The sequence below is a fragment of the Hephaestia sp. MAHUQ-44 genome (assembly GCF_023806085.1).
In the GTDB taxonomy this organism is placed as follows: Bacteria; Pseudomonadota; Alphaproteobacteria; order Sphingomonadales; family Sphingomonadaceae; genus Sphingomonas.
In genome coordinates this window covers 171,517-228,682 of sequence record NZ_JAMSLX010000003.1, presented here as the reverse complement: position 1 = coordinate 228,682, position 57,166 = coordinate 171,517, and the positions used below count along the sequence as shown (strand labels likewise).

Annotated in this window: 52 protein-coding genes and 1 pseudogene (2 of these 53 running past the window's edge); 35 read left to right on the top strand and 18 right to left on the bottom strand. The window is 65.8% G+C overall.

Annotated elements, in window-relative coordinates; genetic code table 11:
* The 4 genes in view from NFE57_RS05055 to NFE57_RS05040 are tightly spaced (each overlapping or abutting the next) and all read left to right on the top strand, a layout consistent with a single transcriptional unit that may run on beyond the window.
* A protein-coding gene (locus NFE57_RS05055) for a heme lyase CcmF/NrfE family subunit (protein ID WP_252134472.1) crosses the window boundary here: on the top strand, window positions 1-1,700 show its 3' portion. It extends 274 nt beyond the left edge of the window; the window shows 1,700 of its 1,974 coding nt (coding positions 275-1,974); the start codon falls outside the window, past its left edge; its stop codon occupies window positions 1,698-1,700.
* Entirely contained in the window at window positions 1,697-2,224 is a 528-nt protein-coding gene (locus tag NFE57_RS05050) for a DsbE family thiol:disulfide interchange protein (RefSeq protein WP_252134471.1), read from the top strand. The genes NFE57_RS05055 and NFE57_RS05050 overlap by 4 nt, the downstream gene beginning before the upstream one ends.
* Window positions 2,221-2,628 (top strand): cytochrome c-type biogenesis protein, encoded by a 408-nt coding sequence (locus NFE57_RS05045; RefSeq protein ID WP_252134470.1) that lies wholly within the window; start codon window positions 2,221-2,223, stop codon window positions 2,626-2,628. Before NFE57_RS05050 ends, NFE57_RS05045 begins: the two co-directional genes overlap by 4 nt.
* Complete coding sequence (locus tag NFE57_RS05040; protein ID WP_252134469.1) at window positions 2,550-3,272, top strand: tetratricopeptide repeat protein; 723 nt, start codon at window positions 2,550-2,552, stop codon at window positions 3,270-3,272. The genes NFE57_RS05045 and NFE57_RS05040 overlap by 79 nt, the downstream gene beginning before the upstream one ends.
* Before the next feature lie 3 nt (window positions 3,273-3,275).
* On the opposite strand, the gene NFE57_RS05035 is transcribed toward NFE57_RS05040, so the two are convergent.
* Window positions 3,276-3,668 carry a DUF1801 domain-containing protein gene (locus NFE57_RS05035; RefSeq protein ID WP_252134468.1) on the bottom strand — a complete coding sequence of 131 codons (393 nt, stop codon included), beginning with the start codon at window positions 3,666-3,668 and terminating at the stop codon, window positions 3,276-3,278.
* A 151-nt stretch (window positions 3,669-3,819) separates the two neighbouring features.
* On the opposite strand from NFE57_RS05035, the gene NFE57_RS05030 reads away from it, so the two are divergent.
* From NFE57_RS05030 to NFE57_RS04940, 20 genes and pseudogenes are all read left to right on the top strand, one after another.
* On the top strand, window positions 3,820-4,092 hold the full coding sequence (locus tag NFE57_RS05030; protein ID WP_252134467.1) for an AbrB/MazE/SpoVT family DNA-binding domain-containing protein: 273 nt from the start codon (window positions 3,820-3,822) through the stop codon (window positions 4,090-4,092).
* Complete coding sequence (locus NFE57_RS05025; RefSeq protein ID WP_252134466.1) at window positions 4,085-4,468, top strand: type II toxin-antitoxin system VapC family toxin; 384 nt, start codon at window positions 4,085-4,087, stop codon at window positions 4,466-4,468. Before NFE57_RS05030 ends, NFE57_RS05025 begins: the two co-directional genes overlap by 8 nt.
* Window positions 4,465-5,196, top strand: coding sequence for a tRNA (guanosine(37)-N1)-methyltransferase TrmD (trmD, locus tag NFE57_RS05020; RefSeq protein WP_252134465.1), 732 nt, complete (start codon window positions 4,465-4,467; stop codon window positions 5,194-5,196). The genes NFE57_RS05025 and trmD overlap by 4 nt, the downstream gene beginning before the upstream one ends.
* A 1-nt stretch (window position 5,197) precedes the next feature.
* Entirely contained in the window at window positions 5,198-5,587 is a 390-nt protein-coding gene (rplS, locus tag NFE57_RS05015; RefSeq protein ID WP_252134464.1) for a 50S ribosomal protein L19, read from the top strand.
* A 174-nt stretch (window positions 5,588-5,761) separates the two neighbouring features.
* Window positions 5,762-8,005 carry a S9 family peptidase gene (locus NFE57_RS05010; protein WP_252134463.1) on the top strand — a complete coding sequence of 748 codons (2,244 nt, stop codon included), beginning with the start codon at window positions 5,762-5,764 and terminating at the stop codon, window positions 8,003-8,005.
* Window positions 8,006-8,170: 165 nt separating this feature from the next.
* Complete coding sequence (locus NFE57_RS05005) at window positions 8,171-9,559, top strand: DUF418 domain-containing protein (RefSeq protein WP_252134462.1); 1,389 nt, start codon at window positions 8,171-8,173, stop codon at window positions 9,557-9,559.
* Between the two features lie 57 nt (window positions 9,560-9,616).
* Window positions 9,617-10,645: an aspartate-semialdehyde dehydrogenase gene (locus NFE57_RS05000; RefSeq protein ID WP_252134461.1), complete on the top strand. Its 1,029-nt coding sequence runs from the start codon at window positions 9,617-9,619 to the stop codon at window positions 10,643-10,645.
* Window positions 10,646-10,696: 51 nt separating this feature from the next.
* A complete protein-coding gene (locus NFE57_RS04995) occupies window positions 10,697-11,143 on the top strand; it encodes a GFA family protein (RefSeq protein WP_252134460.1) in 447 nt (148 codons plus the stop codon).
* Window positions 11,124-11,888 carry an alpha/beta fold hydrolase gene (locus tag NFE57_RS04990; protein WP_252134459.1) on the top strand — a complete coding sequence of 255 codons (765 nt, stop codon included), beginning with the start codon at window positions 11,124-11,126 and terminating at the stop codon, window positions 11,886-11,888. The genes NFE57_RS04995 and NFE57_RS04990 overlap by 20 nt, the downstream gene beginning before the upstream one ends.
* 170 nt (window positions 11,889-12,058) lie before the next feature.
* Window positions 12,059-13,900, top strand: a complete 1,842-nt coding sequence (locus NFE57_RS04985; RefSeq protein WP_252134458.1) for a M2 family metallopeptidase — start codon at window positions 12,059-12,061, stop codon at window positions 13,898-13,900.
* A gap of 72 nt (window positions 13,901-13,972) precedes the next feature.
* A complete protein-coding gene (locus tag NFE57_RS04980) occupies window positions 13,973-16,075 on the top strand; it encodes a prolyl oligopeptidase family serine peptidase (RefSeq protein ID WP_252134457.1) in 2,103 nt (700 codons plus the stop codon).
* A gap of 67 nt (window positions 16,076-16,142) precedes the next feature.
* Window positions 16,143-16,460, top strand: a complete 318-nt coding sequence (locus tag NFE57_RS04975; protein ID WP_252134559.1) for a WYL domain-containing protein — start codon at window positions 16,143-16,145, stop codon at window positions 16,458-16,460.
* A gap of 95 nt (window positions 16,461-16,555) precedes the next feature.
* On the top strand, window positions 16,556-17,659 hold the full coding sequence (locus tag NFE57_RS04970; protein WP_252134456.1) for a PLP-dependent cysteine synthase family protein: 1,104 nt from the start codon (window positions 16,556-16,558) through the stop codon (window positions 17,657-17,659).
* 230 nt (window positions 17,660-17,889) lie between these two features.
* Complete coding sequence (locus tag NFE57_RS04965; RefSeq protein ID WP_252134455.1) at window positions 17,890-18,834, top strand: DUF4886 domain-containing protein; 945 nt, start codon at window positions 17,890-17,892, stop codon at window positions 18,832-18,834.
* A 202-nt stretch (window positions 18,835-19,036) separates the two neighbouring features.
* Window positions 19,037-21,403, top strand: a complete 2,367-nt coding sequence (locus NFE57_RS04960) for a GH92 family glycosyl hydrolase (RefSeq protein ID WP_252134454.1) — start codon at window positions 19,037-19,039, stop codon at window positions 21,401-21,403.
* Window positions 21,404-21,535: 132 nt separating this feature from the next.
* Window positions 21,536-22,369: pseudogene (locus NFE57_RS16855) on the top strand (sugar-binding domain-containing protein); the annotation flags it as partial.
* A gap of 204 nt (window positions 22,370-22,573) precedes the next feature.
* Window positions 22,574-23,476, top strand: coding sequence for a glycoside hydrolase family 2 TIM barrel-domain containing protein (locus NFE57_RS16850; protein ID WP_382279653.1), 903 nt, complete (start codon window positions 22,574-22,576; stop codon window positions 23,474-23,476).
* Window positions 23,477-23,825: 349 nt separating this feature from the next.
* Window positions 23,826-26,780, top strand: coding sequence for a TonB-dependent receptor (locus tag NFE57_RS04950; protein WP_252134452.1), 2,955 nt, complete (start codon window positions 23,826-23,828; stop codon window positions 26,778-26,780).
* A gap of 92 nt (window positions 26,781-26,872) precedes the next feature.
* Window positions 26,873-27,919: a glycoside hydrolase family 43 protein gene (locus tag NFE57_RS04945; RefSeq protein ID WP_252134451.1), complete on the top strand. Its 1,047-nt coding sequence runs from the start codon at window positions 26,873-26,875 to the stop codon at window positions 27,917-27,919.
* Window positions 27,920-27,942: 23 nt separating this feature from the next.
* Complete coding sequence (locus tag NFE57_RS04940; protein WP_286207654.1) at window positions 27,943-30,285, top strand: GH92 family glycosyl hydrolase; 2,343 nt, start codon at window positions 27,943-27,945, stop codon at window positions 30,283-30,285.
* A gap of 255 nt (window positions 30,286-30,540) precedes the next feature.
* Here NFE57_RS04940 and NFE57_RS04935 read toward each other — a convergent pair whose 3' ends face one another.
* Window positions 30,541-31,251: a copper homeostasis protein CutC gene (locus tag NFE57_RS04935; RefSeq protein ID WP_252134450.1), complete on the bottom strand. Its 711-nt coding sequence runs from the start codon at window positions 31,249-31,251 to the stop codon at window positions 30,541-30,543.
* Window positions 31,252-31,472: 221 nt separating this feature from the next.
* On the opposite strand from NFE57_RS04935, the gene NFE57_RS04930 reads away from it, so the two are divergent.
* From NFE57_RS04930 to NFE57_RS04920, 3 genes are all read left to right on the top strand, one after another.
* Entirely contained in the window at window positions 31,473-32,906 is a 1,434-nt protein-coding gene (locus NFE57_RS04930) for a glycoside hydrolase family 125 protein (protein ID WP_252134449.1), read from the top strand.
* A 20-nt stretch (window positions 32,907-32,926) separates the two neighbouring features.
* Window positions 32,927-35,275 carry a GH92 family glycosyl hydrolase gene (locus NFE57_RS04925; RefSeq protein ID WP_252134448.1) on the top strand — a complete coding sequence of 783 codons (2,349 nt, stop codon included), beginning with the start codon at window positions 32,927-32,929 and terminating at the stop codon, window positions 35,273-35,275.
* Window positions 35,276-35,427: 152 nt separating this feature from the next.
* On the top strand, window positions 35,428-36,345 hold the full coding sequence (locus NFE57_RS04920; RefSeq protein WP_252134447.1) for an ROK family protein: 918 nt from the start codon (window positions 35,428-35,430) through the stop codon (window positions 36,343-36,345).
* 99 nt (window positions 36,346-36,444) lie between these two features.
* Here the strand turns inward: NFE57_RS04920 and NFE57_RS04915 are convergent, their stop codons facing one another.
* From NFE57_RS04915 to NFE57_RS04895, 5 genes are all read right to left on the bottom strand, one after another.
* Complete coding sequence (locus tag NFE57_RS04915) at window positions 36,445-37,026, bottom strand: fasciclin domain-containing protein (RefSeq protein WP_252134446.1); 582 nt, start codon at window positions 37,024-37,026, stop codon at window positions 36,445-36,447.
* Window positions 37,023-37,922 (bottom strand): hydrogen peroxide-inducible genes activator, encoded by a 900-nt coding sequence (locus tag NFE57_RS04910; protein WP_252134557.1) that lies wholly within the window; start codon window positions 37,920-37,922, stop codon window positions 37,023-37,025. Before NFE57_RS04910 ends, NFE57_RS04915 begins: the two co-directional genes overlap by 4 nt.
* A gap of 99 nt (window positions 37,923-38,021) precedes the next feature.
* On the bottom strand, window positions 38,022-39,605 hold the full coding sequence (gene ahpF / locus NFE57_RS04905; protein WP_252134556.1) for an alkyl hydroperoxide reductase subunit F: 1,584 nt from the start codon (window positions 39,603-39,605) through the stop codon (window positions 38,022-38,024).
* A gap of 184 nt (window positions 39,606-39,789) precedes the next feature.
* Window positions 39,790-40,353 (bottom strand): alkyl hydroperoxide reductase subunit C, encoded by a 564-nt coding sequence (gene ahpC, locus NFE57_RS04900; protein WP_252134445.1) that lies wholly within the window; start codon window positions 40,351-40,353, stop codon window positions 39,790-39,792.
* Window positions 40,354-40,485: 132 nt separating this feature from the next.
* The gene (locus NFE57_RS04895) at window positions 40,486-41,253 is read right to left on the bottom strand and encodes a sulfite exporter TauE/SafE family protein (protein WP_252134444.1); all 768 of its coding nucleotides are present in this window, start codon (window positions 41,251-41,253) and stop codon (window positions 40,486-40,488) included.
* 155 nt (window positions 41,254-41,408) lie between these two features.
* Here NFE57_RS04895 and epsC point away from each other — a divergent pair, with 155 nt between their 5' ends.
* Together epsC and NFE57_RS04885 are read left to right on the top strand one after the other, a co-directional pair.
* Window positions 41,409-42,089, top strand: a complete 681-nt coding sequence (gene epsC, locus NFE57_RS04890) for a serine O-acetyltransferase EpsC (protein WP_252134443.1) — start codon at window positions 41,409-41,411, stop codon at window positions 42,087-42,089.
* Window positions 42,089-42,433 (top strand): DUF2794 domain-containing protein, encoded by a 345-nt coding sequence (locus NFE57_RS04885; RefSeq protein WP_252134442.1) that lies wholly within the window; start codon window positions 42,089-42,091, stop codon window positions 42,431-42,433. Before epsC ends, NFE57_RS04885 begins: the two co-directional genes overlap by 1 nt.
* A 38-nt stretch (window positions 42,434-42,471) precedes the next feature.
* Here NFE57_RS04885 and NFE57_RS04880 read toward each other — a convergent pair whose 3' ends face one another.
* From NFE57_RS04880 to NFE57_RS04835, 10 genes are all read right to left on the bottom strand, one after another.
* Window positions 42,472-43,503: a hypothetical protein gene (locus tag NFE57_RS04880; protein WP_252134441.1), complete on the bottom strand. Its 1,032-nt coding sequence runs from the start codon at window positions 43,501-43,503 to the stop codon at window positions 42,472-42,474.
* Window positions 43,504-43,750: 247 nt separating this feature from the next.
* Window positions 43,751-44,647 (bottom strand): SDR family NAD(P)-dependent oxidoreductase, encoded by an 897-nt coding sequence (locus NFE57_RS04875; RefSeq protein ID WP_252134440.1) that lies wholly within the window; start codon window positions 44,645-44,647, stop codon window positions 43,751-43,753.
* 101 nt (window positions 44,648-44,748) lie between these two features.
* Entirely contained in the window at window positions 44,749-45,045 is a 297-nt protein-coding gene (locus tag NFE57_RS04870) for a hypothetical protein (RefSeq protein WP_252134439.1), read from the bottom strand.
* 106 nt (window positions 45,046-45,151) lie between these two features.
* Entirely contained in the window at window positions 45,152-45,844 is a 693-nt protein-coding gene (phoB, locus tag NFE57_RS04865; RefSeq protein ID WP_252134438.1) for a phosphate regulon transcriptional regulator PhoB, read from the bottom strand.
* A gap of 14 nt (window positions 45,845-45,858) precedes the next feature.
* Entirely contained in the window at window positions 45,859-46,551 is a 693-nt protein-coding gene (gene phoU, locus NFE57_RS04860) for a phosphate signaling complex protein PhoU (RefSeq protein ID WP_252134437.1), read from the bottom strand.
* Window positions 46,552-46,567: 16 nt separating this feature from the next.
* The gene (pstB, locus tag NFE57_RS04855; protein ID WP_252134436.1) at window positions 46,568-47,344 is read right to left on the bottom strand and encodes a phosphate ABC transporter ATP-binding protein PstB; all 777 of its coding nucleotides are present in this window, start codon (window positions 47,342-47,344) and stop codon (window positions 46,568-46,570) included.
* Window positions 47,344-48,633 (bottom strand): phosphate ABC transporter permease PstA, encoded by a 1,290-nt coding sequence (gene pstA / locus NFE57_RS04850; protein ID WP_252134555.1) that lies wholly within the window; start codon window positions 48,631-48,633, stop codon window positions 47,344-47,346. The genes pstB and pstA overlap by 1 nt, the downstream gene beginning before the upstream one ends.
* On the bottom strand, window positions 48,626-50,002 hold the full coding sequence (pstC, locus tag NFE57_RS04845) for a phosphate ABC transporter permease subunit PstC (RefSeq protein ID WP_252134554.1): 1,377 nt from the start codon (window positions 50,000-50,002) through the stop codon (window positions 48,626-48,628). The genes pstA and pstC overlap by 8 nt, the downstream gene beginning before the upstream one ends.
* A gap of 115 nt (window positions 50,003-50,117) precedes the next feature.
* On the bottom strand, window positions 50,118-51,158 hold the full coding sequence (locus NFE57_RS04840; RefSeq protein WP_252134435.1) for a PstS family phosphate ABC transporter substrate-binding protein: 1,041 nt from the start codon (window positions 51,156-51,158) through the stop codon (window positions 50,118-50,120).
* A gap of 88 nt (window positions 51,159-51,246) precedes the next feature.
* A complete protein-coding gene (locus NFE57_RS04835; protein ID WP_252134434.1) occupies window positions 51,247-52,455 on the bottom strand; it encodes an ATP-binding protein in 1,209 nt (402 codons plus the stop codon).
* Between the two features lie 111 nt (window positions 52,456-52,566).
* Here NFE57_RS04835 and NFE57_RS04830 point away from each other — a divergent pair, with 111 nt between their 5' ends.
* The 5 genes from NFE57_RS04830 to NFE57_RS04810 all read left to right on the top strand — a co-directional run bounded on the left by NFE57_RS04830 (window position 52,567) and on the right by NFE57_RS04810 (window position 55,916).
* Complete coding sequence (locus NFE57_RS04830) at window positions 52,567-52,968, top strand: hypothetical protein (protein WP_252134433.1); 402 nt, start codon at window positions 52,567-52,569, stop codon at window positions 52,966-52,968.
* Window positions 52,969-52,972: 4 nt separating this feature from the next.
* Window positions 52,973-53,236, top strand: a complete 264-nt coding sequence (locus NFE57_RS04825) for an HPr-rel-A system PqqD family peptide chaperone (protein WP_252134432.1) — start codon at window positions 52,973-52,975, stop codon at window positions 53,234-53,236.
* Window positions 53,237-53,362: 126 nt separating this feature from the next.
* Window positions 53,363-54,223, top strand: a complete 861-nt coding sequence (locus NFE57_RS04820; RefSeq protein WP_252134431.1) for an HprK-related kinase A — start codon at window positions 53,363-53,365, stop codon at window positions 54,221-54,223.
* Entirely contained in the window at window positions 54,208-55,230 is a 1,023-nt protein-coding gene (locus tag NFE57_RS04815; protein WP_382279578.1) for a nucleotidyltransferase domain-containing protein, read from the top strand. Before NFE57_RS04820 ends, NFE57_RS04815 begins: the two co-directional genes overlap by 16 nt.
* An 86-nt stretch (window positions 55,231-55,316) precedes the next feature.
* Window positions 55,317-55,916 (top strand): acetate uptake transporter, encoded by a 600-nt coding sequence (locus NFE57_RS04810; RefSeq protein WP_252134429.1) that lies wholly within the window; start codon window positions 55,317-55,319, stop codon window positions 55,914-55,916.
* A 141-nt stretch (window positions 55,917-56,057) separates the two neighbouring features.
* Here NFE57_RS04810 and NFE57_RS04805 read toward each other — a convergent pair whose 3' ends face one another.
* Window positions 56,058-56,726 (bottom strand): HAD-IA family hydrolase, encoded by a 669-nt coding sequence (locus tag NFE57_RS04805; RefSeq protein ID WP_252134428.1) that lies wholly within the window; start codon window positions 56,724-56,726, stop codon window positions 56,058-56,060.
* Window positions 56,727-56,803: 77 nt separating this feature from the next.
* Here NFE57_RS04805 and glmU point away from each other — a divergent pair, with 77 nt between their 5' ends.
* Window positions 56,804-57,166: the start of a bifunctional UDP-N-acetylglucosamine diphosphorylase/glucosamine-1-phosphate N-acetyltransferase GlmU gene (gene glmU, locus NFE57_RS04800; RefSeq protein ID WP_252134427.1), read on the top strand. The gene runs 984 nt beyond the window's last position; 363 of the gene's 1,347 nt are visible here — the first part of the coding sequence; its start codon is at window positions 56,804-56,806; the stop codon falls past the right edge of the window.

Here is a 57,166-nt window from a genome sequence, read left to right as displayed (position 1 = left end):
ACAGCCACACCGCCAAGCCGTGGCTCTACAAATTCGCGGGCGCGTGGGGCAATCACGAAGGCTCGATGCTGCTGTGGGTGACGATCCTGGGGGCGGCGGGCGCGGCGGTGGCGCTGCTCGAAAAGCGGCTGCCGTCGGCGACGCTGATCGCGACGCTGGGCGCACAAGCCGCGATCGCGCTCGGTTTTTACGCCTTCCTGCTGTTTTCCTCGAATCCCTTCACGCGGCTGCTGCCGGCGCCGGCGAACGGCAACGGGCTCAACCCGCTGCTGCAAGACCCCGGCTTGGCATTCCATCCGCCGACGCTGTACGCGGGCTATGTCGGGCTGTCGGTGGCGTTCTCGTTCGCGGTCGGCGCGCTGGTGACGCGCGACGTGGGGCCGGCGTTTGCGCGCGCGATGCGGCCGTGGGTGCTGGGCGCGTGGATCTTCCTGACGATCGGCATCACCGCGGGCAGCTATTGGGCCTATTACGAGCTTGGCTGGGGCGGCTGGTGGTTCTGGGACCCGGTTGAGAATGCGTCGCTGATGCCGTGGCTGGCCGCGACCGCCTTGCTCCATTCGGTGACCGTGCTGGCGACGCGCGACGGGTTGCGTGCGTGGACGGTGATGCTCGCGGTGGTCGCCTTCTCGATGTCGATGGTGGGGACGTTCCTCGTGCGCTCGGGGGTGCTGACGAGCGTCCACGCCTTCGCGCTCGATCCGACGCGCGGCGAGTTCATCCTTGCGCTGCTGACGCTCTATATCGGCGGCGCGCTGGCGCTGTTCGGGCTGCGCGTGGGCACGATCCGCCAGGGCGCGACCTTCGAGCCGGTGAGCCGTGAGGGGGCGCTGGTCGTCAACAATCTGCTGCTCTCGGTGATCCTCGCGGTGGTGCTGATCGGGACGCTCTATCCGATCGTCGCGGCGTCGATGGGGGTGCAGCTTTCGGTCGGCGCGCCGTTCTTCGACAAGACCGCGGGGCCGATCGCGCTCGCGCTGGTCGCGGTGATGGCGGCGGGGCCGCTGATCCGCTGGCGCCGCGACGGCGCGGCGGCGGTCGCACGGCGCGTCGCGCTGCCGGCGGTGGTGACGGTGGCGGTGCTCGCCGGGACGCTGATCGCGGCGCCGGGGATCAACGTGCTGCCGCTGCTGGGGCTGGGCTTCGCGGCGGGGCTGGCGGTGGCGAGCGTGGCGCCGCTGTGGGGCCGGGCGCTGCGCCGCACGCCGCTGTTCACCTGGGGCATGGTGATCGCGCATGTCGGCGTCGCGGTGAGCATGGCGGGGATGGCGAGCGATGCGGCCTTCACCAGAGAGACACTGGTCGCGGCGCGCGTCGGCGAGCCGCATCAGGTGGGGCCGTATAATGTGACGCTCGAAGGCATCCGCCCGGTCGTCGGCGACAATTGGTCGGCGCTCGAGGCGAGGCTGGTCGCGCGGCGCGGCGATGGCGCGCCGTTCGTGCTGCGGCCGCAATCGCGCTTCTTCTCAGCGCCGCCCACTGTGACGAGCGAATCGGCGATCGCGACACGGCCCGGCGGGCAGCTTTATACCGTGCTTGGCCATGTCGACGATCAGGGGCGCTGGCAGTTGCGGTTGTGGTGGAAGCCGTTCGTGACCTGGATCTGGCTCGGCGGCGCGCTGGTCGCGCTGGGCGGGGCGCTGTCGTTGATCGGACGGCTGCGGCGTGAAGGCCGTGGGCGGCGGGAGGAAGCGGCGTGAAGAAGGGCTTGATCTGGCTGCCGCTGATCGCCTTTCTCGGCGTGCTCGCGATCGTCGCGACCGGGTTGTTCCGACCCGCCGACACGGTGGTGCGATCGGCGCTGGTGGGCCATGAGCTACCCGAGTTCGCGCTCCCGGCGATGGTGGGTGGCGTCCCCGCGGTCGACAAGGCACGATTCACCCAAGGCACGCCACGGCTGCTCAATGTGTTCGCGAGCTGGTGCGTGCCGTGCATCGCCGAAGCGCCGCAATTGATGAAGCTCAAGGAACTCGGCGTGCCGATCGAGGGTGTCGCGGTGCGCGATACGCCCGAGAATATCGGCGGCTTCCTGGCGCGCCATGGTAATCCGTATGTCGCGGTGGGCGACGACCGCGAGGGGCGGTTGCAACTCGCGATCGGATCGTCGGGGGTGCCCGAAAGCTATGTGATCGACGGCAAGGGGCGGATCGTGCTCCAGCATATCGGCGACATTCGCGATGACGATGTCGCCGCGATCGCGGCGGCCGTGGCGCGCGCGCGATGAAGCGGCTCGCTTTCCTCGCGCTGCTGATCGCCGCGCCCGCTTTCGGCGACACGCCGCTGCCGCCGGCGGCGCTGGCCGACACGCAGCTTGCCGACCCCAGGCTCGAGGCCAAGGCCAAGGCGCTGATGGACGAACTGCGTTGCGTCGTCTGCCAGGGGCAGGCGATCGGCGACAGCAACGCCGATATGGCGGGGCAGATGCGCGCGCTGGTGCGCGAACGGATCGCGCGCGGCGAAAGCCCCGAGGCGATCCGCGCGTGGCTGATCGATCGTTATGGCGCCTATGTGACCTATAACCCGCCGATGAGCGCGGTGACGGCGCCGTTATGGCTGGCGCCGATCGTGCTGCTGCTGGTGGGCGGGTGGATCGCGCGGGCGAGCTTCAAGCGGCGGAGGCGGCGCTGATGGGCTGGGTGTGGCTGATCGTGATCGGGGTGGGGGCCGCGGGCGCGCTGGCGGTGCTCGGGGTCGGGCGCGCTTTGTGGCGGCTGGTGGGCGCGGCGTTGATGCTGGGCGCGACCGGCTATGCGTTGCAGGCGCAACCCGATGCGCCGGGCAGCCCCGCGACAGCGAAGGCAGAGCGGGTCGAGATCGACCCCGGCCTGATCGAATTGCGCGGCGCGATGATGGGCAATTTCACCGCGGAGACGCCGTATCTGGCGGCGTCGGATGCGATGATCCGATCGGGCTCGCCCGATGCCGCCGCGGCAGTGATGCTCTCGGGTATCCGCAAGATGCCGAAGAATATGGTGCTGTGGGCAGGGCTGGGCGACGCGCTGGCGCAGCATGACGGCAGAGTGGTGTCGCCCGCCGCGCTGTTTGCCTTCCAGCACGCGATGCGGCTGGCGCCGAAGCATCCCGGCCCGCCGTTTTTCCTTGGCCTTGCCTATGTGCGCGCGGGCGAATTCGTCGAGGCGCGGCGGTATTGGATGCGCGCGCTCGACCTCACCCCGCAGAAGGCGAGCTATCGTCCCGAGATCGTCGTGCGGCTGATGCTGCTCGATCAGTTTCTGGCGACGGCGGCAAATGCCGGGCCGACGACCGAATAAGGCTCAGCGGCGCGCACGCGAACCGTTGAGCGCCACCGCGGCGCGGACGAGCGCCATCAACGCGGCCTCGTCGATCGGATCGCCCTCATGGAGATCGATCGCGCGGCGGACGTTGCCGTCGAGGCTGGCGTTGAACAGCCCTGCCGGATCGTCGAGCGCCGCGCCCTTGGCGAAGGTCATCTTGACGTGGCTTTTGTAGGTTTCGCCGGTGCAGATCATGCCATCGTGATACCAGACCGGGACGCCGCGCCATTTCCATTCCTCGACGATGTCGGGATCAGCCGCGTGGATCAGCGCGCGCAGCCGGGCGAGCATGTCGCCGCGCCAGTCGGCGAGCGACGCGATGCGATCGTCGATCAGTTGAGAGGGCGATGCGTCGGGGGCGGTTCTGGTCATGCTGTCTCGCCTGTAGCCGAATCGCCGGCTTGGGTTTCGAGGATCGGCTGCGTGTGCGATTCCACCCCCGTGCTGCGATGACCGCATCGGACGATAGTGATCTTGCTGACAGGACGCAATGTATATACATAATGTATATACGGAGGAAGCGATGACGAAGGAATATCGCGCCAAGGTGTTCAAATCGGGCAATTCGGTGGCGTTGCGGCTGCCCAAGGCGCTCGGGATCAAGGCCGGCGAGGAAATGATCGTGCGCGAAGAGCGGGGTAAGTTCGCGTTCGAGCCGGTGGCGGCTGATGACGATCGGATCGATCTGACGGGGATTTGGGGATCGGTGCCGGGCTTGAAGCCCCTGACGCGCGAGGAGCGGACGTTCGAGGACCGCGACCTCGATTGGGAAGGGAAGCTGTTGAAACGTGGCTGATCCTGCCTTTTTGCTCGACGCGAACACCTGCGTCTACATTCTCGATGGCGTTGGCGAAGCCTTGAGGCGGCGGGTGGAAGCGGCTCGTTCCGGCGCGCTGGTCACATCTGCGATTGCCTATGCCGAAGTGATGATCGGCGCGGCGCGACGCGAGGCGATTACGGAGACGCGGCGCTTGTTCGATATGATACCCGTTCTCCCCTTTGAGCTATCCGCGGCGGAAGCCTACGTGACGCTACCGTTCAAGCGCGGGAGCTTCGATCGTCTCATTGCGGCGCACGCGTTGGCGCTCGACCTGACGCTCGTCACCGACAACGAGTGCGATTTTGCCGACGTACCGGGTTTGCGCGTCGAGAACTGGACGGTGCCGTCGTGACCTGGCGTGCGACCGTTGTGACGCTCTACCCGGCGATGTTTCCCGGGCCGCTCGGCCTGTCGCTCGCGGGGCGGGCGCAGGAGGAGGGGCGGTGGGCGCTCGATACCGTCCAGATCCGCGACTTTGCGACCGACAGGCATCGCACCGTCGACGATACGCCCGCGGGCGGCGGCGCGGGGATGGTATTGCGCGCCGATGTCGTCGCGGCGGCGCTCGACAGCGTCGCCGATGCGCGGCCGGTGCTGGCGATGACGCCGCGTGGGCGCCCGCTGACGCAGGATCGGGTGCGGGCGCTGGCAAGCGGTGCGGGCGCCACGATCCTGTGCGGGCGGTTCGAGGGATTCGACGAGCGGTTGTTCGAGGGCCGCGCGATCGAGCAAGTGTCGATCGGCGATTATATCCTGTCGGGCGGCGAGGTGGGCGCGCTGGTGCTGCTCGATGCTTGCATTCGGCTGCTGCCCGGCGTAATGGGCGCGCCTTCCAGCGGTGTCGACGAGAGCTTCGAGACGGGGCTGCTCGAATACCCGCAATATACCCGACCTCAGCTATGGGAAGGGCGCACGATCCCCGAAGTGCTGCGATCGGGGGATCATGCGAAGATCGCCGCCTGGCGCAAGTCGATGGCGGAGAAGGATACACGGCTACGGAGGCCGGATCTTTGGGAGCGCCATGAGGGCGCTCGGGTCCAGTCTCCCTCTGGCGCGCAGCGACAGACGAAGGACGAATGAGATGAACCTCATCCAGACGCTCGAAGCCGAGCAGATCGCCAAGATCACGGGCGAAAAGCAGATTCCCGATTTCCGGCCCGGCGATTCGCTGCGCGTCGGCGTGAAGGTCGTCGAAGGCGAGCGCACCCGCGTCCAGAATTTCGAGGGCGTGTGCATCGCGCGCTCGAGCAAGGGCATGGGGTCGAACTTCACCGTTCGGAAGATTTCGTTCGGTGAGGGCGTCGAGCGCGTCTTCCCGCTCTATTCGCCCAACGTCGATTCGATCACCGTCGTGCGCAAGGGCGCGGTGCGCCGCGCCAAGCTCTATTATCTGCGCGGCCGGACCGGCAAGGCGGCCCGCATCGCCGAGCGCCGCGACAACCGCCCGGCAGCGACCGCCGCCGCCGAATAAGCGGTCGTCCACCGGACATCGCTCCAAAAGGGGCGCGGGGAGTTCGCTTCCCGCGCCCCTTTTCGTTGTGACTTTCGTTTCAGGCGTAACCTTTACGCCGCCGCACTTGCGCGGCAATAGTGCGCGATCGCCTCGACCGGGGCACGGGGGCAATCCAATCAAGCGGAGTGATACATGCCGAAATCGTGGCTGCTGGCGGGCGTGATGCTCGTGTCGATCGCGGGCGTCGCGCAGGCGCAGGACGTGGCGCCGCAGAAGCTGACGCTCGACCGGGTTTACGGCGAGCCGGCGCTGGCCGGGCCGTCGCTGCGCGGGCTCCGGCTGTCGCCCGACGGCACGCTGGTGACCTTGCTCAAGGCGCGGCCCGACGAGCAGGCGCGGTACGACCTGTGGGCGATCGATACCGCGACCGGCGCTGAGCGGATGCTGGTCGATTCGAAAAAGGTCGGCACCGGCGCCGAACTGTCCGAGGCCGAAAAGATGCAGCGCGAGCGGCTGCGGATCGGCGGCGACCGCGGCATCGTGACTTATGATTGGGCGCCCGACGGCAAGACCATCCTGGTGCCGCTCGACGGCGACCTGTATCTGGCGACGCTCGACGGCAAGGTGACTCGCCTGACCCAGACCGAGGCGGGCGAGCTCAACCCGACGATCAGCCCCAACGGCACCTATGTCAGCTTCGTGCGCGAGGGTGAGTTGTTCGTCGCGCCGCTTGGCAGCGGCACCGAACGGCAGATCACCCAGGGCGCGAGCGATACGGTGAGCTGGGGCACCGCCGAATTCGTGGCGCAGGAGGAAATGGGGCGGCGCACCGGCTACTGGTGGTCGCCCGGCGACCGCTATCTCGCCGTCCAGCGCACCGACGAGAGCCCCGTCGGCATCGTCAGCCGCGCGGCGATCGGCGCGGCGGGCACCAAGGTGTTCGACCAGCGCTATCCGGCCGCGGGCACGCCCAACGCGCTTGTCGATCTCTATGTCATGAAGGCCGACGGGTCGGGCAAGGTGAAGGTCGATATGGGGCCGAACCCCGATATCTACCTCGCCCGCGTCCATTGGTCGGCGACTGGCGACACGCTCTATGTCGAGCGTCAAAATCGCGAGCAGACCCGGCTCGACATGCTCGAGGTCGATCCCGAGACCGGGACGTCGCGCGTGCTCTTTTCCGAGAAATCGGGGGCCAAGAGCTGGATCAACCTGTCCGATTCGTTCCGCGCCTTGAAGGACGGCAGCCTGATCTGGTGGTCCGAACGCTCGGGCCACGGGCATCTCTATCATTATGTGAAGGGCAAGTTCGTCGCGCTGACGAGCGGGCCGTGGGAAGTGGCCGGGCTGGTCGGCGTCGATCAGGCGAAGGGGCGGCTCTATTTCACTGCCAACAAGGATACGCCGATCGAGCAACAGCTCTATTCGGTCGATATCGCGCGCCCCAACCGGTTGACCCAGATCACCGAGAGCGGCTGGACCAACGGCGCGAGCATGGACGGTGCCGCGAGCAAATTGATCGTTTCGCGCTCGAAAACCGATCATCCGACGCAGGTCTATCTCGCCGATACGACGGGCAAGCGGATCACCTGGCTGCTCGAGAACACGATCGACGCGGCGCACCCTTATGCGCCTTATATCGCCGATCTGCGCCCCACCCGGTTCGGTACGATCACCGCCGATGACGGCACCGTGCTCTATTACAAGATGATCACGCCCAAACTCGAGCCGGGGAAGACATATCCCGTCTTCATGCAGCATTACGGCGGCCCGAGCGCGCAGAATGTCGTCAACCGCTGGAGCGGCGGGCTGCCGCAATATATCGTCGATCAGGGCTATGTGTATTTCGAGGTCGACAATCGCGGCACCGCCAATCGCGGCAAGAAGTTCGAGGACGCGATCTGGCACGCGATGGGCGGGGTCGAGGTCGCCGACCAGTTGAAGGGGGTCGATTTCCTCAAGCGCCAGCCGTTCGTCGATCCGGCCAAGATCACGACTTTCGGCTGGTCCTATGGCGGCTATATGACGCTCAAGCTGCTCGAAAAGACCAAGGGCGTGTTCGCGGCCGGGATCGCGGTGGCGCCGGTGACCGACTGGACGCTCTACGATACGCATTATACCGAGCGCTACATGGGCGACCCGCGCAAGGTGCCCGATGCCTATAATGCCGCCGGGGCGCTCGCCGAATCGGACAAGATCGTCGATCCGCTGCTGCTGATCCACGGGCTGGCCGACGACAATGTCGTGTTCGACAATACGAGCCAGTTGATGGCGAAGATGCAGGCCGCGACGCAGCCGTTCGAGGTCATGCTCTATCCCGGCAAGACGCACAGCATCTCCGGGGTGGGGGCGCATGTCTATCTGACGATGCTCAACTTCCTCAACCGGCACGTCGGATTGCCGCCGGTCGATCCCGGAGGCGATGCGCGCAAATAGGATCGGTTTCGGTTAGGCGCCGCGTCGGAAGGGGGCGGTTGCGTTCCGTTTCAGGACAGGGCGGCCGATTTCAACGCGGGCTTAACCATAGGAATTAGCTGATCGATTCGTGGTTCGGGTGTAGTTCGCCTCGCGGCCGGGTATTTGGCCGCGCGGGGACGGTGTATGGACGCGATCACGACGGTGGACGCACGCGGGCTGGCGCCGGTACGCGGCAAGGCCCGGATCGATGTGCTGGATATTTTGCGCGGGTTGGCGATCCTCGGCATCCTGTTCATCAACGTGCCCTATATGGCCGCGCCGGTGGCGGTGTTTAACGCCGACGTGCGCGCGATCGGCTGGACGCTGCCCGATCGGATCGCGTGGAGCGCCAACTATCTTTTGTGGTCGGGCACCCAGCGCGCGGTGCTGCAATTCCTGTTCGGTGCGGCGGTATTGATCCTGGCGCGCAAGGCGATGGAGCCCGACGGCCCGGTCGCGGTGTCGGATCTTTATTACCGGCGCAATCTGTGGCTGCTCGTGTTCGGCTGTATCGATGCGGTGCTGCTGTTCTGGCCCGGCGACATCCTTCACATCTACGCGATCGCGGCGCTGTTCCTGTTTCCGTTCCGCCGCGTGTCGCCCAAGCTGTTGCTGGCGATGGGGATGGTGTGGCCGCTGATGTTCGCGATCGGCATCCCCGATTACGGCGCGCGCGAATATGTCCAGCGCACGCAATTGGTCCACGAGGTCAGCCATGCGGTTGCCGATCAGCACGCCGGGCGCGCGCTGACGCGTGACGAAGACCGCGCGCTGGCCGATTGGCGGCGCACGCTCCAGTTGCTCGATCGTCCGGTCGAGCGCGCCGAGGCGGCCGCTGCCGAGCGGGCGGCGCATAGCGGCAGCGCGGCGGCCTATGCCAAACATTATTGGCTCGCCTGGCGCGATCTGGTGCAGGAGTGGCTGGTCTGGTCGGTGATCGAGGCGGTGTGCGCGATGATGATCGGCATGGCGCTGTGGAAATGGGGCGTGATCCAGGGGCAGCGGTCGAAACGCTTCTACCTGACGACGCTGGCGCTGGCATATGGGATCGGTTTCACCTGCCGGGGCATCGGGTTGAGCGAGGTGCTCGCCTTCGGGGTCGGGCCGCGCACGATCTGGATCACCGGCGAGGGTGCGCGGCTGGCGATCGGGCTCGGCCATGTCGCGTTGATCAATTATGCGGTGCAGACCCGGCTGGGCGAGGCGATCCTGCGGCCGTTCAAGGCGACCGGGCGGGTCGCGTTCAGCCTCTATTTCCTCCAGCAGTTCATCGGCATGTGGGTGTTGTTCGCGCCATGGGGGCTCAACCTGTGGGGGCGGTTCGGCTGGGCGCAGATGACGGCGATCGCGTGCGCGATGGTTGCCGTTGAGGTGATGCTTGCCAATCTGTGGTTGCGCCGGTTCGCGAACGGGCCGCTCGAATGGCTGTGGCGCTCGCTGGCCTATGGCCGGCCGATGCCGATGCGGCGCACCGATGGTGGACACGCGGCCAGCGAAGCAAAACTTGCTTCCATTCCCAGCCGCATTGCCTAAACAGCACACCGGCCGCAATCCGTGCGGTCGGTGTGATACGGGACAGAAAGACAACTCATGGGTTATCGGGTGGTAGTCGCGGGCGCGACCGGCAATGTCGGGCGCGAAATCCTCAGCATCCTGGCGGAGCGCGAATTCCCTGCCGACGAGATTGCGGTGCTGGCATCGTCGCGGTCTGCAGGCGAGGAAGTCGAGTTCGGCGAGACCGGCCGCAAACTCAAAATTCGCAACATCGAGCATTTCGATCCCACCGGCTGGGACATGGCGCTGTTCGCGATCGGCTCCGAGGCGACCAAGGTCTACGCGCCCAAATTCGCGGCGGCGGGCTGCACGGTGATCGACAATTCGTCGCTCTATCGGATGGACCCCGATGTGCCGCTGATCGTGCCCGAGGTGAACCCCGAGGCGATCGACGACTATACCAAGCGCAACATCATCGCCAATCCGAACTGCTCGACCGCGCAGATGGTGGTGGCGCTGAAGCCGCTGCACGATGCGGCGACGATCAAGCGCGTGGTGGTATCGACCTATCAGTCGGTATCGGGTGCGGGCAAAGCCGGGATGGACGAGCTGTTCGAGCAGAGCCGCAACATCTTCGTCGGCGATGCCGCCGAGGCGAAGAAGTTCACCAAGCAGATCGCCTTCAACGTGATTCCGCACATCGATTCGTTCCTTGAGGACGGATCGACCAAGGAGGAATGGAAGATGGTGGTCGAAACCAAGAAGATCCTCGACCCCAAGGTCAAGGTGCAGGCGACCTGCGTGCGCGTGCCGGTGTTCGTCGGCCATTCGGAAGCGCTGACGATCGAGTTCGAGAAGGCCTTGTCGGCCGAAGACGCGCAGAAAATCCTGCGCGAGGCGCCGGGCGTGATGCTGGTCGATAAGCGCGAGGATGGCGGCTACGTCACCCCGGTCGAATGCGTCGGCGATTATGCCACCTACATCAGCCGCGTGCGCGACGATGCGACGGTCGAAAACGGCCTCGCTCTGTGGTGCGTTTCGGACAATCTGCGCAAGGGCGCCGCGCTCAACGCGGTGCAGATCGCGGAATTGCTCGGGCGGCGGCACCTCAAAAAGGCCGCTTGACGCCGATCCGTCCGGGTCCATCCTCTCCCGACCGATGTCGGGAGAGGATCGATGGCCGAGACGATGACGGGTGGGTGCCAATGCGGGCGCGTGCGCTACGCGGTCGCGGTGTACGATAACGCGGCCTATCTGTGCCATTGCCGGATGTGCCAGCGCGCGACCGGGGGCGTCTCGATCGCGTTCAAGAACGTCAACCGGGCCGACGTGACGTGGCACCACGCGCCCGATTGGTACGCCTCCTCGCCATTTGCCAAGCGTGCCTTCTGCCGTGCGTGCGGCACCCCGATCGGGTTTGCGTTCGACGAGGGCAGCGAGACGATGGACCTGACGATCGGGAGCTTCGACGATCCGGCGCGGTTCGTGCCCGCGCACCATTTCGGGGCCGAGAGCATCCACGAGGCGTGGCTCGACACGCGCGACCTGCCGCGATACCGCACCGATGAGCACAAGCCGCTCGTCGATCGCTGGATGAATACCCTTGGCAAACTCCCCGACTGAGACGCGTTTTTTCGAGAGTTTCGACGGCACGCAATTGGCGTGGCGTGAACTGGGCGCCGGACGGCCGGTGGTGCTGCTCCACGGCTATTTCTCCAACGCGTTCACCAACTGGATTCGCTACGGCCATGCGGCCGCGATCGCTGACCGGGGATTCCGCGTGATCATGCCCGATCTGCGCGGGCACGGCGAAAGCGCGACGCCGCACGATGCGGCGGCCTATCCGCCCGATGCGCTGGGCAAGGACGCGATGGCGCTGATCGCGCATCTTGGCCTGACCGATTACGATCTCGGCGGCTATTCGCTTGGCGCGCGGACCGTGGTGCGGATGCTCGTGGCGCTGGGCGCGGCGCCGCGCCGCGTGGTCGTGGCCGGCATGGGGCTGTCGGGGCTGACCGATACCGGCGCGCGATCGGGGCATTTCCGGCATATCCTGACCAACCTCGGCAGTTTCGAGCGCGGCAGCCCCGAATGGCTGTCCGAAGCGTTCCTCAAGACGACCAAAGGCGATCCGGTGGCGCTGCTCGGCGTGCTCGATACCTTTGTCGATACGCCGCGCGCGGCGATCGCGGCGATCATGCAGCCGACACTGGTGCTTGCGGGCGATGAGGATAACGACAACGGATCGCATGCCGAGTTGGCGGCGCTGTTGCCGAACGGCGAGGCGGCGAGCGTGCCGGGCGGGCATATGAGCGCGGTGACCAGGCCCGAACTGGGCCAGGCGATGGCGGGTTTTCTCGCCGCTTGACCAGCGGACTGCGCGCTGCTCCGATGGTGAATGTGCTGCGGTCTCTTTTGCCGTTCGTCCTGAGCTTGGCGAAGGGCCGTTCTTCTTTTTGCGCGCCGAAAGCAAGAACGGTGCTTCGACAAGCTCAGCACGAACGGCGCCGTGGTCCGTGAGCCATGGAGGGAAACGTCATGCTCAAATCCGGTTTTTCGATGATCGCGCTGGCCGCCGCGCTGGTATCGACAAGTGCCGTCGCGCCGGCGCAGGAGGCACCGTCGGCGGCCGCAGTAGCACAACCCACCGCCGCCGAGGCAGAAGCGTTCGTGAAAGCGGCGGAGGCCGATTTGGCGGCGAAGTCGATCGATCTCGCGCGCATCTCGTGGGTCAATGCGACCTATATTACCGACGATACCGACGCGCTGGCGGCGCAGGCCCACGCCAAATTCACCGAGCTTCAGGTCACATACGCGACCGAGGCCGCGCGCTTCGCCACTGCGCCCGGGCTGTCGTTCGATACCAGGCGCAAGCTCGATATCCTGCGCAGCGGCATCACCTTGCCCGCGCCGAACACGCCGGGCGCCGCCGACGAACTGGCGACGCTCGTGACCAGGATGTCGTCGGCCTATGGCAAGGGCCATGGCACGCTCGACGGCAAGCCGATCAACGGATCGGACATCGAGGCGGCGATGGGGACCGAGCGCGACCCCGCCAAGCTCAAGGAGATGTGGACGAGCTGGAACGATCAGGTCGGGGCGCCGATGCGCGGCGATTATGCCAGGGCGACGGCGATCACCAATCGGGGGGCGGCCGCGCTGGGCTATGCCGACGCCGGGGCGATGTGGCGATCGGGCTATGACATGCCGCCCGCCGAATTCGCCCGGCTCACCGACAGATTGTGGAAGCAGGTCGAGCCGCTGTATCTCGCGCTCCACACCTATGTCCGGTGGAAGCTGAACGAGAAATATGGCGATGCCGTCCAGCCCAGGACGGGGCCGATCCGTTCGGACCTGCTCGGCAATATGTGGGCGCAGGAATGGGGCAATATCTATGATATCGTCGCGCCCGCGGGGGCGGGCGACATCGGTTACGATGTCGAGGCGTTGCTCAAGGCCAAGGGCTATGATCCGGTTCGGATGGTGAAGACCGGCGAGGGCTTCTATTCGTCGCTGGGGTTCGCGCCGCTGCCCGAGAGCTTCTGGCAGCGTTCGCAGATCGTGAAGCCCGCCGACCGCGAGGTGATCTGCCACGCCTCGGCGTGGGATATCAATAATAAAGACGATGTGCGCATCAAGATGTGCACCAAGGTGAATGGCGACGATTTCGTCACCATCCACCACGAACTGGGCCACAATTATTACCAGCGCGCGTACAGCAGACAGCCCTATCTGTACCTCAACGGCGCCAATGACGGCTTCCACGAGGCGATCGGCGATTTCGTCGCGCTGTCGATCACGCCGCAATATCTGGTCCAGATCGGGCTGCTCGACCCCGCCAAAGTGCCGAGCGCGGACAAGGACATCGGCCTGTTGCTGCGGCAGGCGATGGACAAGGTGGCGTTCCTGCCGTTCGGTCTGTTGATCGATAAATGGCGCTGGGGCGTGTTTTCGGGCGAGATCACCCCCGATCATTATCAGGCGGCGTGGGATAAGCTGCGGCTCGATTACCAGGGGATCGAGCCGCCGGTGGCGCGCGACGAGAGCAAGTTCGACGCGGGCGCCAAATATCATATCCCGGCGGGGGTGCCGTACACGCGCTACTTCCTCGCGCGGCTGCTGCAATTCCAGTTCTACAAGGCGGCGTGCGACGAAGCGGGCTGGAAGGGGCCGCTGCACCGGTGCTCGTTCTACGGCAACAAGGAGGTCGGCGCGCGGCTCAACGCGATGCTCGAAATGGGCATGTCGAAGCCGTGGCCCGACGCGCTCGAGGCATTCACCGGCACCCGCGAGATGTCGGGCGCGGCGATGGTCGCCTATTTCGCGCCGCTGAAGACGTGGCTCGACCAGCAGAACAAGGGGAAACCGAGCGGCTGGTGAACGTTGTCGCCCGATGGGACCGCCGGGGGCGTGTCGGCTAGAGTTCGAGTAAAGCGGAAAAGGGAATCGGATATGCGCGCGATCATGGCGGGATTGCTGCTGACGGGGGCGCCGTTGATGGCGCAGACGGCGGCCACCGATGATCCTTATATCTGGCTTGAGGACAAGGACGGGGCGAAGGCGCTTGCCTGGGTCGAGGCCGAGAATGCCAAGACCTTGCCCCGGCTCGAAAACGATCCGCGCTACCGGACGTTCTATGACGAGGCGGTCGCGATCGCGGCGGCTGAGGATCGGATTCCCTATCCCGACCAGCGCGGCGGGCGCATCCTCAATTTCTGGCGCGATACCGCCAATCCGCACGGGCTGTGGCGCGCCACGACTGCCGCGAGCTACGCCACCGCCGCGCCTGAATGGACGACGCTGCTCGATCTCGATGCGCTCGGCAAGGCCGAGGGCAAGACCTGGGTGTGGAAGGGCGCGACCTGCCTCCAGCCCGAGGAGCGGCGGTGCCTCGTCAGCCTTTCGGTGGGCGGCGAGGACGCCGTGACGGTGCGCGAGTTCGATCTGGCGACCGGGACATTCGTCGCCGGCGGGTTCGACCTGCCGATCTCGAAGCAGGATGTCGCGTGGATCGACAAGGATACGATCGCGGTGGCGCGCGACTGGGGGCAGGGGACGCTGACCCAATCGGGCTATCCGTTCGTGGTCAAGACGCTCAAGCGCGGGCAGCCGCTCGATCGAGCGCATGAGGTGTCGCGCGGCGCGGCGAGCGATCAGGGCTCGTCGGGGGCGACGACGCTGACCGATGCGCAAGGCCATCATGCGACGCTGCTTTATCGCTACAAGACCTTCTTCGGATCGGAAAAATCGCTGTTGACCGATCGCGGCGCGGTGGCGCTGCCGATCCCGCCCGAGGTGACGCCGGTGGGGATGGTCGCGGGGCGCGTGCTGTTCCAGACCAGCGAGGACTGGACGCCAGAGGGCGCGGCGACGATCCCGGCGGGGGCGCTGGTATCGGTGACGCTTGACGATCTGGGCAATGGCGGCGCGCTGGCGCCGCACGTCGTGTTCCAGCCGGGGCCGCGCCAATCGATCGACGGGGTGGCGACGACCAAGGACACGGTGATCCTCGCCTATTCGGACAATGTCCGCGGGCGCGCGGCGGTCTATACGCCGACCGCGACGGGCTGGAGCGCGCGGCCGATCGCGCTGCCCGACAATGTCAGCATCGGGATCGCCTCGTCGACCGATCGCAGCAATCAGGCGTTTCTCGACGTTACGGGATTTCTGACCCCGTCGAGCCTGTGGACGCTCGATGCCGCGACGGGCGCGGTTGCCGCGGTCAAGACGACGCCGGCGCGGTTCGATGCCGCGCAGGACGTGGTCGAGCAATATGAGGCGACGTCGAGCGACGGGACGAAAATTCCGTACTTCATCGTCCATCGCAAGGGCATCAAGCTCGACGGCACGACGCCGACGATCATGACGGCTTATGGCGGGTTCGAAGTGTCGATGACGCCGTATTATTCGGGCACGACGGGCAAATTGTGGCTCGAACGCGGGGGCAGCTTCGTGCTCGCCAATATCCGTGGTGGCGGCGAGTTCGGGCCCAAATGGCATGAGGCCGGGCGCAAGACCAAGCGGCAGATCATCTACGACGATTTCGCGAGCATTGCCGAGGATCTGTTCGCGCGCGGGCTGACGAGCAAGGCCAGACTCGGCATCTATGGCGGCTCGAACGGCGGGCTGCTGATGGGGGTCGCGTTCAACCAGCATCCCGATCTGTGGAAGGCGGTGGTGATCCAGGTGCCGCTGCTCGACATGCTGCGCTACGAGCAGATCCAGGCGGGGGCGTCGTGGGTCGACGAATATGGCAGCGTTTCCAATCCCGAAGAGCGCGCGTTCCTCGAAAAGATTTCGCCGTACCAGAATCTGAAGAAGGGCGTCGCCTATCCCGAGCCGTTCATCTGGACGACCACCAAGGACGACCGCGTGGGCCCGCAGCATGCGCGCAAATTCGCCGCGCGGATGAACGAGTATGGGCTGCCCTATCTGTTTTACGAGGATACCGCCGGCGGCCATTCGGGCGATGCCGATATCAAGCAGGGCGCGCGGTTGCAGGCGCTGCAAATGGTCTATTTCAGCCAGAAACTGATGGGGCCGGTGGCCGACTGAAGGTGTGGGGCCTTGTCCGACAAATGCTCTTGCTGCACCGCAGCAGAGAGATTATATCGTGGCCATCATGAGTCACGCGCCCACGATCTTCGAAGCCATCGTCAAACAGCAGGCGGTTGCGGCCACCTACAATCTCGGTGAGGTGACGCTGGCGCCGCACATCATCTACACGCGCCACGGCGAGATGTATGTCGATGCGCTGACGCTGGCGCGCGACGGCAAACCGCCCAAGGAGCCCAAGATCGGCGCTTTCAAGCTCGACGGGCTGGGCGCGCTGCGGCTGACCCCGCGCAAGTTCGAGCCGAGCGCGTTGTTCGATCGCGCCGATCCCAAATATGAGGGCGTCGCGCTGCTCGCGATCGAGGCCGAGGGCGCCACCGCCTGATCGGCGCAGCCGGCGCAGCGGTCGTCGGCCTTCCTTGACAAGCCGATGTGCGCGGACGCTTGGTGCGCGGGGCAGGCAGACAAGGATCTCGCGACATGACCGGCGTTTCCGCGACCCCATTCCCGCGCGATTGTCGCGACGCGGCCGATGCCGACGATCGCGCCTGGCTGCATTGGGCGGTCGGCGAGATCGAGGCCGATCAGGCGCGCTCGGCCGATACCCATCTGATCAAGGTGCCGCTGGCAGGGCTCGATGGCATCCATGTGTATTTCAAGGACGAATCGACGCATCCCTCGGGCTCGCTCAAGCATCGGCTGGCGCGATCCCTGTTCCTGTACGCCTTGTGCAACGGCTGGGTCGGCGAGGACACGCCGGTGATCGAGGCATCGTCGGGATCGACCGCGATTTCCGAAGCCTATTTCGCGCGGCTGCTGGGGTTGCGGTTCATCGCCGTGGTGCCGGCGGGAACGGCCGCTGCCAAGATCGTCGAGATCGAGCGGCTGGGGGCGGAGTGCCACTTTGCCGAAGGGGGCGACATCTACGCGGCGGCCGAGCAACTCGCGGCCGATCTGGGTGGCCATTATATGGACCAGTTCACCTATGCCGAGCGCGCGACCGACTGGCGCGGCAACAACAATATCGCCGAATCGATCTTCGAGCAGATGGCGCACGAGCGGTATCCGGTGCCGACGTGGATCGTCGTCGGCGCGGGGACGGGCGGCACCTCGGCGACGATCGGGCGCTACGCACGCTATCGCCGCGCGAGCTGCCGGCGGACGCGACTGGCGGTGGTCGACCCCGAAGGATCGGTGTTCGCCGAGAGCTGGCGCACCGGGCGCACCGATCTGACCTCGACCGCGCGCAGCCGGATCGAGGGGATCGGGCGACCGCGCGTCGAGCCGTCGTTCCAGCCGCACGTCATCGACCGGATGATCGAGGTGGCCGATGCGGCGAGCTTTGCTGGCGCGCGTTTCCTGTCGGCGCGGCTCGGGCGGCGCGTTGGCCCATCGACCGGCACCAATCTGATCGGGGTGATCGCGCTTGCCGAGGAGATGATCGCGCGCGGCGAGCAGGGCAGCATCGTCTCGCTGATGTGCGATTCGGGCGAGCGCTATCTCGACAGCGCGTTCAACGCGGCCTGGCTCGACGCCAATGTGCCGGGCCATAGTGACTGGGCCACGCGGCTGGCGCGCTATTGAACGTCGATGGCAGGGGCCGCCACCCCGTCTTGTCATCGCGTCGCGCCTTCCTCTTTCCCTCAAGGGAGAGGGGAAGAATCTGTGGCGGAAGGGCAGGAGCTGGCCATGCGCCCGAGTTTAGAGCAGCGATTTTAACGATGCCCCGTTCGTGCTGAGCTTGTCGAAACACCGTCATTCGTGCAGCCTCCACAGAAAGAAGGGCCCTTCGACAAGTTCAGGGCGAACGGGTTATGGCGACGATCTTGATGTTCGGCGCGATGCTCCATGGAGGGCGCATGACGGTGAGGTTCTTCGGCAACGTGCTGGCAGTGATCGGGGCGGTGTCTTTGCCGATGCCCGCGCTGGCCGCCGAGCCGGTAACGGTGCTGTTCATCGGCAACAGCTTTACCTTCGGCGCCAATTCGGCTGCGATCCGGTATCGCGCCGATAGCGTTGACGATCTCAATGGTGACGGGATCGGTGGCGTCCCCGCGCTGTTCAAGGCGTTCACCGAGCAGGCCGGGCTCGATTATCGCGTCGCGCTTGAAACCGCGCCGGGCCGGACATTGCAATGGCATTGGACCAACCGGCGCGACCGGATCGATCGGCGCTGGGATCATGTCGTGATGCAGGAATTGAGCGTGCTCGATCCCGCGGCGCCCGGCAACCCGGCGACGACGAGCGATTATGCCGGGCGGCTCGCGGCGATGATGGCGGCGCGTAATCCCGAGGTCGATATCAGCCTGACCGCGACCTGGACCCGGCCCGACGAGATTCGCCGCGCCGGCAGCCGCTGGTACGGCTCGTCGATCTATCAGATGGCGCTCGACCTCAGGCGTGGCACCGATGTGGCAGCCGCGGCGAACCCCGCGATCGACCGGGTCAATCCGGTGGGGCAGGCGTTCAACTGTGCGATTCAGGCGGGGTTCGCCGATGCCGATCCCTATGACGGGATCGCGTTCGGCCAGGTCGATCTGTGGTCGTACGACCAGTATCACGCCAGCATCGCCGGCTATTATCTCGAGGCGCTGGTGGTGTTCGCCGGGATCACCGGCAAAGACCCGCGCACGCTGGGCAAAGGCGAGCACGCGGCGGCCGATCTGGGGCTGTCCCCCGATCAGGCGGTGCAACTCCAGCAGGCGGCGGCCGCGACGATCGACGGGCGCGATTGCAGGGCGATCACACCCGATTCGTAAGCGCCACGCTGCGTCGATGGTTCCGTCTCTGCCGTAATATCCACCGTCTCCACGACGATGGACCCGCGTGTGCGGCGGGGGCGGTGCGTTTCGCGCAACTTAATTGACAAGAAAATTGTTTTTCTTATTCTCGCCTGAGCACGATGCGGCGGCCGATCATCACGGCGCGACCGCGCGGCCATGAAACAACGGGGAGGGGTCGATGATGAATCGTCGGATTTCAGGAAGAACGCCTGCGACGATGCGGGTGCGCTCGGCGCTGGCTGCGGGGGGCATCATGTTCGCGGTTGTGAGCATCGGAGCCGCGGTGCAGGCGCAGGATCGCACGGCGCCGGTCGATCTCGCCGATCCGCTGGTCGGCACCGCCCCGCTCGACCGCCAGGACCTGATCGGCAACGCGCCGCCGCCGGGCGAGCCGGTCTATTCGGGGCAAACCTCGCCAGGCGCGCGGTTGCCGCACGCCTCGGTCGAGGCCGCGCCGATCAACAACAATATCGAGCTTCTGTACCCCAACGGCGTCGCCGTTCCTTATTATTACACCAACCCGACGATGTTCGGCTTCACCGGCGGTGGTGGCTCGACCTATGGCGGTGGCGCCGAGCCGATCATCATGCCGGTGGTGGGCGATTGGTCGGTGCCGCCGGCGTATCGCCCGTCTTATTATGACAAGGCGCGCGAGAAGGCGGCGCCGGGCTATTATTCGGTCTATCTCGACAGTTTCGACACCGAGGCGGAACTGACCGCGACGCGCTGGGCGAGCGTGATGCGTTTTACCTTTCCCGAGAGCCCGCGATCGAACGTCATCATCAATTTCCCGCGCCACGGCGGCACCGTGGAGGTCGTCGGCGATGCCAAGGTACGTGGTGTTTCGGAGCAAAGCCGCGCCACCGACGGCGCCTATTTCGTTGCCGAATTCTCGAAGCCGTTCACCGCGCTCGGCACCTTTCGCAAGGATCCGGGGGCGCATGAGGGCTGGGGAATCGGGGCCAGCGATGTTGCCCCCGGCCGCCGCGATGTCTCGGGCAGCTATGCTGGCAGCTACGTGACCTTCAACACCCGCAAGGGCGAGCAGGTGCTGGTGAAGATGGCGCACGGCACCAGCTATGCGCAGGCCGAGCAGCGGCTGCGCGACGAGGTGCCGGGCTGGGATTTCGATCGCGTCCACGCCGCCGCGCGCAGCGAATGGTCCGATTTGCTCAACCGCGTCCAGGTGACGGGCGGGACGCCCAAGCAGCGCAAATTGTTCTATTCGACGCTGTTCCAGTCGTTCGCCTCGCCGCGGCTGATCGCGGCCCAGGGCGAGCAATTCGCCGACACCAACGGCAAGGTGCAGACCGCGACGCACGATCGCTACGGCCCGGTGCCGTTCTGGGATACCGGCCGCAACCAGATCGTGCTGCTCGAATTGATGGAGCCCGAGGTCGTCCAGAACATCATGGCCTCCGAACTCGATATGGCGCGCGAGAAGGGGTATATGAATACCTCGTTCCACGGCGATAACGCGGTGTTCCTCTATCTCGGCGCGTGGGAGCGCGGCATCCCGTTCGATTACGAGGCCGCGTACGAATATCTGCGCAAGAACGCGGTCGATCCCAAGGGGCCGCGCGGCTATCTCGCCGAATATATCAAGCAGGGCTGGATTTCGGATATCGTGCCGGATCACAATCCCAGCCCGCCTTATGCCGGCGGCAAGGCGGGGGCTGCGACCACGATGGAATATGCGTGGGACGATTATGCGCTAGCGCAATACGCCAAAAAGCTTGGCAAGACCGACGATTACACAATGTTCCTCAAGCGCGCGGGCAATTACGCTAACGTGTTCGACAAATCGATCGGGTTCATCCGTGGGCGTACCGCCGACGGCAAATGGATATCGCCCTTCGACCCACAGGAACCGTACTACAATTTCATGATGAAAGAGGCGTCGGGCTGGTCGACCCTGTGGCTGGCGCCGCACGATGTGCAGGGGCTGATCGGGCTGCTCGGCGGGCGCGACAAGTTCAACGCCAAGCTCGATGAGTTTTTCACCAAACCGTACAATCCCACCGGCATCTGCCGCGACTGTACCGGGATGATCGGGCAATATGTCCACGGCAACCAGCCCGACCAGCAGGCGCCTTATTATTACAATTGGAGCGGCCAGCCGTGGAAGACGCAGGCGCTCGTCCGCAAGATCCTCGATCTGATGTACGGCAGCGATGCCGCGGGGTACGGCTATGCGGGGATGGACGATCAGGGCGCGACCTCGTCGTGGTACATGCTGAGCGCGATGGGATTCTATCCGGTCGATCCGTCGAGCCAGACGTATATCATCGGCAGCCCGGTGTTCGACGACGCACGGCTGGACATGGGCAACGGCAAGACGCTGCGGATCGTCGCGAAGAACAATTCGCCGACCAACGTCTACATCCAGTCGGCGACGCTCAACGGCAAGCCGTGGAACAAGACCTGGTTCAGCCATGACGACATCAAGCAGGGCGCGACCTTCGTCTTCACGATGGGGGCGCAACCCAACAAGAAATGGGGCTCGGCCCCCGATGCCGCGCCGCCATCGATGACGGCGCGCTGACACCCATCCGCCGGACAGCCCCCGCCGTTCCATCATGCGGCGGGGGCCGGAGCCCGGGATCGTCCCTTCCTTCCCCTTGCGATCCCGGGCTTCAGTTACCCACACGGCGCGTCGCGCCACAGGAGACAGCCTATGCGCACCGCGCTCGGTTTCGTGGCTTTGCTGGCAATGTCGGTGGCGGGGGGCGCAGTATCGGCGCAAACCCCCGCAACGGGCATCAGCCCGATCCCCGCGACCGATCTGATGACACACTGGGGCAAGGCGGTGACCCCCGACAATGCGTGGCGCAGCTATCCGCGCCCACAATTGGAGCGCGCACGCTGGCTCAACCTCAACGGGCTGTGGGACTATGCGATCGCGCCCAAGGCGGCCGCACTGCCCGCGCGGATGGACGGGCAGGTGCTGGTGCCCTTCCCGATCGAATCCAAGCTCTCGCGCGTCACCCGCAAGGTCACCCCCGATGACCGCATCTGGTATCGGCGCAGCTTCACCGTGCCCGCCGACTGGGCGGGCGAGCATGTCATGCTCAATTTCGGCGCGGTCGATTACGAGACAATGGTGCACGTCAACGGATCGGTCGTCGGCAGCCACAAGGGCGGGTTCGACGCGTTCGGCTTCGATATCACCGCTTATCTGAAACCGGGCGCGAACGAATTGATCGTCGAGGTGACCGACCCGACCAGCGCGGGCACCCAGCCGCGCGGCAAGCAGATCCTCGATCCGTCGGGCATCTGGTACACCGCCGTCAGCGGTATCTGGCAGACGGTATGGATCGAGCCGGTGCCCAGGCTCCACATCGCCGACGTGCGCGCGACGCCCGATATCGATCGTGGCGTGATCGACGTTGCGGTCGCCTTGAACGGCTGGGCGACCGATACCGACGCGGTGCGGCTGACCGCGAGCGCGGGCGGCAAACAAATCGCGCAGACGATCATCCGCGCCAATCGCCGCGCGACGATTCGCATTCCCGATGCGCATCTGTGGTCGCCAGACGATCCGTATCTGTACGACCTCAAGGCCGAACTGGTGACGGTGCGCGACCCCTATAGGAGCGAAAAGGAGCGCGACCGGGCGGCATACGACTCGCGCTTCACGCAGCACGAGCGCGAGGTCTATGCCGGTGCCACCGTCACCGGCGCCCCGCGCGACAGCGTCAACGCCTATTTCGCGATGCGCAAGATTTCGATCGGGCCGGGCAAGGTGCAGGGCCAGCCCGCGATCCTGCTCAACAACCGGCCCGTCTTCCAGAACGGCACGCTCGATCAGGGCTGGTGGCCCGACGGGCTCTACACGCCGCCCTCTGAAGAGGCGATGAAGAGCGATCTCGTCTTTCTGAAGAAAGCGGGGTTCAACATGCTGCGCAAGCACATCAAGGTCGAGCCCGCGCGTTATTATTACGACGCCGATCATCTCGGGATGCTGATCTGGCAGGACATGCCATCGGGCGGGGGCGAGGATCAATTCCTGGCCGGGACCAGCCAGTATCAGGCGGTGTTTCCGGGCGAGGCGATCGCCGAGCAGCAGAAGGAGCTCGCCGAGATGATCGGCGAACTGCGCGCCTTCCCGTCGATCGTGATGTGGGTGGTCAATAACGAGGGCTGGGGCCAGTACGATTCCGCGACGCTGGCGCGATACGTGAAGGGGATTGATCCCTCACGGCTGGTCAACGCCGATTCGGGGTGGCTCGATGTCGCGCCCGAGGCGTCCGACGTGCTCGACATCCATAGCTATGAGGACGTGCCCCGCACCCCGCCGCATCAGGCCAGCCGCGCGATCGTGCTGGGCGAATATGGTGGCATCGGCCTGCCGGTGGCGGGCCATATCTGGCGGCCGGGCAAGAAGAACTGGGGCTATCAGGTCGCGACCGGCGAGCAGGATTATCTCGCCCGCTTCCGCCGCAAGATGGATGCGGTGATCCGGCAGGCGAAAGAGGCGGGGCTGAGCGCCGCGGTCTACACCCAGACCACCGATGTCGAGGACGAGATCAACGGCTTGCTGACCTATGATCGCGCGGCGCCCAAGGCGCCCGCCGAGGCGCTGGCGCGCATCGCCGCACCACTCCGGGGAGACTGATACAGGCACCGAGAGAGGCGTTTTGGCGCGATTGACGAGCGTGACATCACCGCGATTGCCGCGGCGGTGAATGCTGCCTGTCGCGGTGAAACGGCGCGGAAACGCGTCGATTCGATGCCAATCTGTGGGGTCTTTGCAACGGGTTTTGGGAAGCATCATGCGGCTCCACGAATTCATTTGACAAATTGCTTTTCATATTATGAATTCAGTACCGCATCGGTCCAATGGACGCGAGCCGGCGATGGGGCCGGGGAGAATGAACGGGAGCGCATAGCCCCGTCATGGGAGGAGAGACGTCGACATGAAGGCTCAAAACACATATCGATCGGCCGACCGCCGAGAGCGCCTCGTGCGCCATCTGATGCTCACCGCGGGTGCTGTCGTCGGGCTGTGTGGCGCCGGCCAGGCTTCCGCACAGGCCAGCGCCGAGGCGCCGGTGCAGGCAAGCGAAGCGCCGCAGGATTCGAGTTCGATCGTCGTTACCGGCTATCGCGAGTCGATCGAAAAGAGCCTCGAGCAGAAGCGCGAGGCCAATGCCTTCATCGACGTCATCACCGCCGAGGACGTCGGCAAGTTTCCCGACAAGAACGTCGCCGACTCGCTCCAGCGCGTGCCGGGCATCATCATCTCGCGCGATGGCGGCGAGGGCAGCCGCGTCAGCATCCGCGGGCTCAGCTCCGATCTGACGCTGACCGAACTCAACGGCAACTTCATCGCCTCGACCGGCGGCGATCCGTCGCGCTCGTTCGATTACCTGCTGCTGCCGTCGAGCTTCATCGGCAGCGTCGAGGTGTACAAATCGTCCGAAGCGCGGCTCGACGAAGGCGGCGTCGGCGGCGTCATCATCAACCACACGCGCAAGCCGTTCGATCTCAAGCCGTGGTCGGGCAATATCCAGGCCGAGGGCACCTATGCCGACGTGACCGACAAGATCGAGCCGTCGGTCTCTGGCCTTATCTCATGGAAAGACCCGAGCGAGCGGATCGGCTTCCTGGTCGGCGCGACCTATCAGCAGCGCACCAACCGTTCGCTGTCGGCGAATACCGAGAGCTGGCATTGGTGGACCGACGACAAGACCACCAATCCCGCGGTCGACGTCAACGGCAATCCGTTCTCGAACGACGACGCTATCTCCTATTGGAACAGCGGCAAAAATGCGGGCACCACGACCCGCGACGGCCAGCATTACAGCGGTTATTGGGCGCCGCAGTCGGTCGACGAGAACATCTTCGACCAGAAGCGCAAGCGGCTGGGCATCCAGGCGACGGCGCAGATGCGGCCGTTCGACAATCTGACGATCACCGCCAATTACTTCCGGTTCGAGCTTGACGGCAATTACCGCTCGAACACGATCAAGATCCCCGAATGGGGCTATGGCAATTTCTTCACCGGCGCGACGCTCGACCCCAGCGGCACGATCTTCACCGGTGCCTCGTTCGAGGTGCCGCCCGAAGGCACCGAGTGCCGCGTGCCCGGCAAGATGTGCACGATGGAAACGCCGGCGCCGCAGAATACGCTGACGCGGGAAAAGACCGTCTCGAACACCTATGACGTTCAGGGCGAATGGACGAAGGATCGCCTCGACGTTCATTTCGCGGTCGGCAAGACGCGTTCCAAAGGCGGCCCGGCGTTCCAGTTCTTCGCGCAGGCCAAGCCACGCAACGGCACCGACAACGGCAATCACCTGAGCGCGTGGAACTTCACCGACCAGAGCGTGGCGATGGCGTTCTCGCCCGACATGCTGCAGAACATGCTCAACGGCACCGCGCAGATCGATCTTGGATCGACCGGATCGGGCTTCTCCAACAGCACGCTTTCACAGCGTTACGCGCAGGTCGACGTGACGCGCCACTTCGATAGCTTCATCGATTCGGTGCAGGTGGGCGCCAAATGGCGCGACGCGGCGATCCATCGCGAGACCGGGCGGTTCGAATGGTATTCGGACGCCGCGAACACGCGGCGTTTCCAGGACACGCCGGGCGGTGCGCTGGCGCTGCCGGAAATCTTCTATCCCGACGGGCTGGGCAATATCGCGGGCGGCTTCGAGGCGAGCGCCTTTCCCGCGATCAACATGGATAAATATATCGCGTATCTGAACGATACGTACAACGGCCCGGTGCGCGTGCCCGAGCCGCAGAACCGCTACGATATCGGCGAGCGGATCTGGGCGGGCTATGCCCAGCTCAATTTCAAGACCGACACCATTCGCGGCAATATCGGCGTGCGCGTCGCCAACACCAAGCAGTCGGGCAGGTCGACCGACGTCATCACCTATGAGAACGAATATTGCGTCGACGGCCCCGGCGGCGATTTCGATCCGAACAAGCCGAAGGGTGAGGACGGCAACTGCCTCGTCATCCCGCAGGATGGCGATCCCACCGCCACCCCGCCGGTGCCGCCGCGCCAGGTCAAGGTGTTCAGCCCGAACAGCGAATCGAAGAGCTACACCGACATTCTGCCCAGCTTCAACATCAGTTGGGAGCCGATGCAGAACCTGCTGGTTCGCGGCGCGGTGGCGAAGGTGGTCGCGCGGCCGGGCTATGGCGATCTCGCCGGCGCGCGGTCGCTGACCTTCAATTCCGACGCGTTCGTGTTCGACCGGGCCGAATTCGGGGCGCTGCCGGGCTGGTTCGGCGGCGGCGGCAATTTCAATCTGAAGCCGTTCAATGCGTGGCAATACGACCTTGGCGTCGAATGGTATTTCCATCGCGGCTCGGTGCTGGGCGCGACCTTGTTCCGCAAGGACGTGCACGATTTCATCGTGCCGATCGTGATGGACATCCAGAGCGAAGTCGCCGGCGAGATGGTGACCATCCAGCAATATTCGACGCAGGCCAACGGCTCGTCGGCGGTGTCGCAGGGCATCGAGCTTTACGCCCAGCATACGCTGGACTTCGGGCTCGGCGCGCAGGTGAACTTCACCTATAACGACACCTCGGTCGCCGACGTCAGCCTGAACGGCGAGAAGATCGGCACCTCGCCGCTGGTCGGCAGCGCCAAGACGCAGGTCAACGCGTCGCTGTTCTACGAGCACGGCCCCGTTCTGCTGCGCGCGTCGTACAACCGGCGCGGCGAGGTCGTGGGTGGCCTGCAATCGGGGCTGAACATCTATTCGGACCCGTATGAGCAGGTCGATCTCAACGCATCGTACGATCTGTTCGACAACCTCCAGTTGACCGCCTCGGTGATCAACCTGACCAAGTCGGAACAGCGCCAGCATCTTGGCAACGACACCAAGGACCGGTTCATCTCGAACGTTTATTCGGGCCGCCGGTTCTACGTCGGCATGTCGTTCAAGTTCTGACGCACGCGTGAGAAGGTGAGAAGGTCGGGGCGGTTTCCTTATCCGGAAACCGCCCCGCCTTGTCGGTAACGGGCGCAAGGATCGAACGCGGCATGACTCCATTCAAGCTATCCGTGACGGGCGGACTTTGCGCGCTGGCGGCGGTGCCGGTGCTTGCCGCCAACCCGATCGTGCCGGGCTGGTATGCCGATCCCGAAATCCGGGTCTTCGACGGGCAATATTGGATTTATCCAACCTATTCGGATCATGACGGCACGCCTGACGTCTCGCCCGAATTCACCGAGGCGCAAAAGGACTTGCGCAAGAACAAGATGGTCCGGCCGTCCTACGGCATCCAGACCTTCTTCAACGCCTTCTCCTCGCCCGATCTGGTCCATTGGACCAAACACGAGCATGTGCTCGACGTCGCCGATGTTTCCTGGGCGGGCTATGCGGTGTGGGCGCCATCGGCGATCGAGAAGGACGGCAAATATTACCTCTTCTTCGGCGCCAACGACATCCAGAAGGACGGCGAGACCGGCGGGATCGGGGTCGCGGTTGCCGACAGCCCGGCCGGACCGTTCAAGGACGCGATCGGCAAGCCGCTGATCTCGCGCTTCCACAACGGCGCGCAGCCGATCGACCAGTTCGTCTATCGCGACGATGACGGGCAATTCTATCTTTATTATGGCGGCTGGGGGCATTGCAACGTCGTGCGCCTCGGCGACGATCTGACCTCGATCGAGCCGTTCCCCGATGGCGAGACGTTCAAGGAGATCACGCCGCCCGGCTATGTCGAGGGCTCGTTCCTCGTGAAGCGCAAGGGTGTGTATTACCTGATGTGGTCCGAAGGCGGCTGGACCGGCCCCGATTACAGCGTCGCCTATGCGATGGGGCCGCGCGCGACGGGGCCGTTCAGGCCGATGGGCAAGATCCTCAGCCAGGATTTCAGAATCGCGCGCGGCGCGGGGCACCATTCGGTGGTCAACGTGCCCGGCACCGACGACTGGTATATCGTCTATCACCGCCGGCCGCTTGGCGATGACAAGGGCGAGCATCGCGAGATGGCGATCGATCGGATGGTGTTCCGACCTGACGGCACGATCGCGCCGGTGAAAATGACCAACGAGGGCGTGACACCGCGCCCGCTGCCGCGCTGAGCGGGGACAAGGGGAGACAGGATTTGAAGACGATCAGGCGCCTCGCGCTCAGGACCGCCGCCACCGCGCTCGTGCTGACGAGCCTTACCCCGGCGGCGCTGGCGCAGGCCGCGCCCGCGGCGCAGGAATCGTTCGTCGATCTGGTCAATCCCTTGATGGGGACCGATTCGAGCTATCGGCTGTCGTATGGCAACACCTATCCGGCGGTCGCGGTGCCGTGGGGGATGAACAGCTGGACCCCGGTGACCGGCGAGCCCGGCAGCGGCTGGGGCTACACCTATGCCGGCGAGAAGATCAACGGCATCAAGCAGACCCATCAGCCCAGCCCGTGGATGAACGATTACGCGGCCTTTTCGCTGTTCGCCGAGACCGGGCCGCTCAGGATCAGGGAAGATGAGCGCGCGAGCTGGTTCAGCCACAAGGCCGAGCAGGCGCATCCCTATTCGTACAAGGTCTATCTCGCCGATTATAACGTCACCGCCGAGGTGACGCCGACGACACGCGCCGCGCAATTCCGCTTCACCTTCCCCAAGAGCGACGATGCGCACATCATCCTCGACGCGCTCGACGGCGGCTCGAAGGTGACGATCGACGCGAAGAACCGCCGTATCACCGGCTATGTCCGCAACAACCACGGCGGCGTGCCCGACAATTTCCACAATTATTTCGTCGCCGAATTCGATCGCGATTTCTCGGTCACGCGGACCTGGGACGACAATTGGCAGCTCAGTGCCGATACCACCCGCGAGGCCGGGCATGTCGGCGCGGTGGTGAGCTTCAAGACCAGCGCGGGCGAGCAGGTCCACGTCAAGGTCGCGTCGTCGTTCATCAGCCCCGAACAGGCGCTGCTCAACCTCAAGACCGAGATCGGCAACGACGCGTTCGACACCACCAGGGCCAAGGCCAAGGCGGCGTGGGAGGCAGAACTGTCGCGCATCCGCGTCACCGATCCGAACCTCGACAATCGCCGTACCTTCTATTCGGCGCTGTACCGGATGCTGCAATTCCCGCGCATGTTCCACGAGCACGATGCGCGCGGCAAGATCGTCCATTACAGCCCGTATGACGGCAAGGTGCATGACGGCTACATGTTCACCGACAACGGCTTCTGGGACACCTGGCGCGCGGTCTTTCCCTTCTTCGCGCTGATGTATCCCGAGCGCGACAGCCAGATGATGCAGGGGCTGGTCAACACCTATAGGGAAGGCGGCTGGCTGCCCGAATGGGCGAGCCCCGGCTATCGCGACGTGATGATCGGGTCCAACTCGGCGAACCTGATCGCCGACGCCTATATCAACGGCGTGCGCGGCTTCGACGCCGAGACGCTGTACGAAGCGATGATCAAGAACGCGACGACCAGCGAGGGGCGCCCCAAGGACAAGAAAGGCCGGGTCATCGGCGCGGTCGGGCGCGAGGGCGTCGAATATTACAACCGGCTCGGCTATGTGCCCTATGATGTCGGCATCAACGAGAATGCCGCGCGCACGCTCGAATATGCGACCGCCGATTTCTCGATCTCGCAAATGGCCAAGGCGTTGGGCAAGACCGCGGACGCCGAGAAATATGCCGCGCAGGCGCAGAATTACCGCAAATTGTACGATCCCGAGAGCGGCTGGATTCGTGGCCGCAATCAGGACGGGTCATGGGCGACGCCGTTCAATCCGTACAAATGGGGCGATGCCTTCACCGAGGGCAATGCGCTGCATTACAGCTGGGCGATCATGCAGGACGTGCAGGGGCTGATCGATCTGATGGGCGGGCGGCAGAAATTCGTCGACCGGCTCGATGCGATCTTCACCGCGCCGCCGATCTTCGACGACAGCTATTACGGGCAGGTGATCCACGAGATCCGCGAGATGCAGATCGTCAACATGGGCCAATATGCGCACGGCAACCAGCCGATCCAGCACATGATCTATCTGTACGACTGGGCCGGTGCGCCGTGGAAGACACAATATCACGTCCGCGACGTGATGAAGCGGCTCTACTCGCCCGCGCCCGACGGCTATCCGGGCGACGAGGATAACGGCCAGACCTCGGCCTGGTATGTGTTCTCGGCGCTGGGCTTCTATCCGGTGACGCCGGCGGTGGGCGAATATGCGATCGGCAGCCCGCTGTTCCAGAACGTCTCGCTGGCGATGCCGGGCGGCAAGACGCTGACGATCGAGGCCGAGAATAACGGGCCCGACAATGTCTATATCCAGTCGGTGACGTTCAACGGCCAGCCGGTCAGCAAAACCTATCTGACGCATGATGCGCTGCGGCAGGGCGGGGTGCTCAAATTCGTGATGGGCGCGACCCCCAACAAGCAATGGGGCAGCGCACCGGGCGATGTGCCGTTTTCGATGAGCAAGCCGGTGAAATAGCCAGCGATCACCCTGGAGTTGGTCGGCGTTTATCCCTTTCGGACAGGTAATTACAGGATCACTCCTGCAACCGCTCCCCGGCGAAGGCCGGGGTCCAGTTACGACCGGCCCGATGCTGGACCCCGACCTTCGCCGGGGAGGGAATGGGAATACGAGATCGAAGGGGGTCATCGGTCAACTTGTTCCGGGGGCCAACGTGCCTCAAGCGCTGGCGCTCGGGCAGGGTTGGATGCCGGAACGAGTCCGGCATGACGGCTATTTGTCGATCGCCTCGCGCAGCGCGCGGACGCGGTCGGCGCTGGTGTGGTGGCGCGGCGCCGCCAAGCCGAGGTGGGACAGCGTGTGGTTCCGGCAGATGTGCGCGCATGAGGCGTGGATCTCATCGATCCCGATCGCCAGCAACCGATCGACATTGTTCGCATCGATTCCGCTGCCGGCCATCAGCGTGATCGCGTCGCCGGCGCGGGCGCGCATCGCCTGCAGCGTGACGCGGCCGTCGATCGCGTGGGAGGCGCCGCCTGACGATAGAACACGATCGAAACCGAGCGCGATCGCGGTGTCGATGGCGGCGACCGGATCGGAAAGCGTGTCGATCGCGCGGTGGAGCGTCGTCGTCAGACCGTGCTGCGTCGCACATCCGATCAGGCGCTCGAGGACCGGCGCGTCGAGTGTGTCGCCGCGGGTCGCGCCGAACACCACGCCGGCCAGCCCGGCGCTGGCGATCGCGGCGATGTCGCCTTCCATCTGCGCGACCTCGGCGGTGTCATAGGCGAAGGCGCCGGCGTGTGGGCGGACCATCGCGTGGCAGGGCAGGGGCTGCTGTGCCGCGAGCGCGATCAACCCCGGCGAGGGCGTGAGCCCGCCGAGGCCGAGCGCGCTGCACAACTCGATCCGGTCGGCGCCACCGGCGCGGGCGGCCTCAAGGCTGGCGATCGTATCGACGCAGATTTCGAGAATTCGGACCATGCGCCTTCATCCTCCACCCGTGCAAAAGGTGCAATCGTCGTCCCAATCAATTAGAAAAGTAAATTGGCTATTGTTTTCGAGGGCCGCCGCTGTCTACACTTGCGGCTTCGACTGCGGCGCGCGGAATCAACGGCGTCGCGATGCAGGGAGAGGGACATGACCGGCCTTGTGCGACCCGCGCGCTGCGACCGCTGCTCCCGGGACATGAGGGAGTTGCCGCGATGAGTTTTCACCGACGCGACGTGATGGCGGGCGCTGGGGCGCTGGCCGTCGCCGGCCTGATGCCCGCCGCCGCGCGCGCCGCCGATCGGGTGAGCAAGCGCCCCGCACCGGCGCAGCGCAATTTCACCAGCCCCGCGATCGAGGCCGAGATCGCGCGTGTGAAGGCGAAGATCGCCGACCCCGAACTCGCGTGGCTGTTCGAGAATTGCTACCCGAACACGCTCGACACGACGGTGCAGACGGGCACGATCGACGGCAAACCCGACACCTTCGTCCTGACCGGCGACATCGAGGCGATGTGGCTGCGCGACAGTTCGGCGCAGGTGCAGCCCTATGTCCATCTCGTGGCGAAGGACGCCAAGCTCAAGCGGCTGTTCCAGGGGCTGATCCAGCGGCAGGCGCGGTGCATCCTGATCGACCCTTATGCCAATGCGTTCGACAAGGACCCGACCGCGCCGTCGCGGCTCGAATGGTCGCAGACCGACCAGACCGAGATGAAGCCGGGGGTTGCCGAGCGCAAGTGGGAGATCGATTCGCTCTGCTACCCGATGCGGCTGTCGCATGAATATTGGAAGCGCACGCGCGACAAGGCGCCGTTCGACAATATTTGGAGCCGCGCGATGGCGCTCGCGGTCGAGACGTTCCGCGTCCAGCAGCGCAAGGAGGGGCCGGGGCCGTATCATTTCCAGCGCAAGGCCCTTGCGCCGACCGACAGCCTGATGCTCGGCGGCTATGGCTCTCCGACGAAGAAGATCGGGCTGATCCATTCGATGTTCCGGCCTTCCGACGATGCGTGCCTCTATCCGTTCCTGATCCCGTCGAACCTGTTCGCGGTGTCGGCGCTGCGCCAGATGGCGACAGTCCAGCGCGAGGCGCGGGGCGATGCCAAGGCGGCGGCCGAGGCCGAGGCGCTCGCGGCCGAGGTCGAAGGAGTGCTGAAGCAGCATGCGCTCGTCCCCGACGGCGCGGGCGGGCAGGTGTGGGCGTATGAGATCGACGGCTTCGGCAATTGGGTGTTCATGGACGACGCCAATGTGCCGAGCCTGTCGGGCCTCGCGCTGATCGACGCCGCCGATCGCAACGATCCGCTGTTCCGCCGCACCGCCGCGCTCGCGTGGAGCGAACGCAATCCCTATTTCTTCTCCGGGAAGGCGGCCGAGGGGATCGGCGGGCCGCATATCGGGCTGGATATGATCTGGCCGATGTCGATCATCACGCGGGCGATGAACGCCGATGACGACGCGACGATCCTGCAATGCCTGCGCTGGCTCAAGACCACGCATGGCGGCACCGGCTTCATGCACGAATCGTTCAACAAGGACGATCCGACCAACTTCACGCGAAGCTGGTTCGCGTGGGCCAATGCGCTGTTCGGCCAGTTGATCGTCGAGATCGCCGACAAGCGCCCTGCGCTGCTCGCGCAGCCGCTCTGAATCGAACCGGAGGAACAGCGATGATCGCCACCAGCCGCCGCCAGCTTCTTGTGACCACGGGCCTTGTCGCGATCGGGGGGGCGATGGCCGGGTGCGCCGGACCGGTCGGCGCCGAAGCCTTGCCGACGCCCGGCAAGCCCGATCTGTTCATCGGCACCGGGGGGCACGGCCACACCTTTCCCGGTGCGTCGCTGCCGTTCGGGATGGCGCAGCTCAGCCCCGATACCAACACCCATGGCTGGGATGCGTGCTCGGGCTACCATCAGAAGGATGGCTCGATCATGGGGTTCAGCCATACTCATCTGTCGGGCACCGGGATCGGCGACATGCTCGACGTGCTGGTGGTGCCGACGCGGCAGCCGCTCAAGCTCGAGCCGGGGTCGATCGAGAAGCCGGACGAAGGCTATCGCCAGCGCTATTCAGACGAACATGCCGAGCCGGGTTATTACCGCGTCCGGCTCGAATCGGGGGTGCTTGCCGAACTGACCGTCACCGAACGCTGCGGGTTGCATCGTTATCGCTTCGGCCAGGGGCCGGGGCACATCCTGATCGATTTCGCGCACGCGATCGAGGACGATTGGGACAAGGGTGTAGTGGTCGAGCAGGCGTCGCTGACGCTCGATCCCGACGGCACGTTGACGGGGGGGCGGCAGGTCAACCGCTGGGCCAAGGGCCGGCGCATCCATTTCGCGATGCAGCTGTCGCGCACGCCCAGCCGCGTCCAATTCTTCGGCGATGACGGCAAGCCCGTGACCGATGGCACGACGGCGATTCGGGGCAACAAGCTCAAGGTTGCGCTTTTCTTCGACGAGGCGGGCGGTGCGCCGATCTTGATCAAGACCGGGCTGTCGGCGGTCGACGTCAAGGGCGCGCGCGACGCGCTGGCCGCCGAGGCGCCGGGCTGGGATTTCGACGGCGCGACCAGTGCCGCGCGCGCGGCCTGGGCCAAGGCGCTGGGGACGATCCGGGTCGCGGGCGGCACCGAGGCGCAGCGCACGATCATGACGAGCGCGCTCTATCATGCGCAACTTGCACCGACGCTCTTCACCGATCGCGACGGCCGCTATGTCGGGCTCGACCGGCAGGTGCATACCGCGCCCAGGGGCGAGGAAGCGTACAGCACCTATTCGCTGTGGGACACCTATCGCGCGCTGCATCCGCTGCTGACGCTGATCCAGCCCGAGCATGCCGCATTGCTGACGCGCGACATGTGCCGCCAGACCGCCGAGAGCCCCGCGGGGCCGCTGGTGTGGCCGCTCCAGGGCGTCGAGACCGCGTGCATGATCGGGTGGCACGGCGTCTCGGTGCTCGCCGAGGCGCACGCCAAGGGGATCAAGGCCGATTATGCCGCAGCCTGGCCCAACATCCGGCGCCGCGCGTTCGACCGGACATTCAAGGATATCGACAGCACGCTGGGGCGCGGCTTCTATTACGACCTCGGCTATATCCCGGCCGATGAAGTGTGGGAGTCGGTGAGCCGCACGCAGGAATATGCCTATGACGATTGGGCGATGGCGCACATCGCCGAGGCGGTGGGGGCGACCGAGGATGCCGCGGCGCTGCGCAAGCGCTCGCAGAACTACCGGAACGTCATCGATCCGTCGGTGGGCTTCGCGCGGCCACGCTTCAAGGACGGGAGCTGGTGGAAGGATTACGACCCGATCCAGATCGGCCACAACGTCCCCAAGTGGCGCGATTACACCGAAGCCAACGGCTGGCAGGCGACCTTCCTCAACCAGCATGACGTTTATGGGCTGATCGCGCATTTTGGTGGCGATGCGGCGTTCGAGAAGAAGCTCGACGGCCTGTTCAACGCGCCCTCGACGCTGCCCGACAATGCGCCGCCCGATATTTCGGGGCTGGTGGGGCAATATGCGCACGGCAACGAGCCCGATCACCACGTCGCGTATCTTTATGCTTATTGCGGCACGCCGTGGAAGACGCAGGCGATGGTGCGCCGGCTGCTTACCGAGATGTACAAGGCCGATCCCGATGGCGTGATCGGCAATGACGATTGCGGGCAGATGAGTGCGTGGTTCATCCTCTCGGCGTTCGGCTTCTATCCAGTCGATCCGGTGAGTGCGGTCTATGTGTTCGGATCGCCGCTGTTCGACGTGGCCGAGATGGATCTGGGCGGCGGCAAGACGTTGATCGTGCGCGCGAACGGCAATGCGCCCGACCGGCCGTATATCCAGTCGGTGCGCTGGAACGGCGCGCCGTGGAGCAAGAACTGGATTGCGCATGCCGATCTGGTGACAGGCGGCGAACTCGTGTTCGAGATGGGGGCCAAGCCATCGAGCTTCGGCAGCGCCGCGGCCGATCGCCCGCCGTCTTTCGGGCACGATGCGGGGGAGGGCGGCACCGTCTGAATTATGGAAACTGGCGCATTACAGCGGCTGCGGCGTGAGAATGGGGCGATACCCGCGGCGGGAGAGTTTATGATTACAGGATCGCATTCAGGCGCGTGCGGAGAGGTCGCCCCGGCCACGCCGCGCAGGCCGCAGCGCATGGGAACCGATTCGTGAACGGCGGCGGCGAACCCGCGCGGCGCCCGTTCGCAGGCGTTGAACTGGGCGGCACCAAGTGTATTTGCACGCTGGCGAACGGCCCCGCTGAGGTGATCGATCAGCGGACTATCCCGACGACGATCCCGTCAGAGACCTTGCCCGCGATCATCGCGACGCTGGAGGCATGGGATCGCGGCTCGGGTTTTGCGGCGCTCGGTATTGCCTCGTTCGGGCCGCTCGATCTCAATCCGCGATCGCCGCGGCACGGGCGCGTGCTCGCGACCAACAAGCCGCAATGGCCCGGTGCCGATGTGCTGGGTGAGATTGCCGCGCGCTTCGCGGTGCCGGTGGGGTTCGATACCGACGTCAATGGCGCCGCGCTGGCCGAGATCGCGTGGGGCGCGGGGCAGGGGCTCGACGATTTCGCTTATGTGACGGTGGGGACCGGGGTCGGCGTCGGGCTGATCGTCCATGGCAAGCCCACGCGCGGGATCGGGCATAGCGAGATCGGGCATATCCGCGTGCCGCGGCTGGCGGACGATACGGCCGCGAGCGTGTGCCGCTATCATCCCGATTGCGTCGAGGGGCTGGCTTCGGGCAGCGCGCTCAAGGCGCGCGTCGGCGGGCGACCGGTGAGCGAGATCGCGCCCGACGATCCGGTCTGGGAACCGATCGTCCATACGCTGGCGGCGATGGTGCATGCGATGGTCTGCGCGACCGGGCCGCTGCGCGTCGCGATCGGCGGCGGGGTGCTGGCGCGCCAGCCGCATCTGATCGAGCGCATCAACGGCGCGGTGATCGACAGCCTTGGCGGCTATATGCCGCTGCCCACCGATGGCCCCTATGTCGTCGCGCCGCAACTGGGCGCGATGGCGGGGCCGCTGGGGGCGATCGCGCTGGCGATCGCGGCCGAGGCCGAGGCCAGAGTTTAGGGCCGGTCCGGTTCCAACGGAACCGGACCGGCTCCGGATTATCTTTTGTTTGCCGTGATTTCCGAGTCGCCAGATGATTCCATCTGGCTCGAAATCACTCTAATCGATCGTCGGGATCATCAGGCCGTTGACGACATGCATCATGCCCGACGTGTCGCGGATGTCGCCGGTTTCGACATAGCTCTTGTTGCCGCCGACATCGGTGAGCGCAATTGTCGTGCCGACGAGGCTTAGCGTCAGCGGCTCGCCTTCGGCTGTCGTCAGTGACGTGGTGCCACCGCCTGCGGCGATTCGGGCCTTGAGATCGGCGACGGTCAGCCGACCCGGTACCACGTGATAATTGACGAGTTTGGCGAGCGCGGCTCTGTTTTCGGGCAATAGCAACGCGGCGAGCGTGCCGGGCGCGAGGCGGCCGAAGGCGGCGTCGGTGGGCGCAAAGACGGTGACCGGGCCGGGGGCGGCGAGCGCATCGGCCAGCCCCGCCGCATCGATCGCGCGCGCGAAGGTGGCGAGCGGCGGCGCCGCGCGGGCATTGTCGAGCGTACTCCACGTTTCGATCATCGCGACACCGCCCACCTGCGGGTTGGCCGGCGGCGCTGACGGGGCGACCGGCGCCACGGGGCCTGCCGCGCAGCCGGCGAGGACGAGGACGAGCCCGAGCGGGAGCAGCGCGCGGCTCATTGTGCCTCGGCCAGCACGTCGGCGAGCAGGTGGAAATCCTTTTCGCGAGGGGAGGCGCGGCGCCAGACCAGCGCGATCGAGCGCGAGGGATGCTCGGCGGCGAGCGGTCGCGCGGTGATGCTGGTATGATCGAGGATGCCCGCCTCGATCGCCATTTCGGGCAGCATCGTCACCCCGAGGCCGTTATCGACCATCTGCACGATCGTGTGGAGCGAGGTGCCCATCATCGTCGCTTCGGCGCGCAATTCGGGCCGGTTGCACGCGGCGAGGACATGATCCTTGAGGCAATGCCCGTCCTCGAGCAGCAGCAGCCGCCGCTCGTCGATCTCGTCGGCGCTGATCGACATCGGGGGAGGCTCCTCGCCCTCGGGGAACGCGACGAACAACCGATCGTCGAACAACGTGCGCGAGGCGACCTCGCCGCAGGCATAAGGCAGCGCGAGCAGCACACAATCGGTGCGGCCGTTGTTGAGCCCTTCACACGCCGCCGCGCTGGGTTCTTCGCGCAGGAACAGCTTGAGATCGGGATAGTCGCGCCTGAGGCGGGGCAGGATGCGCGGGAGCATGAACGGCGCGATCGTCGGGATCACGCTCATCCGCATCTCGCCCGACAAGGGCTTGCCCGCGGCGCGCGCCAGATCGCCGAGTTCCTCGGCCTCGCGGATCACGCGGCGCGCCTTGGCCGCCATGCGATCGCCGAGCGGGGTGAAGCGCACGACGCGGCGGGTGCGTTCGACCAGCGTGATGCCGATCAGCGTCTCAAGTTCGCGTATCCCCGCCGACAGCGTCGATTGGGTGACGAAACACGCCTCCGCCGCGCGTCCGAAATGGCCGTGATCGCGCAGCGCCACCAGATATTGGAGCTGCTTGAGCGTGGGCAGATAGGTCGTGCTCAGTGATCGCCTCCCTGATGGTCTGGGCGATCTGTAATCGATATGGGCGGTTACCGATAGCTCGCCGTCATGCCGGGAACGCGCCGGCATGACGGAACAGGCTTATGCCGCTTCGCGCTCCTCGGCGGGGAGGCGGATGAGGTAGTCGAACGCCGACAGCGCCGCCGCCGAGCCGGCGCCCGCCGCGATCACGATCTGCTTGTAGGGCACCGTGGTCGCATCGCCGGCCGCGAAGATGCCGGGCTGAGAGGTGGCGCCGCGCGCATCGATCTGGATCTCGCCGTGCGGGGTGAGCGCAACCGCGCCCTTGAGCCATTCGGTGTTGGGGACCAGCCCGATCTGGACGAAAATGCCTTCGAGCTCGATCTGGTGCTCGGTGCCGCGTTCGCGATCCTTGTAGGACAGGCCGGTCAGCTTGCTGCCGTCGCCGAACACCTCGGTCGTCAGCGCCGAGGTGATGATCTTGACGTTGGGCAGGCTGCCGAGCTTGCGCTGGAGCACCGCGTCGGCGCGCAACTGGCTGTCATATTCGATCAGCGTGACATGGCCGACCAGCCCCGCGAGATCGATCGCGGCCTCGACGCCCGAATTGCCGCCGCCGATCACCGCGACGCGCTTGTTCTTGAACAGCGGACCGTCGCAATGCGGGCAATAAGTGACACCCTTGTTGCGATACTCGTTCTCGCCCGGCACGTTCATCTGCCGCCAGCGCGCGCCGGTCGACAGGATCAGCGTGCGCGCGCGCAGCGAGGCGCCATTCTTGAGCACGATTTCGTGCAAGCCGCCTTCCTCGGCTGCGGGGATGAGCGCGGTCGCGGTCTGAAGGTTCATGACGTCGACGTCGTAATCGCCGACATGCTGTTCGAGTTGGGCAGCGAATTTGGGCCCCTCGGTGTGCGAGACCGAGATGAAATTCTCGATCGACACGGTGTCGAGCACCTGTCCGCCGAAGCGCTCGGCCGCGATGCCGGTGCGGATGCCCTTGCGCGCGGCATAGATCGCCGCCGCCGCACCCGCCGGGCCACCGCCGACGACGAGGACGTCGAACGGTTCCTTGGCGGCGAGCTTCGCGGCGGCCTTGGCCTCGGCGCCGGTATCGATCCTGGCGAGGATCTGTTCGAGTTCCTGCCGGCCTTGTGCGAACGGCGCCCCGCCCAGAAATACCTGGGGGACGGTCATGATCTCGCGGCGCTCGACCTCGTCCTTGAACAGGGCGCCGTCGATCGCGGTGTGGCGAATGCGCGGGTTGAGCGCCGCCATCGTGTTGAGCGCCTGCACCACATCGGGGCAATTGCCGCACGACAGCGAAAAATAGGTCTCGAAGACGAAATCGCCGTCGAGCGTCTTGATCTGCTCGATCAATTCGTCGCTGATCCGCGGCGGATGCCCGCCGATCTGGAGCAGCGCGAGGACGAGCGAGGTGAATTCATGGCCCAGCGGAATGCCCGCGAAACGCACGGCCGTATCGGTGCCGGTACGCTGGATCAGGAAGCTGGGTGTGCGCGCATCATCATCGTCATCGGCACGGCGCACGGTGACCATGTCGGACAGCGCCGCGATCTCGTTCAGCAATTCCTCGAGTTCGCGGCTCTTGGCGTCGTCGCCCAGGCTGGCGACGAGCTCAATGGGCACGCGGATCTTGGTAAGATAGCCCTTGAGTTGTTGCGTCAGATTGGCGTCGAGCACGACCACGAAACTCCTGTCGTTGAAGGGGAGGGGCGGCCCGGGGCAATCAGGACGGGGGTGGGGTCGATCGCCCCGGGCCGCAGGACGGCGTCCGCGCCGCGAAGGATCGCGCGCGGTGCCGAAGGGGGCCGGCCGCGTCCGATCCACCTTTTCGGGGGGACCGGCACACGACCGGGAACGAGGATCAGATCTTGCCGACGAGTTCGAGCGACGGCGCCAGCGTCTGCTCGCCTTCTTCCCACTTGGCGGGGCAGACTTCGTCCGGGTGCGCGGCGACATATTGCGCAGCCTTGACCTTGCGCAGCAGCTCGGCGGCATTGCGGCCGACGCCTTCGCTGGTGATTTCCATCAGCTGGATCACGCCCTGCGGATCGACGACGAAGGTCGCGCGGTCGGCCAGGCCCTGGCCATCGCGCAGGACATCGAAATTGGTCGAGAGCGTGTGGTTCTGATCGCCGAGCATGAAGAAATCGATCTTGCCGATCGCGGGCGAGCTATCGTGCCATGCCTTGTGGCTGAAGTGCGTATCGGTAGAGACGCTGTATACTTCGACGCCCATTTTCTGGAGAGTCGGGTAAATCCCGGCCAGATCTTCAAGCTCGGTCGGGCAGACAAAGGTGAAATCGGCGGGATAAAAGAAGAAGATCGCCCATTTGCCATTTACGTCGGCTTCGGTGACGGGAACGAACTTGCCCTGCTTGTACGCTTGGGTGCTGAATGGCTTCAGGGAATCGCCGATCTTCGCCATGGAAACTATCTCCTTGTTTGGTTGGTCGATGTTGCAATGCGTCATATAGGCATTGCGTCGCAGCAAACAAACGGGAAGCGTCGCTTGGCCTGATCGATAGAGTCGATCAGATCAAATATATTGAGTGCAAAATCAGGTTAATGATCGCCACAGATTGATCAGGCTGGTCAGCACCAGGATCGCGCCGACGAGCAACATCAATGTCTTGGCGGGCACGCGCTTGGCGAGGAGCGCACCGAACGGCGCCGCGAGGATGCCGCCGATCAGCAAGCCGACGGTCGCCAGAGTCACGGCCGCAAAGCCGAGTTGGGTGATGAAGGTGATCGATACCGTCAGCGTCAGGAAGAACTCGGCGGCGTTGACCGTTCCCACCGTGGTCCGCGGGCTCGCGCCCTGGACGAGCAGGTTGGAGGTGACGACCGGCCCCCAGCCGCCGCCCCCCGCGGCATCGAGGAAGCCGCCAACGAGCCCGAGCGGCTCGACGATCTTGGGTTGCCGTTCCGCCGGCGGATAGCGCAGCCCGCGATAGACGAGGTAGCAGCCGATCGCGGCGAGATAGGTGAGGATGAACGGCTTGGCGACGGCGGCGTTGATGTTGGACAGGACATAGGCGCCGAGCACGCCGCCGATCACGCCCGGGATCATCAGCCGGAAGAACAGCCGCCAATTGACGTTGCGATGCAGCGCGTGGCTGATCCCCGACGCGGCGGTGGTGAAGGTTTCGACGGCGTGGACCCCGGCGGAGGCGGCGGCGGGCGGCACCCCGAGCGAGAGCAGCAGCGTGTTCGAAATCACTCCGAACGCCATCCCCAGCGCGCCATCGACGATTTGCGCGGCGAAACCGATGGCGGCGAAGGCGAGCAGCATCTCGAGATCGACCACCGTCAGTACGTCCATCATTGGCTTTCCGTATCGTTGCGGGGCCTCGCGTATCGCCGAAATATTATTACCCACAAGAGCACTAGATATTTAGTCGAATGAAGGTGCGATAAGCCGATGCTGGAATTTGGCTATGCGAGACGCTAAATTACCGCGATCCGAACCAGGGGACCGTTATGTTCGACCGGCTGACCGGTTATCTCGATTCGATTCAGGCGCGCGATCCTGCGGCGCGATCGCGTTGGGAAGTCATGCTTTATCCGGGTGTCTGGGCGCTCGGGCTGCACCGTGTCGCGCACTGGCTGTTCGAGGCGCGGCTGTATCTGCTGGCGCGCGCGGTGAACCATTTCGCGCGCTTCCTGACCGCGATCGACATCCATCCCGGCGCCAAGATCGGGCGCAATTTCTTTATCGATCACGGTTTTACGGTGATCGGCGAGACCGCCGAGATCGGCGACAATGTCACGATCTACCAATGCGTGACGCTGGGCGGCACCAGCCCCGACAACGGCGTGGCGGGCAAGCGCCACCCGACCATTCTCGATGGCGCGATCATCGGATCGGGCGCACAGGTGCTGGGTCCGGTAATGGTCGGCGCGCGCGCGCGGATCGGGGCCAATGCGGTGGTCACCAAGGATGTCGTCGACGGCGCGGTGATGGTCGGCATTCCGGCACGCGCGACGATGGTCGAAGGCGGGCGGGTCGAACGCGGTTTCGTGCCTTATGGCACGCCGTGCAGCGAATTGTTCGATCCGCAGACGCAGAAAATCGAATTGATGCGCTGCGAAATCGAAACGCTGCGCAAGCGGCTCGATACCTTGCTGGCCGAACATGAGGACCAACGCGACCGCGCCTGATGGGAAATGTCACCCCTTTTCCCGTCGCCGCGACCAGCGCCCGCCAGATCGGCTTCGACCGGATCGAACTCAGCCGCATTCTCGATCTCTACGGTCGCATGGTCGCTGCCGGGCATTGGAAGGATTATGCGATCGATCTCGGCAAGGACGCGGCGGTGTTTGCCGCCTTTCGCCGCGCTTCCGAACGCCCCGAATATCGTATCGAAAAGCGCCCCGACTTGCGCCAGCGCCAGGGCATGTGGGCGCTGGTGACCGAAGCCGGCATCATCATCAAGCGCGGGCACGATCTGGTCGGGGTGCTCGCGCCGATCGAGCGGCGGTTGCTCAAGCTGGTCGGGGAGTGACGGCTGCCCCGGCGATCAACACGCCGGGGCGCTGCGGTTCAGGCCGCCAGCACAGTCTGCACAGGCGGCAGCCGATGACCGAGTTGCCCGAGCGTGGCGACCACGCGGCGGCGCATCGGGTGCCAGAAGGCCGACAGTATCAACAGCGCCGAGCCGATGATGAGCGCCGCGATCGCCACCCCGAGATCGACCGCACCCGCGCTGCGGATGACGGCGTACAGCGCGACAAGCACATAAGCGAGCGATGACACGAGCAGCGCGCGCCGATCGACCGCCAGCGCTACGAACGCGAAGACCAGATAAAGCGCGACCACGATGATCGCGGTGCCGATGCCGACGACCGTATCGAGCACACCGAGCATCTGAAACACCGGATGCGCGATCAGCGGCGCGGCGGCGAGGTGGAGCCAGAAAGCGATGTCGGCGCGGCGCGTTTCGCGCGTCGGATCGCTCATGTCCCAGCGCATCGCGAGCGCGAACACGCCGATGCCCGCGACGAGCAGGATCGGGTAGATTGCCTCCTTCGCCGCGGGAATCGCCGCAAGTACGAGCGCGGCGACGACGGCCACTGCCGCGACCGCGCCCGCCGCGACCGTGATTGGCACTGCGAAACGCCGCCAATGGAGCCACGCCGCGCCCGCGCTCGCCAGCGCGATTGCGGCGGCGATCACGGCGCTGGTGCGATCCGACAGAGCGGGATCGATGCTCACCATCAACCCGATCGGCGCTGCGGCGACTCCGCCCACGAAAGCGAGCAGTAGCGCGATGCTGGGCAACGCCATCCGGCGCTGGCGGGTGAAATATTCGGCGAGCAGCCAGCTTGTGCCTGCCACCGCCACGCCCCCCAGCGCCTCGGTGACGCTCGCGCCGATCTGCGCCACCGCGACCAGCAGCAGCGCGATCGCGATCGTCACGAAAATATCGTTGAAGCCGTTGAGGAGCCGGAAATGCTCCTCGTCCACCGCCGGCGCCAGCCGGGCCTGGGCGACATGGTTGCGCAACGCCAAGGCGGTGTCGCGGCTGATTGCCCCCGCCGCGACCGCATTGTCGATATCGCTTTCGCTATACATCGAGCCATCCTCCTGTTGGATGGCGGGGGGCTATAGCATTGGTGTATTAGTGATGCAATACGCCGAGGCGGTCAGCGGCGTTGCGCGAAGCGGCTGGGTCCAAGGTGCAGCGCTTCGCCGATGGGGTCACGTTGCAGAGGCCTTCGTCATCTGGACCTGTTCAGCAAACCGCCCCTTCCGCGAGCGATATCGCTTGTTGAAGCTTGGATGCCGGAACAAGTCCGGCATGACGGGGTAATCTGATTGGTCAGCCCTGTAATTGCTTGAGGATCAGCATCGCCTGTTCGGCGCCCGATTGGGGGACGATCTCACCGGTGCGGTCGGTGATCTTTGCCCAATTCGCGGCAATGCCCTCGGCGGAACAATCGTCGCCGTGGAGCGCGGCGCCGGGGGTGAGCGTGACATAGGATGCCTGGAACACCCCCGCGCCCGCGCCGATTATCGTATTGGTGGGGGCATCTTCGGAGACGAGATAGACCGCGGCCGGTACCACTTTTTCGGGCGCGAAGGCCTTGAACGCCTCTTCGGGGAACAGATCCTCGGTCATCCTTGTGCCGGCAACCGGCGCGATCGTGTTGACCTTGATCCCGTATTTGGCGCCTTCGAGATAGAGCGTTTTGGTCAGCCCCGCGAGCCCGAGCTTGGCCGCGCCGTAATTGGCCTGGCCGAAATTGCCGAACAAGCCGGTCGAGGAGGCGGTCATCAGCACGCGGCCGTAATTCTGCGAACGCATCGTTTCCCACACCGCCTTGGTGCAATTGGCCGAGCCGGTGAGGTGGACGTCGACGACGAAATCGAAATCGGCGGGTTCCATCTTGGCGAAGCTCTTGTCGCGCAGCACGCCGGCATTGTTGATCAGGACATGGACGCCGCCCCAACGCTCCTTCGCGCGCGCGACCATCTCGACCATGTGATCGTAATCGGTGACGCTGCCGCCATTGGCCATCGCTTCGCCGCCGGCCGCCTCGATCTCCTCGACCACCTTGAGCGCGGCGTCCGAATGGCCGGTGCCATCGCGCGCGCCGCCGAGATCGTTGACGACGACCTTCGCGCCGCGCCGCGCGAGATCGAGCGCATAGGCGCGGCCGATGCCGCCACCGGCGCCGGTGACGATGGCGACGCGATTATCGAAGCGAATGGACATGGAAAAGGGCGCTCCCCGAAGCCGGAAAGCGCCCTTCCTAGGCGATCTGCCTGCACGCGCAAAGCGGGGCGGAGCGATGCGCCTTCAAGCGGGCGTCGCGATCACCCGCCGCGCTGGCGGCAATCGTCTTTCACCTTCTTGCTGCAGAGCGGATAATTGGCCTGTGCCGGGGGTGGGGGGAAGGCCTGATCGGGCGATTGCGAGGGCCGGAAAACGATCGTCGCGCCGGGCTGTGGCGTGCCGTTCATCGGCGGGGTTGCCGGTTCGTACCCGCCGACGGGGTCCTGGGTGGTGGTCGTTGTCGGGGCTGTCTGATCCTGCGGGGCGGGATCGGGCGTGGTTTGGGCCGCGGCGGGGATCGCGATCGCCGCGGCTGCTGCCAGGAACAAGAGTTTCATGCGTACCTCCTGAATGCTGTGCGCCAACGCGCAGGCAGGGTAACGCACGGTCGGGGCAAATGGTTCTTGGTTGCGGGGGGAGCGGGCCGGCGCCGCACATCAAACGCTATTGTGCCGAATCGAGCGCATAGCCGGCCGATCGCACGGTGCGGATCAGATCGGTGCGGCCACCCTCGTTGATCGCCTTGCGCAGCCGCCGGATATGAACGTCGACGGTGCGCGATTCGATATCGGCATCGTGGCCCCATACCGCATCGAGCAGCCGTTCGCGCGAGAACACCCAGCCGGGATGTTCGAGGAAATGACGCAGCAGCCGGAATTCGGTCGGCCCGAGCGGAATGATCTTGTCGGCGCGGCGGACCTTGTGGCCCACCGTATCCATGACGAGATCGTCGTAGCGCAGTTCGGCGCCCGCCAGCGCGGGGCGCACCCGGCGCAGCACCGCGTTGACGCGCGCGACCAGTTCGCGCGGCGAGAAGGGCTTGGTGACATAATCGTCGGCGCCGGTATCGAGCCCGCGCACGCGATCCTCCTCCTCGCCGCGCGCGGTGAGCATGATGATCGGCACGTTCGCGGTATCGGGCGCGCGGCGCAGGCGTCGGCAGACCTCGATCCCCGACAGCCCTTCGACCATCCAGTCGAGCAGCACGATATCGGGGGGTGTCTCGCGCGCGAACAGCAAGGCTTCCTCGCCGTCTGGCGTGTGCTGGACGAGAAAAGCCTCACGCTCGAAATGGAAGGTCAGCAGTTCGGCGAGCGCCGAATCGTCCTCGACCAGCAGCATCCGGGCGGCAGGCATGGGTCGGCGCTCCCTTACAAGTTCACGGCGGGGCTGCCGCCGCGCTCGCGCTCGGGCATCCGCTCGCCGGTGGCGGCATAATAGACCATCTCGGCGACGTTGGTCGCGTGATCGCCGACCCGCTCGAGGTTCTTGGCGACGAACAAAAGGTGCGCGACCTGGCCGATGCTCTTGGGGTTTTCCATCATGAAAGTGACGAGCACGCGGAAGATCGCATTGTAGAAATCGTCGACCTGGCGATCCTGCTCGCATACCCGGATCGCCGCCTCGGCATCGCGCGCGGCGAAGGCATCGAGCACGTCGTGCACCATCTCGCCGGCCATTCGCGCCATTGCGGGCAACAGCGACAGCGGTTCGATACGCCCGTGATCCTCGATTGCGGGAACGCGCTTGGCGATGTTCTTGGCGTAATCGCCGATCCGCTCGATGACCGTGGCGATCTTGAGCGCGGCGACGACTTCGCGCAGATCGTCAGCCATCGGCGCGCGCAGCGCGATCAGCCGGATCGCGAGCCGTTCGACCTCGTCCTCGATCGCGTCGATCTTCTTGTCGCCCGCAACGACGCGTTTGGCAGCGTCGAGATCGTGCCGGGTGAGCGCGTCGATCGCGAGCGTGATCGCCTGTTCGGCAAGCCCGCCCATCTCGGCGATCAGCCCGCGGAGTTCGCCGATATCCTCGTCGAATGCCTTGACGGTATGTTCGGTCATTGGTGTGCCTCGTCGATCAGCCGTAGCGGCCGGTGATGTAATCCTTGGTGCGATCCTCGCGCGGGTTGGTGAAGATGTCCGACGTGGACCCGTATTCGACCAACGTGCCGAGGTGAAAAAACGCCGTGCGCTGCGAGACGCGCGCGGCCTGTTGCATGTTGTGCGTCACGATCACGATCGCGTAGCGGCCGCGCAATTCGTGGATCAGTTCCTCGATCCGCGCGGTCGCGATCGGATCGAGCGCCGAGCACGGCTCGTCCATCAGGATGACCTCGGGATCGACCGCGATCGCGCGGGCGATGCACAGCCGCTGCTGCTGCCCGCCCGAGAGCGCGGTGCCGCTTTCCTGAAGCCGATCCTTGACCTCGTCCCACAGCCCCGCCTTGCGCAGCGCATATTCGACCGTGGCCTCAAGCTGCGCCTTGGATTCGGTCAGACCGTGGATGCGCGGGCCGTAGGCGACATTCTCGAAGATCGATTTGGGGAACGGATTGGGCTTCTGGAACACCATGCCGACGCGCGCGCGCAGTTGCACTACGTCCATTGTCGAGGCGTAGATGTCTTCGCCGTCGAGCGTGATCGTGCCATCGACCCGTGCGTTGGGAATCGTGTCGTTCATGCGGTTGAGCGTGCGCAGGAAGGTCGATTTGCCGCAGCCCGACGGGCCGATGAACGCGGTGATATTGTCCATGTCGATGTCGATCGAGACGTCGTTCAGGGCGCGTTTGGCGCCGTAGAACACGCTGACATCGCGCGCGGCCATCTTGATCGGCGAGGGAGAAATGTCGGTCATTACCAGCGGGTCTCGAACTTGTTGCGAAGGTAGATGGCGAGGCCGTTCATCGTCAGCAGGAACAGCAACAGGACGATGATCGCGGCCGAGGTCTTTTCGACGAAGCCGTGACTGACCTCGTCGGACCACAAGAAGATCTGGACCGGCAGCACCGTGGCGGGATCGGTGATGCCGCCCGGCGGGGTGGCGATGAACGCGCGCATCCCGATCATCAGCAGCGGCGCGGTCTCGCCCAGCGCGCGCGCCATGCCGATGATCGTGCCGGTGAGGATGCCCGGCAGCGCCAGCGGCAAAACGTGGTGGAACACGACCTGGATCGGGCTCGCGCCGATCCCGAGCGCGGCGTCGCGGATCGAGGGGGGAACCGATTTGATCGCGTTGCGCCCCGCGATCACGATCACCGGCATCGTCATCAGCGCGAGCGTCAGCCCGCCGACGATCGGTGCCGAGCGCGGGAGATGCATGAAGTTGAGGAAGACCGCGAGCCCCAGCAGCCCGAAGATGATCGAGGGCACCGCCGCGAGATTGTTGATCGAGACTTCGATCAGGTCGGTCCAGCGGTTCCGGGTCGCATATTCTTCAAGATAGAGCGCCGCGAGAACGCCGACCGGGAAGGCAAGCAGCAAGGTGACGACCATCGTCAGCATTGAGCCCTTGAGCGCCCCCCAGATGCCGACGATCGTCGGATCGGTGGCGTCGGCGCCGGTGAGGAATGCGGTGTTGAAGCCGGTGCTGACGGCGCCTGCCGCGCGCAATTTGGCCAGCGCGGCCTCGGCGTCGGGCGCGCGATCGCCCTTGGCGACGCTGTCGATCGCGGATGAGGCGGGCACCTTGATCACCGCGCGTCGGGTGAGCAGCGACGGATCGGCCTTGATCGCGTCGCGCACGCTGAGCCAGGCGCCGTTGGACAGCCAGCGATCGGCCCCCGGGCCGAACGCCGCGTCGGCCGCGTCCGCCGTCACCTTGGGCAGGCCGGCACCGGCGAGCGCATGATCGGCCGCGCTGCCACCGTGCGCCACCGCCTGCGGATCGACGAATATCGCCGCGCGCGTGAAATCGATCGGCAGCGCGATCTCGGTGCGGGTGAAGCCGCGCAGACCGCCGCCGAGCATCGTCACGAGCAGGAAGGCAAGGAAGCCCGCCGACATCACGATCGCAGCCAGCCCGGTCAGCCGGAACCGGCGTTCGGCGGCATAGCGGCGCCGGATGCGCCGCTGCATCGCCGGCGTGTTCCAGTCGGTGGGCTTTCGCCGGGCGATCGGCGCCCCGGAGGCAAGCGCGTCATTCATAAGCTTCACGGTATCTCTTGACGATCGCCAGCGCGACGATGTTGAGGAGCAACGTCACCACGAATAGCGTGAGCCCGAGCGCGAACGCGGCGAGCGTCTTGGGGCTGTCGAACGAGGCTTCGCCGGTGAGCAGGTCGACGATCTGCTTGGTGACGGTGGTGGTGCTGGCGAGCGGGTTGAGCGTCAGCGTGGCGACGCCCGAGGCGGCCATGACGACGATCATCGTCTCGCCGATCGCGCGGCTGACCGCGAGCAGCACCCCGCCGACGACGCCGGGAAGCGCGGCGGGGAGCAGCACCTTGCGGATCGTCTCCGAACTGGTCGCGCCCATCGCGAGGCTGCCGTCGCGCATCGACGAGGGCACCGCGGCGATCGAATCGTCGGCCATCGACGACACGAACGGGATGATCATCACCCCCATCACCAACCCGGCGGCGAGCGCGCTTTCGGACGACGCCCACTGGATACCGGCCGCGACCGCCAGATCGCGCACCGCCGGCGCCACGGTGAGCGCGGCGAAATAGCCGTAGACCACGGTGGGGACGCCAGCGAGCATCTCAAGGATCGGTTTCATCCAGCGCCGCACGCGGGGGCGGGCATATTGGGTGAGGTAGATCGCGCTCATCAGCCCGAAGGGGATCGCGACCACCATCGCGATGATCGCGCCGATGAAGAAGGTGCCCCAGAACAGCGGCACCGCGCCCAGGGTCGCGCCCGGATCCTTGCTGTCGATGACCTGCGGGCTCCAGTGCGTGCCGAACAGGAAATCGGTGATCGGCACCATGCTGAAGAAGCGCGCCGATTCGAACAGCAGCGAGGCGACGATGCCCACCGTCGTCAGGATCGCGATCAGCGAGGCGACCAGCAGCGAGAGCATGACGATCCGCTCGACCCGCGAACGCGCGCGGAAATCGGGGCGGACGCGGACATAAGCGAACGCGCCCCCGGCAAAGGCGAGGATCAGCGCGAGCACCGTACCGATCCAGTCGAACGCGGATTGCGCCGCGGCATAAGCGGGCGCGAGTTGGGTCGAGAGCGGGTTGAACCCCGCAATCATGTTGCCGCTGGCGATCTGGCGCGCCTCGGAGAGGATCGAGGCGCGCGCGAAGCCGAATTGAGGGAGTGCCTGCGCCGCCGGATCGTGCAGCACCCGATCGGTGACGAGCGCGGGCGATACCGATGCCCAGACCAGCACGAACAGCACCGCGGGGATCACCGCCCATAAGGCGACGTACCAGCCGTAATGGCCCGGCAGCGAACTGAACCGCCGCACGCCGTTCCGCCGGAAGGCCAGCGCGCGCGCGCGGGCACTGAGCCAGCCGATCAGCCCGAGGCCGAGGATCAGGAAGAGGAGGGCGAAGGTGGACAGATTGGCCTCGTCTTGTGAGGGGACGGGATCGGGCGCGCGCCGAGCCTGGCGCTCTGCTCCTGCCTTCTCGCGAAAGGCAGGGGTTTCGACAAGCTCGGCGCGCGTCGTCCCCTTATTAGTGGAGCTCGCTCGGATCGAGCGGGGTGGCGTTCTTGATCACCTCGGCCGAATGCGCGAGCACCGAATCGGGCGCCGCGATCAGGCCACGCTTCACCAGCGGCCCATCCTTGGTCCACGCCGTCGCATATTCGGCGAGGAACTGCCGGAGCCCCGGGATCGCGTCCAGATGCGCCTTCTTGACGTAGATGTAGAGCGGCCGGGCGCCGGGATAGCTGCCGCCGGCAATCGTGTCATAGGTCGGCGCAACGCCGTCGATCGGCGCGCCTTCGAGCTTGTTGGTGTTTTCCTCGAGATACGAATAGCCGAAGATGCCGATCGCATTGGGATTGGCCTGAAGCTTCTGGACGATCAGATTGTCGTTTTCGCCCGCATCGACATAGGCGCCGTCCTCACGCACGGCCTTGCAACGTTTGTCGAACGCATCCGAATCGAGCGCCTTGGCCTGTGGGTCGGTTTCCTTGCAGCCCTTGGCGAGGATCAACTCGGCCAGCGCATCGCGCGTACCGCTGGTCGAGGGCGGACCATAGACCTGAATCGGGATCGCGGGGAGCGCGGGGTTGACGTCTTTCCACGTCTTGGTGGCGTTGGGCTTGCCGCCGGGGTTGGCGGCGAGCGCCTTGTAGATGTCGCCGGTGGTGAGCGTGATGCGGGGGCCGTTCTTGGCCTCGGCAAAGGCGATGCCGTCGATGCCGACCTGGATTTCGAGCACGTCGGCGGCGCCGTTCGCCTTGCAATCGGCATATTCGGACGCCTTCAGCCGACGCGATGCATTGACGATATCGGGATGCTGCGCGCCGACGCCGGCGCAGAACAGCTTCATCCCGCCGCCGGTGCCGGTCGATTCGATCACCGGCGCCTTCATGCCGGGATTGTTGTTCACGAACTGCTCGGCGACGAGCTGGGTGAAGGGATAGACGGTCGACGAGCCAACGACACGGATCTGGTCACGCGCGCCGCCGCCGCCCGATGCGGCCTGATCGGTGCAGGCTGAAAGTGCGAGCGCGGACACCGCGAGAAGCGCGAATGAACGAAGCATGTGCAGGGCCCTCCTGGGGAGAATCGATCCCGGCGACACCATGGTCGGCGGCCGGTGAGGCGCGCTGTGTGACACGCAGGTTATCGTTTTATGACATTACCCCCGGCTGGGCCCGGGACGGCGGAAAATTCACGGTCACCACGGTGCCTTCGCCGGGGGTGCTGATGATGCCGAGGCGGCCGCGATGGCGTTCGACGATGTGCTTGACGATGGCAAGCCCCAATCCGGTGCCGCCGAGCGCGCGGCTGCGCCCCGAATCGATGCGATAGAAACGTTCGGTCAGCCGTGGCAAATGCTCTGGCGCGATGCCATCGCCCTGATCGGTGACGGCCAGTGTCACCGCGCCGTTATCGGCGGCGGCGAGTCGAATCGTCACCGGGGTGCCCGCGCGCCCGTATTTCATCGCATTGCCGATGAGGTTGTGGAGCAATTGCGACATCTGCGCGCGATCGCCCGCGATCGGCGGCACGGCATGGGGGCATTCGATCACCAGATCCGCGCCGCGATCGGGTTCGCTCTGACGCAGCGCATCGACTGTGGTGCGCGCGATCGCGGTGAGATCGAGCGGCTCGGTGGGCAGCCGGTTCTTGTCGGCCTCGATCCGCGAGAGCGACATCAGATCGGCGACGAGCTGCTGCATCCGCCGCGCCTCGCCCGCCATCACCTTCAGGAAGCGCGCGCGCAACGCCGGATCGGCGCCGGCTTCGTCCTCGAGCGTCTCGATAAAGCCGAGCAGCGAAGCGAGCGGGGTACGCAGTTCGTGGCTGGCATTGGCGACGAAATCGACGCGCATCTTCTCCGCCGCGGCGCTGCGCGTGCGATCGACCAGATGCACCAACCGCCGATCGTGCCGGATCGCCGCAACCTGCATCTGCCAATGCGCTTCGCGATGGCCGAGCCCGATCAGCATCACCGGCTCGCGCTCCCCCGCGTCATCGCTTTCTCCAAGGCGGCGCGCGGCATCGGGGTGACGCAGCGCCAGCCGCACGTCCTGGCCAAGGATATGCGCACCCAGCAACGCCCGCGCGGCGCCGTTGGCGCGCACGACATGGTTGCCCGCGAGGACGAGGATCGGGTCCGTCAGCGCCTCGATCAGATCGTCGACCGGATCGCGCGCCTCGCGCCCGCCGGGCGCCTGCGCGGGCACCGTCTCCGACGGGTGGCGCATGACGAGTACCGCCGCGACCCCGGCGACGAGCGCCAGCAGCGCCGCCTCGGGGTTTCTGGCGAAGATCAGCGCCGCCACGGCGCCTGCCAGCACCAGCGCGATCGCCACGAACGTCCTGTTTTGTGCCATAATGGTGCGTCTCTAGCGTGCGAGGGGGGTATCCGACCAGCTTGGCCTTGCCCAATCTTCACCCCCCATGCTTTACGATTATGAAAGGCCGAAGGCGCGATAAGAGGCAGCATGAGCGAGCAGCATCCCGATGGTACGCCCGCCGAGGGCACGACGCGGCGTCGCGCGCTCAAGCTGGGCGCGGTGGGCGTCGCGGCAGTCGTCTCGATCCGCCCGGCGCTGGCGCAGACGAATGCCTCGATTTTGACGTGCGAGATTCCGGTGCCCGACGAGGGCCGCGCGGGCAGCTATATCGCGCCCGACGGCTCGGTCGTGCCGGCCGGCACGCCGGGGGCGTTCGCGCCCGCCGGCGTGCGCTTCAAGGGCGAGGACGTCAAGCGCGCGATCAATGGCGGGCAATTGCCTGGCGTCGATGCCGAACGCAGCAAGGCCTATGTCAATTACATCCGCCGGTTGCAGCGCGGCACCAGCGGCTTCACCTGCTTCGCATCGCTGCAGATGCCGCGCGGCTGAGGCCGTGACCGCCTATGCCCGCGTGCCCGCCGCGGAGATTGTGGCGGTGGCGCTCGACGATTTCACCGCGCTCTATCACCGTGCCTCGGGGATCACGCATCTGGTGACCTCGCCGGTGCCCGAATTGCTCGATGTGCTGGGGGAGGCGCCGCTCGGTCTCGGCGAGATCGCGGCGCGGCTTGCGGCGGTGTTCGAGGTGGAGGATGCCAGCGCGCTGGCCGTGCGGCTCGACGAACTGGTCGCGGCCGGGTTAGTGATCGCGACGTGAGGGATTGTCATCCATATCGTCATGCCGGACTCGTTCCGGCATCCAACCCTTCACGAGCGGTAGCGTTTGAGGCGCGTTGGACCCCGGAACAAGTCCGGGGTGACGATGATGGTTGCGAAGCCAATCATGCGGCATAGTTTCGCCGTCCGCATCGGCCCGGTGGGGTTTCGCGTCGGCTCGGACTGGCGCGCGCCGATTGCGGCGCTCGAATCGCTCTATGCCGATTATCCCGCGCCAGCGGACGGTGTTCCCGATTTCAGCGTGCGGCTGTTCGCGCGGCGGCCGTGGCGGCGGTTCGTGCGGGCGTCGGTGATGATCGGCGGCGATTACGTGCTGCCCGAGGCCGCGCCGCTGCCGCTCGCGCAGGGGCTGCTCGCCGCCGAAATGGGGATGAATTTGCAAATGGCGCTCGGCCAGCGGCGCTATCTGCTGCTCCATGCCTCGGCGGTCGAGCGCGACGGGCGCGCGCTGCTGATGACCGGCATGTCAGGCGCGGGCAAATCGACGCTCGCCGCGCTGCTCGGGAGCCGGGGCTGGCGGCTGATGGGCGACGAATTCGCGCTGGTCGATCCCGAGACCGGCCTCGTCCATGCGTTTCCTCGGCTGGTGAGCCTGAAGAATGCAGCGATCGGGGTGGTCGAGCGGGCGATCCCCGGCGCGCGGTTCGGGCCGCTGATGCGCGCCACGCCCAAGGGCGATATCCGCCATCTCGTCCCCGCCGATGAGGCGATCGCGCGGATGGAGGAACCTGCCCGGCCCGCGCTGATCCTGTTCCCGCGCTACGGCTTCGACCCCGCCGAGCGGCCGGTGGCGCCGAGCGAGGTGTTCGTGCGGCTGACGCAGGCCTCGACCAATTACACCGCGCTCGGCGAGCCGGGGTTTGCCGCGCTGACCCGCCTCGTCGAGACGTTGCCGGCGCGCGCGATCGATTATCCCGATGCCGAAAGCGCGATCACGCAGGTCGAGCGATTGTGGGCGACGCTGTGAGATACGATGGCGAACTTCTCGCGCGGGCGTTGCGCGACCCCGCGTCGACCGCATCGCTCGATGCCGAGGGCTGGACGGCGCTGATCGGGATCGCGCGCGCCGAGCAACTCGCCGGCACGCTCGCGCATCGGCTCGACGGCGTGGCGATGCCGGTGGGGGTTGCGCGGATCATGGCGGATGCGCGCGCGTCGGCCGCGCAGGGGCGGATCGCGGCCTTGTGGGAAGCTGAGATGGCGCGCCGCGTGCTGGCGCCGCTCGATTGCCCAGTCGTACTGCTCAAGGGCACCGCGTTCGCCGCCGCGGGGCTGAGCGCCGGCGTCGGCCGGTCGATCGGCGATCTCGACATTCTGGTGCCGCGCGATCGGATCGATGCGGTGGAGGCGGCACTGCTTGGCGCGGGGTGGGAATGGGTCAAGCCCGATCCCTATGACGACATCTATTACCGGCGCTGGATGCACGAACTGCCGCCGCTGATCCACCGCGAGCGCGATCGGATGATCGACGTCCACCACACGATCCTGCCGCTGACCGCGCGGATCACGCCCGATGCGGACGCGCTGATCGCGGACAGTGTTGTGCTGGAGAACGGGCTGCGCATGCTTTTGCCCGCCGATATGCTCGTCCACGCCGCCGCGCATCTGTTCGCCGATGGCGATCTGGCGGGGGGGATGCGCAACCTGTGGGATATTCACTGCCTGATCGAGCAATCGGGCATCGATGGCCTTATCGAACGTGCGCGTCATCACGGCCTGGAACGCGAGATGCGGCGCGCGGCGCGGCTGGCGCACGCGCTTTATGGTACCGCCATCCCAGCGGCGTGGCAGGCGCGGCACCGCGCCGACGCGCTCTACCGCCGCCGCTTGACCGCGCGCGATGGCTGGGGGCGGCCGACACGACTGCTGTTGCGGCAGGCCTTCTACCTGCGATCGCATTGGCTTCGGATGCCGCCCGCGATGCTCGCGCGCCACCTGTGGACCAAGTGGCGCAAGGGCTATCGGCCGGCCTGACAATCGCCGCTTGACCGTTAGATAGCGCTACCATAGCTTCCCTTCCGCCGAGACCGAAACCGGCCGGCATCATGATGGAGGGGATGATGACGGACGTGGTGCAACAGGGCACGCCCGAGGCCAATCCGGCCGCGCTCGGGCTGGTGGGTTTCGGCATGACGACGGTGTTATTGAGCCTGATCAACGCGGGGCTGCTCCCGGCGGGCGGTGAGCCGGTGGTGATCCCGCTGGCGCTGGCGTTTGGCGGGCTGATCCAGATCATCGCGGGCATTTTCGAGTTTCGTGTGCGCAACACCTTCGGGATGACGGCGTTTCTCAGCTATGGCGCGTTCTGGTGGTGGTTCGCGTTGCTGCTGCTGTTCGCGGGCAACGGCGTGATCGATCTGAGCGCCGCCGGGCCGACGGTGGGCGTGGCGCTGCTGCTGTGGGGCGTGTTCACGCTTCTGATGTGGATCGGCACCTTCCGGCTACCCAAGATCCTGTTTCTCATTTTCCTGACCTTGTGGGTGACGTTCCTGCTGCTCGGGCTCGGCGCGGCGATGGGCGCGGGCGGATTGACCCGTGCGGGCGGGCTGCTCGGCATCCTGTGCGGCGGACTGGCGATGTACGGCAGCTTCGGGATCGTCACCAACGCAACCTTCGGGCGCACGCTGATCCCGCTCGGCGCGAAACCGGTGCTGGGTTAGAGCGGCGCACTTCAGGCCTGAACCGTTCGCCCTGAGCTTGTCGAAGGGCCGTTCTGCTTTTCCAAGCGGGTCGAAGAAGAACGATGCTTCGACAGGCTCAGCACGAACGGGTGATAGAGGAGCGATTTAACGCAAACCCGTTTAGCCGAGCCGTTCGAGCGTCGGCACGAGATCGGCATAGGTATCGATCACCGCGTCGGCGCCGAGGTCGGCAACGGGTCGGTCGAGGAAACCGAAACTGACCGCGACCGTCGGCACCCCGGCGGCGCGGCCGGCGGTGATGTCATAGATCGAATCGCCCACGAACGCCGCACGCCCGCCGCCGCAGCGCGCGATCATGTCGTGGATCGGGGCAGGGGAGGGCTTGGCGTTGCCCGGCCCCAGCGTGTCGCCGCCGATCAAGCAGGCAAAGCGCGATGAAAGGCCGAGCGCGTCGAGCAGTTCGCGCGCGAGATGCTCGCTTTTGTTGGTGACGATCGCGATCCGCGCGCCGCGCGCCGCCAGATCGTCGAGCGCGGCGAGACAGCCGGGGAAGGCGCGCGTTTCGTCCGCGATATGCGCGGCGTAGAAAGCGAGCATCCGGTCGTAGAGCACGTCGAGCCCGCTCTGGTCGTGCCCCGCTTCGGCGAGGCTCCGCGCGAGCATTCGCCTGCCGCCGCCGCCGATATGGGCCGTGACTTGCGCGACCGAGAGGCGTGGGCAGCCCACGCCATCGAGCACATGGTTGACCGCGGCGGCGAGGTCGGCGCTTGTATCGAGCAGCGTGCCGTCGAGATCGAACCCGACGATGGCGAAAGGAAAGCTGGTCATCGTCGTGTCGCCTGCCAGCGCCGCTATGGAATTGGCAAGACATTCATGGCAGGGCGCGCTCTATCGAAGGAGTCCGCATGACCGATCCCGTCGCCGCGATCATCCTTGCCGCGGGCAAGGGCACGCGGATGAAATCCGATCTGCACAAGGTGCTGCACCCGATCGCGGGGCGGCCGATGTTGCTCCATCTGATCGCCAGCGTCGGCACGCTCGCGCCCGCACGGACCGTGGTGGTGACCGGCGCGGCGAGCGCGCAGGTCGAGGCGGCGGTGGCGCCGCTCGGCGTGGCGACCGCGCTTCAGGCCGAGCAACTCGGCACCGGGCACGCGGTCCAGCAGGCGCAAGACGCGCTCGCGGGCTTCGAGGGCGACGTGCTGATCCTTTATGGTGACGTGCCGCTGGTCTCGTCCGCGACGATGCGGGCGATGCTCGATCGGCTG

Excerpts from the sequence above, each read along its gene's own strand:
- NFE57_RS05045 (WP_252134470.1), top strand. The coding sequence starts at position 2,221 with ATGAAGCGGCTCGCTTTCCTCGCGCTGCTGATCGCCGCGCCCGCTTTC.
- NFE57_RS05040 (WP_252134469.1), top strand. The coding sequence starts at position 2,550 with ATGGCTGGCGCCGATCGTGCTGCTGCTGGTGGGCGGGTGGATCGCGCG.
- NFE57_RS05035 (WP_252134468.1), bottom strand. The coding sequence starts at position 3,668 with ATGACCAGAACCGCCCCCGACGCATCGCCCTCTCAACTGATCGACGAT.
- NFE57_RS05030 (WP_252134467.1), top strand. The coding sequence starts at position 3,820 with ATGACGAAGGAATATCGCGCCAAGGTGTTCAAATCGGGCAATTCGGTG.
- rplS (WP_252134464.1), top strand. The coding sequence starts at position 5,198 with ATGAACCTCATCCAGACGCTCGAAGCCGAGCAGATCGCCAAGATCACG.
- NFE57_RS05010 (WP_252134463.1), top strand. The coding sequence starts at position 5,762 with ATGCCGAAATCGTGGCTGCTGGCGGGCGTGATGCTCGTGTCGATCGCG.
- NFE57_RS05005 (WP_252134462.1), top strand. The coding sequence starts at position 8,171 with ATGGACGCGATCACGACGGTGGACGCACGCGGGCTGGCGCCGGTACGC.
- NFE57_RS05000 (WP_252134461.1), top strand. The coding sequence starts at position 9,617 with ATGGGTTATCGGGTGGTAGTCGCGGGCGCGACCGGCAATGTCGGGCGC.
- NFE57_RS04995 (WP_252134460.1), top strand. The coding sequence starts at position 10,697 with ATGGCCGAGACGATGACGGGTGGGTGCCAATGCGGGCGCGTGCGCTAC.
- NFE57_RS04985 (WP_252134458.1), top strand. The coding sequence starts at position 12,059 with ATGCTCAAATCCGGTTTTTCGATGATCGCGCTGGCCGCCGCGCTGGTA.
- NFE57_RS04980 (WP_252134457.1), top strand. The coding sequence starts at position 13,973 with ATGCGCGCGATCATGGCGGGATTGCTGCTGACGGGGGCGCCGTTGATG.
- NFE57_RS04975 (WP_252134559.1), top strand. The coding sequence starts at position 16,143 with ATGAGTCACGCGCCCACGATCTTCGAAGCCATCGTCAAACAGCAGGCG.
- NFE57_RS04970 (WP_252134456.1), top strand. The coding sequence starts at position 16,556 with ATGACCGGCGTTTCCGCGACCCCATTCCCGCGCGATTGTCGCGACGCG.
- NFE57_RS04965 (WP_252134455.1), top strand. The coding sequence starts at position 17,890 with ATGGCGACGATCTTGATGTTCGGCGCGATGCTCCATGGAGGGCGCATG.
- NFE57_RS04960 (WP_252134454.1), top strand. The coding sequence starts at position 19,037 with ATGATGAATCGTCGGATTTCAGGAAGAACGCCTGCGACGATGCGGGTG.
- NFE57_RS16850 (WP_382279653.1), top strand. The coding sequence starts at position 22,574 with ATGCGCAAGATTTCGATCGGGCCGGGCAAGGTGCAGGGCCAGCCCGCG.
- NFE57_RS04945 (WP_252134451.1), top strand. The coding sequence starts at position 26,873 with ATGACTCCATTCAAGCTATCCGTGACGGGCGGACTTTGCGCGCTGGCG.
- NFE57_RS04935 (WP_252134450.1), bottom strand. The coding sequence starts at position 31,251 with ATGGTCCGAATTCTCGAAATCTGCGTCGATACGATCGCCAGCCTTGAG.
- NFE57_RS04930 (WP_252134449.1), top strand. The coding sequence starts at position 31,473 with ATGAGTTTTCACCGACGCGACGTGATGGCGGGCGCTGGGGCGCTGGCC.
- NFE57_RS04925 (WP_252134448.1), top strand. The coding sequence starts at position 32,927 with ATGATCGCCACCAGCCGCCGCCAGCTTCTTGTGACCACGGGCCTTGTC.
- NFE57_RS04915 (WP_252134446.1), bottom strand. The coding sequence starts at position 37,026 with ATGAGCCGCGCGCTGCTCCCGCTCGGGCTCGTCCTCGTCCTCGCCGGC.
- ahpC (WP_252134445.1), bottom strand. The coding sequence starts at position 40,353 with ATGGCGAAGATCGGCGATTCCCTGAAGCCATTCAGCACCCAAGCGTAC.
- NFE57_RS04895 (WP_252134444.1), bottom strand. The coding sequence starts at position 41,253 with ATGATGGACGTACTGACGGTGGTCGATCTCGAGATGCTGCTCGCCTTC.
- epsC (WP_252134443.1), top strand. The coding sequence starts at position 41,409 with ATGTTCGACCGGCTGACCGGTTATCTCGATTCGATTCAGGCGCGCGAT.
- NFE57_RS04885 (WP_252134442.1), top strand. The coding sequence starts at position 42,089 with ATGGGAAATGTCACCCCTTTTCCCGTCGCCGCGACCAGCGCCCGCCAG.
- NFE57_RS04880 (WP_252134441.1), bottom strand. The coding sequence starts at position 43,503 with ATGTATAGCGAAAGCGATATCGACAATGCGGTCGCGGCGGGGGCAATC.
- NFE57_RS04875 (WP_252134440.1), bottom strand. The coding sequence starts at position 44,647 with ATGTCCATTCGCTTCGATAATCGCGTCGCCATCGTCACCGGCGCCGGT.
- NFE57_RS04870 (WP_252134439.1), bottom strand. The coding sequence starts at position 45,045 with ATGAAACTCTTGTTCCTGGCAGCAGCCGCGGCGATCGCGATCCCCGCC.
- phoB (WP_252134438.1), bottom strand. The coding sequence starts at position 45,844 with ATGCCTGCCGCCCGGATGCTGCTGGTCGAGGACGATTCGGCGCTCGCC.
- phoU (WP_252134437.1), bottom strand. The coding sequence starts at position 46,551 with ATGACCGAACATACCGTCAAGGCATTCGACGAGGATATCGGCGAACTC.
- pstB (WP_252134436.1), bottom strand. The coding sequence starts at position 47,344 with ATGACCGACATTTCTCCCTCGCCGATCAAGATGGCCGCGCGCGATGTC.
- pstA (WP_252134555.1), bottom strand. The coding sequence starts at position 48,633 with ATGAATGACGCGCTTGCCTCCGGGGCGCCGATCGCCCGGCGAAAGCCC.
- NFE57_RS04840 (WP_252134435.1), bottom strand. The coding sequence starts at position 51,158 with ATGCTTCGTTCATTCGCGCTTCTCGCGGTGTCCGCGCTCGCACTTTCA.
- NFE57_RS04835 (WP_252134434.1), bottom strand. The coding sequence starts at position 52,455 with ATGGCACAAAACAGGACGTTCGTGGCGATCGCGCTGGTGCTGGCAGGC.
- NFE57_RS04830 (WP_252134433.1), top strand. The coding sequence starts at position 52,567 with ATGAGCGAGCAGCATCCCGATGGTACGCCCGCCGAGGGCACGACGCGG.
- NFE57_RS04820 (WP_252134431.1), top strand. The coding sequence starts at position 53,363 with ATGCGGCATAGTTTCGCCGTCCGCATCGGCCCGGTGGGGTTTCGCGTC.
- NFE57_RS04810 (WP_252134429.1), top strand. The coding sequence starts at position 55,317 with ATGACGGACGTGGTGCAACAGGGCACGCCCGAGGCCAATCCGGCCGCG.
- NFE57_RS04805 (WP_252134428.1), bottom strand. The coding sequence starts at position 56,726 with ATGACCAGCTTTCCTTTCGCCATCGTCGGGTTCGATCTCGACGGCACG.